This window comes from Vibrio sp. L5-1, assembly GCF_021728315.1.
Lineage (GTDB): Bacteria > Pseudomonadota > Gammaproteobacteria > Enterobacterales > Vibrionaceae > Vibrio > Vibrio splendidus_K.
This window is the reverse complement of sequence record NZ_JAKKCQ010000002.1, coordinates 342,911-400,581: the sequence shown is the minus strand read 5'-3', so window position 1 is coordinate 400,581 and position 57,671 is coordinate 342,911. Positions and strand designations below refer to the sequence as shown.

Below are 57,671 nucleotides of genomic sequence, written 5' to 3'. Positions count from 1 at the left end.
TACGTTGGTCAAGGCGTTGAAGAAGGTAAGAAGAGCCTAGCAATCGCACTTAGCCTACAGTCTGTAGAGCGCACACTTGAAGATGCAGACATCGCTGGTTCAGTAGATGCTATCGTAGCTTCAATCTCAGAGAAATTCGGCGCAGCACTTCGCGACTAATCTCATCTGATAGATAGAAAAACCAAAGGCCTCGCATTGCGAGGCCTTTTTTGTTTGTATCGTAAAGGGGTAGGGCTAGTTGTTAAAATAATATAGATTGTGAACTCAACTGAGAATAGATGACAGTAAATCATGAGTATCTTTGATTATCTAGCTTGTAACATCGTAATAATATTTTATTAACTTTAAACTAATCTCTTTTTTAAGCGGCTTTGCTAAAACTATATTGACTCCATTTATGAGCGTTAAATTGTCCTTTATCTTCATAGAGAAAATTAGGAATTCGAGCAACCGTTGTTTTGAAGCTTTAACTCCGGAGTGCCCAGCTCCTAATAAAGGCAAGTTAATCGGATAAGCGTTTGAGTTTTTTTCTATAAAATCAATGAGTTTTATGACAGTTTCTTGATACTCTAAATTTGTCAGTTGCGCTCTGTTATTTTCATCGAACCTAGTAAAAGCGACAAAGAAAAACACTTGTCCATCTCTTTGGATCTTTATAGTTGTACCTAACGGATATCTTATATCGTTACCAAGTTTTCGGTTGGGAACTGATTGTCCTGTATAGTTAACAAGTTCATTTTTGATTGCGGAATCCAAAAACTCGATGTCACCTGAAAAATAGTTTTCTATAACCTTCCCATGTAAGGTGTTTCTCGAAACTATCTCATCATCAACGATAACATCAAAAAAATCATTTACAGGTATGATAATAATCCCTTTTTGTGAAAATATATCACCATACTTAACTTTTAAATTAGTTCTATCAGATATTCTTATATTTATGCTTTTTCTTTCTCTTATGATAAATAAAGAGACAAGAAAGCAAAAAACAGCGATGGAAATATAGGTTTGAGTAACGTACCCAGAGTAATAACTAGCGAACGAACTATTGACTGAGCTAAGTATTGTTAATAAAGCGCTGACAGCACCAACCACATAAAAAAAAGTTCTAAAAAGCAATGTCATCATCAAAATCCTCGTTTTGTTTTTCTATGCTTTCATTTTTTTTTCTGGTTTTTTTAGCATCCCAGAAATACTAAATGACTCTAGGGAAAGTTTACTGAATACAACATCCCCGTATTTATCCTTAAGGGATAAATAATATTCAAGTTCAATGCTTTTTATATATGACAGTAACCCATTTAGAACAGGAATATCTTTTTTCTCAAGTTTCTCGTTGACATATAAATGAAGCATTGCTCTTACTTTTTTACGCTTGTGACGGCCAACGGACAATTTATTTTCGTGAGTAATAACTACTCCAGTAACTCTTTTTGATTGATTGTTACCGATAAGTACACGTTTTTTGTCGTTCAGAATTAAAAATGGTGTTTGAGTTTCTTCTACCAAAGCATTCAATTCTTCTTCTGCCTTCTCCAAACTTTCCTTTGATTGGGCAGATAAGGTTAGATCATCTGCGTATCGAGTGTAATTGACGTCATGCTTTGAGCAAATATCACTTACAGCATTATCAAACTTTAACATTATTATATTTGAAATGATCGGTGAAGAGGGGGCACCTATACTCAATTTTAGTTTTCTGTCAGTTTTGTCCATCCAGAATAAATAGTGATTTAATATGTCAATCTCAATACTAGATATTTCTTCGTATGCTTCAGTTAAATAAGACTTTAAATGTTCTGGTCTTATAGAGTGGAAGAAGTTTTTAAAGTCTAACTTTAGAATCCATGCTGAATCTTTATGAGGCAAAGCATTATGATAAATCGATTTTTTGTTCCGATAGGCTGTAGCTGCATCGTGAATAGGTAGTTCATTAAGAACTTTGCTTATAATCGCATACTGATAGTTTTTGATCTCTTTTGAAGGCTGTGAAATTTGCCTAAAGCCGCCATTTCTTTTCTTTATTTTAAATTCTTTGTATTTTCTAGGTGCAGTTAGATAATTGGATATTATTTCACCAATGCCTTTCCCTAAACACTCTGATATATCGGATAAAATTTTCATATCAAACTCCAATCCCCATTGCATATAGCCTTTCCCTGTCATTTTCAAGGTACAGAGAAAATAGTTTTGATTTAACTGAACTTACAGATAGTTCCAATTCATTCTTAAATTCTTTTTTGAAGTGATATTTAATGAAACCTTGATTTTTATCAGTGGGTAGAAAGTATTTTGCTCCTGCATTTTTTTCCTTTATTAACCCTAGGTTTTTTAAAGAATATAGATACTCCTTTAGAATCTTTTCTTCTATTTCTATTTTTAAATATTCATTGATGAACTTTTTTATTTCTCTCAATTTTAGTGCGTAGAATAAAAAGATTAAGTCAGCTACCAATAAACACATATCAGAAGGGTTATCTTTAGAAAATGTGGATGTTGGTTTATTTTTTGACTGAATATCAGAAGCCAATTGATAACCGATAAGATCTACAAGACGTTGGAAATCAGAGTTATTGTCAATTGTTTGAGATATCATGTTATTTTCTAGATTATAACTTACTACCCACTCATGCCTTAAAACTGTTTTCTCATTGTTTTCAAGATACTTAATTGGCCCCCATTCGATGAATGTCCTTTGACCATCGCCTACATCGTTCGTGTTGTAAATTGTAATTAATTTGGATGATATTTGGGGCATAACACTAAAGGCCCCGAGCTCAGCATATGCTCCAGGTCCTTCAACAACAAGTACTACGGCTGAAGCAAGGCCTGCCAATAAAACCTCAAAGTCGATAAGATTATTTATGTTAGCGTCTTCTAGCCAATCATGAAATTTTTCAGCAAGAACAATATCTTGGTATAGCTCTTTTTCCTTGCTGCAGAGGTAATGAAGTACGGCACTACGTAATGATTTTATTTGTTGTTCTGGCTCTTTTCCTATTTTAGATAGGTCATCACCATTAAGCCCTCCGCCACAAAAAAAAACGTAGTTTGGGCGGTTTTTTAAGCTGATTCTTTCTATGTCAACATTATCAAGGAATGCAGTGGTAAGCTCTTTTATATCTTCCATAAGACCAACACGAATAAAAACGGCCTCGTATGAGGCCGTTGAAATCTTTACCTAGATGGACACGGTTGCGGCAACAAATCGCGAAGCGATTTTTGACGTGACCGTGGTCAAATTATAAACAATCAATAATTCTAGTGATACACCAGATGAAGTCGTCAACGCTTCTTACGCGTAAAGATTGATTGATATTTTCAAACTAACTAACCGATTTGTCAAGGTTTTTTGGTGAACCTCAGTGTCACGAATATAACGAGCTTTTTATCGCCAAACTTGATTAGTATGATTTTTCAAGCCCTTGATTTAGTCAGTGTCTTAGACTTGTTAGTTCTTGCAATAGCTTATTGCTCGCTAATGACTCTTGACCCGTCTAAAGCTTCACACTTTATAGTGGCTATATTGATTGAGAGGGGGCGCTTTCTGTATTCCCTCCAAAGTAAGTAGAGAGACACTATGAAACGTTTAATTCTAAACATCACACTCTTGGTATTCATGGCGCTTGGTAGCTTTAATGCCATGGCTCATGCTTCAACAGTTAAGTACGCTATCGCGATATCTCACAATGGTGAGCAAATTGCGTATGGCAAAAGTGGGAGCGGGAATACGGCATTGATCTTCATTCACGGTTGGAGCTTAGACAGCAGGTTATGGCAAAACCAAGTGAGTGAGTTTTCAAAGCAGTACCAAGTAATCACCATGGACTTAGCAGGGCATGGTAACTCATCCTTCAATCGCGAAGAGTACACCATGGTTGCATTCGCTGAAGACATCAAAGCAGTCATCGAAAAAGAACAACTCGAATCCGTCATCTTAGTTGGTCATTCCATGGCGGGTGGTGTGATTGCAGAAGCCGCTAAATTGATGCCGAAAAGAGTGAAGGGCATTATTGGTGTCGATACATCGCAAAACGTCGCACTAGCCGTTTCACAAAGTGACCTAGATGTAATGACCAAACCGTTTGAAGCAGACTTCCAAGCGGGCATTACTATGTTCGTGAAGGACTCGCTACCAAAAGACGTAGACACGGATTTACTTTACTGGGTAACGCAAGACATGGCCTCAGCACCGCCAGCTATCGCGATAAACCAGTTCCGTCATTATCTAGGCCAATACGTGACAGGCGAAGCACACCGCGTGTATGAGAACGTGAATGTGCCAGTAATATTGGTCAACGCTCGCCTATGGCCAACGGATTCAGAAGCGAACAAGAAACACATTAAGGATTACAGCATTTACTACATTGAAGACTAAGGTCACTTCCCAATGCTTGAGCAATCAGGCCAGTTCAATACAACGTTGATGAAAGCGGTGGAGTCAGTGAAGTAGTGTGGTTACACGTGAGAATAGGCTGATAATCCCCTCCTAACCTCCCCCTTGGTTTACATCACCAATCTCTTGTTGGTAATGGAAAAGGGGAGGAACTGAATAGCGATCGCTACATGTGCTGCTATATGTTCAGCGACAAAGAATGTTCTCCCCCTCATTCTTATATCTCAAGAGATCGGGTCACTTCATTCGAGGGGGAGTTAGAGGGGGAGGCTTTGGTCTATTAGAACCATTCCATACACGTTGATGAAAGCGGTGAAGTTAGTGAAGTAGGGCGTGTGGTTGTTAAATGATGGCTGTAACTGTTGATATAAAAACCAAGGCCTCGCGTTTGCGAGGCCTTTTTGTTGGTCGGAGGTTTTGCTAGCTACATTCATTCCCAATTTGCGAGTGATGATCGCATCGTTCACTCGTTTATGGTCCTTAAACTTGTGCCTCATAGTTATATAAATGCTCTATCAACCACCTCTAGATACGTCATTAGCGCTGCTGTTCTTAAGGGCTGACCGAATCTAGGGGTGCTTTCTACTGATAATCACTTTAACTATGTGTTTAGGACGTCCTGCTATGGCTAAGAAAATAATATTCATTCATGGTCGCGCTCAAAAGCCCGATAAAGATTCCCTTCAATCACTTTGGTACGAGGCTATAGAACATGGCTTGCAGCGAGATTGTGGAGACTCAAGTTCATTACAAGCTTTTAAAGATGTCGATAAACGGTTTGTCTATTACGGTGAGCTATCGAACACATTGTTAGAGAAGCCAACGGAAGACCCTACAAGTCGACAGCAAGCGTTGTCTGAACTCAAAAAGTACAAGACAAGCCAGTTCAATAAAACAACGTATAACAAGGTATCCAAAATGGGTTTTCTAAAAGAGGCGTTAGCAGATACTTTTTCATCAATATTTGGGCGATTGGGTGCGGCAGAGTCACTCATCACTATGGTAGCACCAGATATGGCGCATTATTGGAATGAAGATACCTATTTTGGTAGCGATGTCAGACATAGGCTAATGGTTGAACTGAAGGAAGCGCTTGATAATCAAGATGATGTGATGATTGTATCGCACAGCCTTGGGTCGATGATCAGTTATGACGTGTTATGGAAATTGTCTCATTACGGAGAGTATAGACACGACTATGGTGCGGATAAGAAGGTCAACTTATTGCTGACGCTCGGGTCACCGTTAGGCGATGAAAACGTAAAAGACAGGCTAAAAGGGAGTCGCTTGAAAGATGAGAAGAAGTACCCTTTAAACATTCAGCAATGGATAAACATATCGGCAGAAGATGATTTTATCTCTCATGACAGCAAAATTAGAAATGACTTTAAGGATATGCTCAAACTGGATCTGATACCCGGTGGAATGAAAGACATCCACCCAGTTTATAACCTCAATATTCGCAACGGAAAAAGCAATCCGCATGCTTCTATCGGTTATCTCATCAATCCTAAATTCATCACAGTATTGGATGAATGGCTCTCGAGTTGATTTGATTTACCATCGCCAATTGCATCGGTGCTCGTTCGTTGAAACTTAGATAAAACAAGGCCTCGCGTGTGCGAGGCCTTTTTTTTGTGCTGACGAGACAGCTAACTTGGACAATATTAACTACTCTGTGTAGATCGCTATTCCATTAACCGTCTGTTCTGAAACAGGGATTAAGTACTGGTAGTCTGTGCCGACACCTCCCAATACTACAGAGTTGTTGCTTCCTGTCGCTTGAAGTAAAACACCATTAGCTCCTAATTTAGCCGCCTGATTTTTTAACTCTTCGATTGCATAGTCGATGGAGCCTTGTTTAGTCACACCTGCATCACTAGATGCATCAACCAAAGCTATTTTTTCATAGGTCTCAGGCGCTTCAAGATAAAGCCTAACCTCTTGAGGTGTAATTGGGTCTCTGGCTTCACCAACTAATATTGCTGAACCAGATGCACAGCCAACTAAAAAGAGCGTGATAGAAAGAGTTAAGGTTTTAAAGATATTCATTGAAATTAGGTCTGTTACTGGAATCAGGAGGCGGATTATAGCGAAATAAGACCATTTGTTATTTATGGGTATTGTAACAAGTTGCGTCATTACTGTTTAATCGACTGTACGTAAGGTTCGACTTGAGCTCCCCTTGATTGACATCTCTAATCTCTTGTTGGTAATGAGAAAGGGGAGGAATTGAACAAAGTGAGTTTGTGAAATTCCTAATTTAGTAAATGACGGATTATCTTTAGTAGGGCAATGTAGTTAGTTAGTTAGTTAGTTAGTTAGTTAGTTAGTTGTCGGTGCGATCCCTCTTGTTTCACCAATTTTCATTGTCCATAGATTTTTGTCAGAAAATCCACTATCTCTTCCCGCCTTCTTAAAGCGTATCGGAGGTTCAAATGTTGGCTCATCCGATAAACCGCTAATGGTTCCCCAGTGAGAAGCAATCAATGTTTTTGCGCGAACATCTATGCCGATAGAGACAGCCTCTTCAGGTGTGGCATGCGACATCCACAATAATTCCCTAGGCTCATATGCTCCAATAGGCAAAATAGCAAAATCAAAGGAGCCATATTTCTCACCGACATTATTGAATAGTGTTTCTGAGTAACCTGTATCGCCAACAAAAAGGAGACGATTTTGTAAACTTTCAATAACCCAAGAGGCCCATAGCGTTTCATTATGATCAGAGGTACTTCTTGCTGAATCATGAACAGAAGGCTCCGCTGTTATCTCTATCCCTGAAACTGACACTGACTTTCCCCAATCTAACTCAGTAACCTTGTTATAACCTCGTTCGGTAAAAAAAGACTTAAGTCCTAAAGGAACAACGACATGAATATTGTTTTTGTTGTCTAACTTCCTAACTGTTTGATCATCCAAGTGGTCATAATGATTATGTGAAACAATCACTATATCAATAGGAGGCAATTTATTTATAGGTATGGGTAAATCAACAAACCTTTTTGGGCCGGCCCATGAGACGGGGCTGGCGAATTTTGACAAAAAAGGGTCAGTCAGGATCGTCACTCCAGAGGTCGTAATCAAAAAACTTGCATGCCCTAACCAAGTAACACTATCGCTTTCAATAGAGTTTAAAAGTTGAAGAGACTCCTTCTCTGTTAGCTGATGTCCATCGGGGATATCAGGGACAAACACCGAGTCCCATGCTCTTTGCATATAAAACAAACCCCCTTTAGGTGCGGCAGTTTCTACAAATGGGTGGTTCTGATAACCGTTGCTTGTATGATGGTTTGGCTCATCCACCAATGAAGGTTTTTGGGAGGATTCAGGCGAGTGTGAAGAACATGCAGATAAAGTAACTAAGACTAAAATGGCACTAATGAATATTTTCGTATCGTTCATCATTGACTCTCTAAAACTCTTTATATGGTGATTCGATAATGTGCCAGTTTAAAATAAACTTAGCTATAACCACACTAAGTTAACCAACTGTTTGTTAACAACGAGCGTATAGCTCAAAACTGATTCTATCAACTTCAAACCCGCAAAAACCAAAAGTGAATGCCTTTATGTAAGGTCTCTACAGCCTTTTATTAAGTATCAATATTTCAATGAATTACCATACCTCGATGGTTTTGCACGTTATCTCATTTGTCATAGCCAAGTTCATAGTGCTCGTGAGTGATCCGCACCAATAGTTTTGGACACTGACTTAACGGAATTGGACTGCCCAGAATCCAGTCTGGCTGGAGAAAATGATATTAGAAAAGATTGGTTAATCTGAGTCGACGTGTTTATTGACAAGGCTAGCAATTAGACTAAGCTTTAATAACTGATGGAACATCGTCAGTGGAAAACGAACAAGTTTCAACGTAAACCGTAACACTGTAAAAGAAAGAAAAGATATGTACATTGTAGAAAAATAGAAAAGCCACTTTTTACATTAAGTGGCTTTTTTTTGTCAAAAAAGATTATCAACGATAGCTTCAATTTTTAGTGCAGATAACGAATCCAGTTTGAAAGTTAACAACAGAAAGAAGCAACCACTCAATCATTTTAATCTAGAGGTTAACGAAAACTTGGGATAATCGCCGGTATGCCCGGTAGAAGACCAACCAACGCCATCACACCACTTAGCACAATGAACATAGTGCCAGGCAACACCCAGCGGCTCATTTTACTCAGTTCACTACTACGTTCTTTACAACCGACTAAGCCTAAGTTATCCAACAGCATGGTGAGAGCCCAGCCAAATGCAGGGTTAACGAGCGCTGAAGAAAATACAACAATCGCTGCCGATTGGGTGGTTTTCCCTTCACGCGTCATTTCCATTCCAGCTTCTAGCAATGGTACAAATACCCCAACAATCAGCGCAACACACAGTACAGGCTGCCATATAGCTAAATCCATCGGGTAGCCCCAAACAGCGGCGATGATACAGAACAGAGCCGTGAGCAATGCACCGGCAGGAATAGGGCGTTTAGCAATCGCCGCCGGTACGATATAAGTACCCCACGAAGACGTAAAGTTAGTGCCACCGAGCAGAGAGCCGAACGTTTGACGAATTGAAGCCGTGGTCATGGTGTCGTCAATGTTCATGTGTACTTTTTCGGTACGCTCTGGATAGCTGATTTTTTGAAATACTTGATGTCCTAAGAAATCTGGCGACCACATCGCTACGGCTAAAATAGCAAACGGCAATACCACCATGAAATGTTCAATGGTAGGTAGGCCTAGCATCCAACCTGTATCTTCTCCCCACCAATACATAGGGTTCATGTTAGGCAAGCCTGGCTCGGTGTGAAAAGCAAATGGGGCACCCATGGCAAATGCAATCGTACCACCCAGTAAGCAACTAAGAGGCACAGCTAACCAACGTTTACGGAAGTGTTCCAATAGTGCGTACAAGATAATGGTGCAAAAGATCACCACAAAAGCGATATGACTCATGCCGATTCCTTCAGCCCAAGCGAACAGCTTTTTCACTTGAGAGGCGGTTCCAACAAAGCCAAGGTAGAGCAATAAGCCGCCACATACGCCTTTACTGGTGAGGTTGGCCAACATGCTGCCCCCTTTACTGATGGCTAAGATGAGGCCAAAAGCGCCAATCAGCAACCCAAACGCCATAGGGTGTCCGCCTGCTGCAACCACAATTGGAATTAAAGGGATAAGTGGGCCATGTGTACCTGCGAGGTTCGCGGTCGGCAATAGGAAGCCAGAGAAAATAATAATGAAAACAGAGGCGATGAGGAGTTCATAACGAACGTTTTCTAGAATGAAGTCTTCATTTAATCCGAGAGCCCCAGCAAAGGTGGCTGCAATAGCGCCCACCATAACCACTTTACCAATGGTCGCCGCCATCGCTGGGATGGTGTCTTCTATCTCAAATCGATAGTCTTTAAACGGCAAATTTGGACGCCAGCGCTTAGGCGACATGATTTGTAATTCATGTTCTAAATACTGTTCTCGGGAATCAAATTCCGATCTTGGTTTATGTTGTTGTTCATAAGTGAGTTCATCCTCATTGGCTTGAGGCTTATCTGCTTGTATATGTACGGACTCTAAAGTACTGCTCATGTTGATTCCTTTCGTTCACACTCTAAGGTGTGTTATTCCAACAAACGTTATTTACTCACGCAAAGGCGTAAACAATGTGTCAACTTATAATTAAAAATTCATTAACATTTAGTTGTTAGTACCTTATACCAAACCAAAAAAAACAAATAGTCTCAGGTAGTTAGACATTAGTCGTAGAGTTGGACGACTAGTATTAGACACTGTAGATAGTATGTGTCTGTTTATTGGTAGGCTCTTAATTTCAGGAATAACAAAGTCACTTTCAACAACAAATGGTTCGCCTCTAAAGACCCAGAAAAAAGTCCAACAACTTACGTTTGGTTGCGTTCTTGGTGTGATTGATGGTGAACATCTTTTCCAGTTTTATGCTGGATATATTGGGTAATAAGCAGGGGTAGGGATTGCCTCTAGTAACTCAATTTCTCCTACGTTTGGCCCCTGATAGTGTTAGAATCTCCGCATCAGAACTATCGAGAAACTAGGTATTTATAAACAATGTTTATCCATCACGTAAACGGCATCGACTGGCTGGTGATTACAGCTTTTGAAGAACTGAAACCGATGTTTATCGAAGATGCTGGTCCAATCCCAGCTTACTTCTCTAGCACCAGTGAATTGAGCCTGATTGATCAAGCCAAGCGCAGCTATGGATTTTTGCCTAAACTCCGCGGTGTGATCACCGATACCGGCACGTATCAAAGTGAAAATCTTGAAGAAGATTTGAACCCACAGCTTGCGTGTATAGTGGAAGGGCGTGGCCGGGTGTTTATCTATCACGGCGACTATGTGGCTTTTGTGGATGACGAGCAAACCTTCATTACCCGAATGAACTGAGAGTGATTCAGTGAGTTGAGATCTACGAATTGGTAAATTGGCGAGTTAGCTCCCCTAGAATTAAAAACTAAAGGATTAATACGATGGCAAAAACGGTCTCATTGGTACTTGGCAGTGGTGGTGCAAGAGGCTTGGTTCACGTTGGAATCATCCGTTGGCTAATTGAGCATGGCTATCAGATAAAATCCATCTCTGGCTGTTCAATTGGTGCACTTATCGGTGGTGTCTATGCGGCGGGCAAGTTGGATGAATTTGAAGAGTGGGTTACCAGTATCGACCAATCGGATATGGCTATGATGTTGGACTTTTCATGGCAATCGAGTGGTATCTTCAAAGGGGACAAGATCATCGACACACTGCGTGGATTGATCGGCGAGATTTCAATTGAAGCTCTGCCTATCCCTTATACCGCAGTTGCTGCCAACGTCGCCGATGAAAAAGAGGTGTGGCTGCAATCAGGTTCTCTGTTTGATGCCATTCGCGCCTCCATCTCTTTGCCACTGTTCTTCACACCCCATGTCATTAATGGCGAAGCGCTGATTGATGGCGGAGTGCTCAATCCCGTACCGATTGCGCCGACCTTTAGTGATAAGACAGACTTTACTCTGGCTGTGAACTTAGGTGGTGAACCTGAGATGCTTCAACAGGAAGTGATACCGGTTTCCCTACCTACAAAAGAGAGCAATCTGCATGAGAAGGTTGTTCACTTTATCGATAATCTAGGTAGCAGTGTAAAAAGTAAAATGAGCTTCAATTTTGCTGCCTACGACATTGCCAACCAAGCGTTTGATGCGATGCAATCGACCATTGCTCGCCAGAAACTGGCCGCTTATCCCGCCGATATTACGCTTGAGATCCCGCGTAATGCTTGTGGCACCTTAGAGTTCGATCGCTCACAAGAGATGATAGACAGAGGCTACCATTTGGCACAGGCTAAACTGGGTAACCGGCTTTAATGTATTTGCTGCTGAATGAGAGTATTTATGGAAACTGAACTAAAAGAGCTTGAACTCCACGAACTTATGGCAACAAAAGATGTCATCGTGCTCACCAGCATAGAAGTGTCAGCTGTATCTTGGCTGATAGATTGCTATCAAGAGAATACTGATATCGACATTATCGAGAACGCACATCAACTCGATACTGAAGCGATTTTGGCGCAATGCCGAAACAGCCTGAGTGAAAGTAAAAAGGTAATACTTACCGCGCAGTTTCGCAGCCAACTGCCTATCATCAATATCGCTTCACTGTGTAATGAGAAGCGTAAATCACTGATCAATATTGAGTTATCGGGCTGGGACGAAGAAAAACGCCTTCCTCACTCTTTTAGCAGTTTCTAGGTCATAGTAGCTTCTGGCTTCTGGCTTCTGGCTTCTAACTTCTAGCGGTTTATTGGTAACAGCAGTCGCTAGTCTTTAGTGTTTCTATGTTGACGTAAGCCCACAAGATATGGACTTCACTTCAAATGCCTGCCGCCATCAAGGTGTAAGGTTCGTCCTGTCATGTAGTGACTGGCCAACACAAACTTGATGCCATCTATTATCTCCTCAAAGCCCGCTTCTGTGGGGATCAGAGCTTTCTGCAGCGCTTTGGTTTTGTATTCGTCATCGTCATGTTCATTGAACTTAATCATGGCTGGAGATAGGGTATTTACTTTGACCTTGGGAGCCAGCATTGCTGAAAATGACAACGTTAGGTTGTTGAGCGCAGCTTTGCTGGCCGCGTAAGCGATGTGCTTTTTACTGCCTTTTTCCGCAACGTAATCACTGATGTGGATGATGTCTGACGTTTTATCGCCAGACATCAGTTGGTCTTTGAGCGTTAAATTGAACAGATAAGGCACCGTAGCGTGAATCGTCATCATCTGGTGCATTATTTGGGATGCATTGTCACTGGGCTTGTTTTTGTTTTCAGGCTTCCAGTCTGAAGCGTTGTGTATGACGGCTCGGAGTGTCTTATATTCTTGACCAACATAATCAAGAAAGCTCTCTAAGCTGCTTTGTTGATAAAAGTCTACCTGCTGCAAGTCGGCTCCACTATCGCGCAAAAGTTGCAATTGAGGATAGTCGCTGCGATATGTGCCAACCACTTTGTATCCATCCGCTAAAAGTTGCTGCGCCAGTGCGAAGCCTAGTCGCTTTCCCACGCCAGTTATTAGTATCGTTTCACTCATCGTAAAAACTCAGCTCTAGTTTGAGGGTTAGTTTTGAAGATACCACCGAGCGCGGTTGTTGAGGTTTCAGAGTTTGCATCCATGACGCCTCTGGATTTAACGCAATAGTGAGTCGCTTTAATCGTCACGGCCACGTTTTCTGTTTCAACGAGAGTCTGTATCGCGACCAAGATTTGCTGAGTAAGGCGTTCCTGTACCTGAGGGCGCTGAGCAAAGAATCGAACAATACGGTTTATTTTAGACAGCCCAAGAATCTTGTTTTCAGGGATGTAGGCCACTTCTGCTAAACCATCAATGGTGATGAAGTGATGTTCGCACGTCGACGTTAAATCTATGTTCGATACTTTAACCATTTCATCAACGGACATTTTATTTTCTATAACACTGATTTTTGGGAAGTTATCGTAATCGAGCCCTGAAAAAATCTCATGGACGTACATTTTCGCAATGCGATGAGGGGTTTCAGCGAGGCTGTCGTCGGTTAAATCCAGTCCAAGCGTACTGACCACTTCCGTTAAAAGCCCTTTGATGCGGTTGTACTTCTGACTAGGGTTCATTTCGCTCGGAGTCATTGGGGTTTCAAGTCCTTTTGCGAGCAAAGCTTCTCTTACTTTTTCGGCTTCTGTATTCAGCATGACTCTCTCCTTATGAATTATTGTCGTTGTCTGCTTCATAACTCAGGGTGAGCGAAACAGAGTCGGCAAAACGTAGCGCATGAGGCTTGTCGATTCTCACTTGAGCGTATTTCACCCATGGATGATCGATACAAATGCCGAGTACGTCGCTGGTCAATTTTTCTAAAAGCAGAAACCTTCCGGATTCGACGTGTTGAATGACCTTCTTGCAGATGTTTTTGTAGTTGAGCGCGTTCTCCACATCATCAGAGAGGCAAAGGTTATTGGCGGGGTAGTGGATTTCTGCATTGATAACGATGTCTTGCTGCTTAGACTTTTCTTCTTCGTTGAAGCCGATGAAGGTTCTTAGTCTCAGGTTTGTAATGGTGATAATGGCGTTGTGATTCATAACAGTGTCCAATCCTTAGAAAGTGAAGTCAGTTACGTGCTTGTTTTAAGAAAAGATCAGTAAAGCTCACGCGATTAAGAATTCAGTTATCCCTTTCGCAATTGTTCCTGTTGCATTCGTTCTTTTTTCAGTCATGCAAACGCTAAGTGAAACCGAGCTCGAAAGGTATGGGTTCGGTTTTCTGACTTAACTGATCGAAGTTTTCCCAGAGCTGCTGATATGAGATGTCTAGAGTGGGGTGACGTTCTTGCGCAGCAATATCGACTAATGGCCTGAGCACAAAAGCGTACTCGGTGATTTCACCTCTAGGCAGCTCTACGCCATCGATAACGCCGACTTGATTACCATAAAGAAGGATGTCGATATCCATCGTCCGTGAAGCATACGCTTTGGTCTGACGCTTGCGATCGTTCTCTGATTCGATTTGATGCAGAATCTTAACCAGTTCTGCGACAGGAAGATCACACTCGAATCCAACGACGAGGTTAAGGAAGTTATCCCCCTCGAAACCGACAGGTTCGCAATCGTAGAAGTTAGAAATGTGCAGCGGTGCAAAGCGGTAATGCAATGCTTTGAGAGATTCTGTGACGTGATGTTCGCGGTTAATGTTGCTTCCGATGCTGACATAGACGGTGGCCATAGTATTCCCTTCCTTTTAATCAGCCTATACGTCCAACTCGCGATGAAGATCAGCAATGCATCCTCTTAAAGGTAGGAAGACAAAAGAAAAATACGGTTCTGTTACAAGTTTTGCCCGTTTTGAGCCCGAAAAAAGGGCACCTGTGAGCTAGAAAGTGCCACGAGTCAAAGCTCGGCCTATGAAGGTATTGGATAACTATTTTGTCAGTGGTTTTGCTAAGTTAATAGAATACGGATTAGTTATAGCATCGAAAACACCGCTTTACTGAAGTTGGCTTGCCTCAAATAGAGGTGTATCTGGCTTTTTATCGTTACCCATGTCAAAGCTCATGACAACAATTCTAATCAGGAGGTTAGATTAATCAGGCCACAACATACAGCCATCAATCGAGCGGGCAAAGCGATGTGTCATTCCAAGGCGCAGAACTAGACCATATTCTATGGTGTCACATATTTTAACTGTATTCAGGCAAAACCCCTCTCTTCCATGCCGCGATAAAATCATCTTCTTTTAAGGGCTTAGATAGTAAGAACCCCTGCACTTCCTGGCATCCTTTGTTTCGAACGTAATCTAATTGACTCACTGTTTCTACGCCTTCGGCAATGATATTGAGATCATAAATTTTGGCCATTTCAATGATCACTTCAATAAGCTGTTTGTCTGTTGATTCAGAGTCAATTGCGTTGACAAACATACGGTCGATCTTAAGCGTATCGATAGGATAATTTATCAGTTGGCTAAAGGCTGTATAGCCGGTACCAAAATCGTCAAGAGAAACCTTCACTCCGAGTTGTTTCAACGCCTTAAGTCTCTCAATATTCTGTTCATCTCCGGGTATAAAGCAGGTTTCAGTGATTTCCATTTCAATCATGTGAGCTGGAATCTCATAGCGCGTCAGTAACCCAGAAAGTACATTGACAAAGTCGGAATTATGGAGCTGCCAAGATGAGAAGTTAATCGCTAATGTACCATCAAAATTCAGCTCTTCTATCCAGACGGACAGCGTTTGCAGAGCATTTTCAAAAACCCAATAATCAATATGTTTAATTAAGCCTGACGATTCTGCTACAGGTATAAAATCCGCTGGCCCGTAGGAAAGAAGAGCCTCGTGGCTTGTACGGATTAGAACTTCTGCACCTTTTATCTTACCTTTTTCGATATCATAAACTGGCATATAGGTTAGATAGAACCCGTTAGATTTAATCGCATCTTTCAAGTCTTCATTAATTTGAGTATGACGCTTTATTTCTCTATCCATCTCTTTTGAGTAGAATTGATAATGGTTTCTTCCCGCGACATTTTTGCAGGCATACATCGCTGAATCAGCATTGTTAACCAGTTCGGTGACAGAGTTAGCATCATCAGGGTAAACGGAAATACCGACACTGACCCCAATATCAAATTGAGTACCATCCACCTCGAAGCCGTCCTCAAAGAGAGAGAGAATTCGATGGGCAAATTCGGTAAGTATATCTAAGTCGTCCAATCCACCAACTATGATGGCAAATTCATCCCCAGATAGCCTGGCGAACTCAAGCTCAGAGATAGTTAGATTTCCCCACTCAAAATCAACAAAGCTGTCGACAAGGCGTTCTGAAAACACTACGAATAAGTGGTCACCAACATGATGTCCGTACTTGTCATTTACGTGTTTAAAGTTATCAATATCAAAGTAGATAACGGCGCACTTTGTATCTGTTTCGGTGCAGTTATTCATTATACGCGTGATATCTAAATTGAATTTTTTCCTATTTGGTAAGCCCGTCAGAGAGTCTCTTTTTGCCAGATCATCGAGATCAGTAATCAAATTAATGTACTTATTGGTGAGGATGGAGACTTCGTCGTTACTTTTGGAACGCTCTATGTAGACTAAGCCATCATGATTTACGGACTCCACTTTCTTAGTCAGTCTCTCCACTGGCTTAATGATTTGTTTTACGATAAGCCACTTTAGTAGTAAGAAAGTGACAGCCGTTACTAACAAAACAATAACAGCGTAAAGAAGTTGAAAGGGTTTATACAACTTATTGAGGTGTATTTGAGATAGGCAAATTTTGATAGACCATAAGTCATGTATTAACTGAAAACCTAATTCATAGTCTGGCAAGGTAATATCTTTTATCTGTTCTTCGTTACCCAGCGAATACGAGGTGGCATTAGGTCTAAGTATCAGTTGAGCGTCAGGACCGAGCCTACTTTTCACAGATACTTGAAATTCATCGTAGTGCCTGATTTTTGAGCGAACCACTGCAGTAAGTAATGTCTGCCCATAAGAAAAGGTTGGGACAGTAAAACTCTGCTCAGGTGTAAATGTTTTTACAACTAAAAATTCAGGGCCTTCAACACCATCGTTCAGTTTGTAGGTAGAAGCGTTAACGTGAGCCACACCTTTCAAATCTAATGCTTGTTGAATCGTAGCAAGGTGATCCGTCACAACCGTATCAGCAGAGTATTTTGCAAATGGATCCGACGTATTAAAGTAGATAAGCTCTTTGCCATTAATATCCACTAGAGCAAAGCTCTCGATCGTACTGTGATTGAGCTTTAATTGATTGATATAAGCCGTTAGCTCTTTCTCCGTGTAATATTGAGCAGTGTCATCATATATTTCAATAAGATACTTTTGAATGTAGTAGTTCTCTAGACTCATTCTAATCGCAGAATCGAGCTCTCTAAGCGCTTCATTAAGCTCATGAGAGATATGAGTAAGTTCACTTTGTAATTGTTCCGATAGCGACGAGTTCAGTTGCATTTTTTGACTGGTATACGAAAACACTCCGGCGATGGAGAAAATTACCACCATAACAGGGAGCAGAATATAATTGATCTTTAGCGACAGTTTCATTTTTTTGTTTTATATCTTTGGTTATGAATAACAAAGAGTATTTGGCTTCTCAGGTCTGAAGCTTCTTTGCTTAGTGTCTTATAGGTAAACGATGAACCGCTGTCTAATCCCGTTGGGAACAACTCTTCATCTAACAGATAATCATCAGATGCTAAGCCCAAAACGTGTCTGTTCGAGCTTGCGAACCACATCTCTTCTGCATTTAATGCCGATCTTTCAGGTGTGTTAATAAAGTTAAGGAACTCTATCGACGCTTTGCTAATAGGCCTGTCTTTATGGACACTAAAGCATTCATGCCACATCAAAGTACCTTCTTGAGGAATGGTATAGATCCAATCATCTTGCTCTGTATACGACGCTATTTGTTCTTTTTCTCCTGAATAGATAACGGCAACTTCCATTTTAGAGCCAGATTTTTTATCTAGAGCGTAGCCAATAGCCGCTCTTATTACTAATAGCTGTTCACGGACCTTCATTAACAGTTTGTACGCTTGTGCCAATTCGACTTCATTTTCGGTCATAGGATCGAACCCTAACGCCAATAATGCGATTGCAATGGTATCTACATCGTCATCAGGAATCACAACAGTTTGAGGGTGCTCTAATGCGTAGTCGAAAACGTCCATCCAAGAGGTTATACCTTCGGTAGCTCTTGAAGACCGAAATGCGACCCCCATGGTACCATTAGCGTACGGAATGCCATGCACCCCGCAAGCTCTGCGAGACACCTCTGTAAAGTTTGAATTACCTTCCTTCAAAGTATTAGACAAATCCCCTAAGGTGCCTGCTTTGCCCAGTTCGCCAATGGTTTGCCCATCAATGATAAACAAATCATAGGCTAGGGCTTTACCTGAATACACCACAGCATCACGCAACATTTCATTTTCAAAATAAACTTGAGAAACAGTATGACCGTACTGTTCTTCAAACTCTTCTATCAGAATGTCAGAGATATAGTCTTCCCAAGTGAAAATTTTTAGCTCTTCGGCAAAACACCTAGCGGATAAAAAAATAGTACACGTTAGAGTAAAACAAGTTAAAAAACGCATCAGATACCTATTACTAATTGTTTTCGATGGTGTTTAACCATGACGTTGGTTTTGGCCTTATTTATCAAACATAGGCGTAATTGTGCCTCATCATTCAATATATTAGTGAGATGTATATTAGATATCGTGCAAATAGTTGATTTGTGGGACTAGAATCGACATAGAGAATTGAAAGTGTAAAACATCGTTAAACGTTATTTTTCATATTGGATCAAATCGGAGCATGTTCTTTACTACAAACTCAAACTCAAACTCAAACTCCAACATCACCAACTTGCAACTCCACGTCGTCAGTTTGCTTTGAGGAAAAGTACTGAAATTCCAGTAGCTCGATCTTCCACGAAGTAATTACGTTAATGCGGAATGGGGCGAAATATTTGTTGGTGCAGTTCAGGAATTTTGAAGAGCAGCCTCTAGCGCCCCATAAACCCCGAGCAAAAGCGAACTTCATCTATCTCACTGGCAATTTGGTCTTTGTTTTTACCTGACCGAAGGCGAATCTGGATTCGATAGAAGCTATATTGGGTAGGCGAGTTAATTGCTCTGTAGATAGAATTAAGGCCTCGCGTGTGCGAAGCCTTTTTGTTTGTATCGAGCGGGAGTAGCAAAAGCCTCTTGAGGTTTTACTTGTCTAAATTGTGCTTAATTATCTGCTCTACCACACCATCCATCGTCTTTGAGCTAATCTCCGGCTTCAAATACAAGGAATGATACTCAACTCCTGTTCGGTCTATATAGGCGGCTTGTAAGCCAGCAGATAACGCACCATGAGTGTCCCAATCGTGAGTAGCGACAAGACGAAGGTTATCGACAGGCTCTTGTAAAGTTTCTGCTGCAAATTTATACACATCTGAACTAGGTTTGAAACTGCCTGTTTCTTCAACGGAAATGACGGTGTCGAAATAATCTTCTAAGCCCGAGTTCTTGATTTGAGAAGTGATAAGGTCGAGGGATGAGTTGGAAAACGCGACTGTTTTAAAACCACTTTTACGCAACTTATGTAAAGACTCTTTGATATTAGTGTGCGGTGGTAGATTGGCAAAGGAAGTTAATAAGGCACCTTTGCTTTCGGTCGTTAAATCACACTTGTACCGCTGTGCAATAGCGTCGAGCGCTGCATTCGCTAATTCAGAAAAAGTAGATTTTACGTTTGTTGCGATGCAAACCGTTGAGGAGTGTAAAAGCTTTGAAAACCAGAGCGATAGTGCATCCTCACTGCCAAACACCGCTTTAAATTTAGGCTGTAATGACCCCAAATTTAAAACCGTTTCGTTTATATCAAACAGTATCACTTCTTTTTTCATGCGAAGAACCCAGAATTAATTGAATTTCATACTTACATAATCTGCTCTCATCACACCGTTTTCAACCTCGATTTAAGTAACTTAAGCTTTGCTTCTAATTTGAAAAGGGGCAGGAATGAGTCAGCGATGAACACGTCAACTCAATCTGGCGTTGCTTAATGAGTAGCAGGCAACGCCAAATCTAAGGTGAACTCTTTTAGCTTAATTTGCGGCTTCTATGGTGCCTTTGAAAGTGCTGTCTAAAAAGTCATTGATCTCTTGAGAGTGGTAAATTGAGATGATCTTTTTATACGTTTCATTATTTTTGTCTTCTTCTCGCGCCGCCACAACCATCACGGCTAAAGGTGCGTCTTTTTTCTCTAAGTAAATGCCTTGTTTCTTAGGGTCCAGTCCAGCAGACATCACATAGTTCATGGTGATTGCAGCTGCATCTACATCGTCAAGAGAGCGGGGTAGTTGAGCGGCATCCACTTCAACAAATCGAATGTTCTTCGGGTTATCAACAATATCGCTTAATGAAGCGTTGAAACCAGCGTTGTCTTTTAAAGAAATCAGCCCAGCATCTTCAAGTAGCAATAGTCCTCGCCCACCATTCGTTGGGTCGTTTGGAATCGCGATTCGTGCGTTATCTGGGATAGAGTCAAGCGAAGTATACTTGTTCGAGTAAACGCCCATACGCATCAAAATTGAACGTCCGATAGAAATTAACTGGCTATCGTGATTGGCATTAAAGTTGTCGAGAAATGGCTGATGTTGGTAACTATTGAGTTGAATACTTCCATCGTCCAATGCTGCGTTAGGGGTGATGTAGTCTGAGAATTCGACGAGTTCAATGTTAATCCCTTGCTTTGCTGCTTCTTTGGCGACTGCCTGTACAACTTGTGCATGTGGGCCAACTGTCGCCCCAATCTTGATGACAGCCTCGTCTTTTTTTTCACATCCTGTTACGCCGAATACGAAAGCTAATGCCAACAGGGATGCTGTGATTTTTTTGTAGCTGTTCATGATAACTCCATTTAATTAACCAAAAGACATGTAGGCGTCTAGATGTCTATATTATCTATTTATGCGATCGGGTCAATAGGTTTGTTAGAAGCAAAGTTAGATTGATATTAATAGGTTAGATTGATATTAAGAGTCAGGTTTAATTCATATCAGAATGTCGACGACCCCAAACCTATCTGTAGGGCAAGCCCATATAGCGTTGAGAAAACAAAGGCCTCGCACGTATGAGGCCTTTTGGGTTTCGTTGAATAAGGTATAGGGCAGTAACTTGGAATTTAAAGAAAACGGGTTAGGTAAAGCTGCCTGTTAAGAAAGCTTTTTATTAAAGAACTCAAGTGTACGTGCCCACGCTAACTCTGCTTCTTCTTCAGCATATCGACCTGTTGAATCGTTATGGAAGCCATGATTCACACCGTCATAGATGTAAGCGGTGTAGTCTGCCTCAATCTCTTTGAGTTCAGCTTCATATTCTGGCCAAGTTGCATTCACACGTTTGTCGATTCCCGCAAATTGGATGAGCAATGGCCCTTTAACATTCTTTCTTAAATCGGGTGCGGCAGGAGTACCATAAAACGGAACGCCCGCATCCAGTTGCTCTGGCATTACCGCCGCCAACATATTTACGATATAACCACCGAAGCAAAATCCGACTGCGCCTAGCTTGCCGTTACTTTTTTCATGAGATTTCAAAAAGTTTGCAGCGGCGATAAAGTCTTCTTCGATTTTATCTCTGGATAATGATTTTTGCATTGCACGACCTTCATCATCATTACCTGGATACCCACCAAGCGAATAGAGTGCATCAGGTGCAAACGCAATAAACCCCGCGGCCGCGAGTCGTCTTGCCACGTCCTTTATATATGGGTTTAAGCCTCTATTTTCATGAACAACTAAGACAACTGGCGCATTATCCGCTAACTCTTTTGGTACCACTAAATAACCACGGCCTTCTCCGTATCCTTTAGGTGAAGGAAATGTCTCGTAGGTTGCTGTGATGGAAGGATCATTGAAAGAGACTTGCTCTGCCTGCGCATAATTAGGGATCAGTGCAGAAGTTAGCGTCGTCATAGTTAAGCCAAGTACAGCTAGCCCGGATAGTCGAGCCATAAACTCTCTGCGATCAATCAGACCGTGCGCATATTCGTCGTACCAATCAAATGCTTCTTGAGGGATAGATCGAGTCGGATCTGATTGAGATTCGGTACTTTGATTCATAACTTTTCCTTGTTGTGAGTTGTTTGACCAATCAACTATAGTGGAAATTTTAATATATTTGAACGATCGCTCAATAACTTTTGAGCTATTTGTTATATCAAAGTACAAAAATTAGATGACAGCCAGATAAACGATCACTTCGAATCGATTCACATATCTTTGGTTTGTTTTACGGAATCAATCAACACAAGGTTAATGTAAGTGATTAAGTCAGTGAAATAGGCTGGTGATTATTATTTGTTTTTGGGGAAGTATTAGCTTTAAATTGGGCAAAGCTTGTTTATTTTTTCTTAATATGAATATTTAACCACCACATTTTGTTAACGCTCAACGATGCAATCGCGCCCTTGGGATTTCGCGTCATAGAGTGCGTTATCCGCTCTTTTAATTAATGAATTCCAGTCATCGTTTATGAGGGCTTGAGTCACTCCAATGCTGACAGTATACCTGCCAGATGAGAGCTCTTGATTGGAGTTGTGTTTTGCGTGGTTTCTTATTCTTTCGGCTATCTGCATTGCTTGAACTTTATTCGCTCTAGGTAACATGACAACAAACTCTTCTCCACCATAGCGAAAGCAGAAATCGCTTGTTCGGCATGTATCTTCAAGAATTTGACCAAAGTGCTTAATCACATCATCTCCCTTGTCATGACCATAGGTATCATTAATTTTTTTGAAATGATCTAGGTCGGCCATCAGTACAGAAATGTCACTCTCTCGGCCTGGTAGAACAAGCTTGGGTATCAGCTCAGCTAGGCCTCTACGGTTATAAAGGCCTGTTTGTTCATCAGTGATCGATGAACGATAGGTTTGCTTCAATAAACGATCAGTTAAGATCCAAAACACTGAAAATGCGAGGCTAATAATTGTGATTGTCATGATAACGAAAGACAATTTATGAATATCTGATATCAGGTAATAGTTCGAGTTCGTTCCTTTGGTATGAGCAAGTACGCCCCTAATTGCCATATAGAGAATGTTGATGAACAGGGTCAGGTTCAACAGGCACTTTGCTTCTCTGTTATCGTGTTTTTCCCCGGAATAGTTTGCACGTAGGGCTAAGATACATATCGTCACAACGAGAATACTTCGAGCTTCGATCCTAGAAGTAACAGAAGGTGCGATTATGGCGCTATAAAGAAAGAAGCTAATGCCAAGGGAGCTAATGATCATTGATATTACGAGAAAAGATCGACTTGCTCCTCGTAACACGGTTATGCCGACGAGTAGTAAACCAAAAGCCGTTGCGTATGCACCATTGGAAAGAAAAACGATGGATTCTGAAGATTGAGTAACGCCGAATGAAAGTGGTGTAACACTGGCTCCTAACAGCAAAGCAGCATAAGCAATATAATTCACCCCTAACGTGGTGCCTGCGAGTATATATTTATGCGTTAACAACATAGCACTCGCAACCGTGGCTGCTAACAAAGAGGTATATATAGCTAAGGTGTGTACATCCATGAAATCACCAACAACGTAAAAATGAACTCTCTCAATTCAGTATTACGCAATTTGTATTATTAATATTTAGTAGTTAATCATTATTAAACCATATGCTGATGCAGATCAATTTATGTTCAGGTGCGCGAGCTAGCACTAGGGCATTTCTGAACTAGAAAGTGTCACGTCAAAATTCAAGCCATCAAGATTCTGGACCCAATAGCGCCCCGCATTTACCTCACTGGCAACTTGGTCTTTGTTTTTACCTGACCGAAGGCGAAGCTGGATTCTATAGACGCAATATTAGGTAGGCGAGTTAATTGCTTACGAATAAACTGCTCGTAGCTTTTGAGTGATTCACTGACGACATGTAATAGGTAGTCGTGATTGCCCGTCATCAGAAAGCACTCTAACACCTCGTCAATCACTTCAATGTGTTGTTCAAAGTCTCGCATATTCTCTTCAGTTGGCTTTTCAAGTTTCACCAACACAAACACATTCACAGGCAAGCCGCATGCTTCTTGGTCGACACTGGCGTGATAGCCGCGAATAATCCCTTGTTTCTCTAGTGCTCGAACTCGGCGTAAGCAAGGAGAGGGCGATAGCGACACGCGATCGGCCAACTCTTGATTGGTGAGCCGAGCGTTGCTTTGCAGTTCAGCCAGTATTTTCTTGTCGATCTCGTCCATTAGCATAATCCATCAATATCGAATTTAGTTTGGCAATATTATTGCTCAAAGTGTATGTCTTACTTCGCAAATAGCAATTTTTAGCATCTGTACAAAACTAAAATTAAAGGAGGAACAACAAGCATGGAATGACTTAGGAATTATGAATACTTCAACTCAACTTAGCCCGCTGCGTAAAACAACCAAACATGAACAAGCAGAAGCCCTTGCGATTGAGCAAGCAAAGCATTTTGGTATCGATCCAAACAGTGATTACGGCGTCACTCTGATTGAACTGGCGACGACACTGTACAAAGCCAATACCAAGACACACGATCTTTGGGCATTGACGGTTGATGGGCTTTCAGACCTCGACAAGAGTGACCGAATCGCTTGGTTTAACGCCAAACGTTTCTTGTCATTCCAGATCGCTAAGATCCTAGACAACCTGCAAAACCCAATGCGTGCTACTTACCAATCTATTGCCACCAATAATGGCAATTTTGCGTCTAAAGGTGCGTATCCTATCTTCGATAATGTTGCCGCTATTTTCTCTGCCAGCCCTGTTATTACGCGCACCGCGACCTATTTGTTTGCGTGTACAGAATGGATTGAAGATGCATTCAACGGTAAAGAGCCGCTGCACGATATTTACTCTCGTCTTCTTAATCCTACATCGATTTCACTGGCTAATCACATGGTTGATATTGAGGCAGGTTCTAGAGCCAACGAGTATCTCGCATGGAACTTTAACTCGGGTATGGCGGCTATTGATGGGTTGTTAAGCCACTTGCTCGGGCATGAAGACATTGTCTTGGCTTCACGCAATATCTATGGAGGTTCTTACCAGCTGTTGGAAGATTGGTTTGGCAAGCCTTCGAACCTGAATGTCGCGGTAGAGTGGGTCGATGGTTACTCTGGTGATGAGTTTGCGGCTCGTCTTGATGAGGTTGCTGATAAATACGCGGATCGCCTCGCTGCGGGTAAGAAGATCTACGTTTACCTAGAGTCACCGTGTAACCCGCATGGATACGTGTTGGATGTTGCTAGTATCAGCAAAGCTGGTCACGTTCGTGGTTGGGACGTGATTGTCGACTCAACAGTAGGCACACCATTGCTTCATCCTGTGCTAAAACGCGATGATGTGATGGAAAGGCCAGATTATGTGATTCACTCCTACACCAAAGAGCTAGCGGGTTCAGGCACCACAACAGCTGGAGTCGTGATTGGCCGTAACGAAACCATGTTTGTTCCAAAAGGGGAGGAGATGACTTTCACCAAACCTAACGGTAATGAGGTCACCATTCCATGGAACGAAACCTTGTTTTGGAATGTGTACTACATTAAGGGCGCGTTCTTAGACGCAGACAAAGCGTTCGAAGTGCTCAATGGTATGAAAACCTATGAGATGCGCGTGGTGCAGAAAACCATTAATACTCTGACTCTCGCGAAGATCTTCGATGCTCACCCAGACATCAACGTGTCGTGTCCAGCTTTGCCAGATAGTGATAACTATGAACACTGCCAGAACAACATGTACTTGGGGTTACCTGCTGCGCTGTTTACTATCGATATGGAAGGCAACGGTGATCGTACGCCAATCAATCGTGATGGGTTTAAACAGTTCTTCGACATGCTTGAGCCCGCAATCGGCATGCAAGTGAGTTTAGGGCAAACCAATACGGTGGCACTGTGCCCGGCACTGACTACGCATTCTGAACTCAGCGACGAGGCGCTCAATGAAGCAGGCATCAAACCGACCACAATGCGTATCTCTATCGGCTTGGAAGATCCTCGAATGTTCATTGCTCATATAGTCGAGGCGGCCAAATTGTCCATTGACCGTAAGCACGCCGACTTCTCATCGAGTTTCCCTAGTGGTAACAGTATCGATGAAATCTATATGCAAACCTATATGGATGTACACCAGAGGTTTGTGAAGAGCTTGCCGAAGTTCAGTCAGCTTACTCAGTAACTTAGGTCTGTAAGGAAAGTTAACAAGAGAAGCCAGTGAAGTAGGGTTGCTGTAAACGTTATAGGACAGTCATAATCGCTAAATAGCAAAACTAGGGCCGCGCGCGTGCGAGGCCTTGGTTTTAGAAAGCTCTCACTACGTAGCTTCATCGAGTGCTATTCAATTGGTGCTTGGAAAGCTACTCTTTTGATGACTTATTACTGGGCTAATACTGAATAACAGAGAGCAAGAGCTCTAGAAAAGGAATGATTTTCGTAAAAAGTAAAATTATTCGATTAAGATAGCATTTAAGATCACCATTAAGATCATATGGTTATGGTTATGGTTTTTTTTGGTATTGTCATTCTACGTATTTTCAACATGAATGAATTATGAACGCTACTTTCATCCGCGATTAATACCACCTCCTGCATAGTACACCCATCAAAACAAACTATGACTCCTTAGAGGTTCTTATGAAAAACGTACTTATTGCTACTACACTGGTTCTGGCTTCAGGCTTTGCAACAGCAAACACTTTACCAGCAACGGGCGGATTTAATGGCCCGACGGCTAGCGCTCCTGTTACGGTTGCTCAAGTCCTAGAAGCAAGAGATGATACCCAAGTTCAGGTGACGGGTAACATTGTGCACTCTTTGGGAGATGACGAGTACAAGTTTACTGATGGCAAAAACACAATTGTGATCGAAGTAGAGGATGAAGCTTGGGCTGGTTTGACTATTGCTCCAAATGACAAGATAACGATTGTTGGCAACGTTGAAAAAGATAGCTGGGAAGAGGCAACAATTGAAGTTGATAGAATTGCGATTGGTAGCTAAATCGAGTGAATGCAGTAGTAACTGAAGCGATAACTTAAACCTCAAAGGAGCTCATTGTGGCTCCTTTAAAGTTTTAGAACTATGACAAATAGAGAGCATGTATTTACTTTGTGCTATTGCTCATAACTCATAGCTAAGTGCCATACCCGTCCAACATTAATTCAGTAAACAGTCTCCGTCTCTAATAAAGCTAGATTCTTAAGTAATAGACTGAATTTCGGCTGTACCAACCCATTTTTGTGTTTGGGACCAAATATAGCGGTGACTCATTTTGGGGAAAACGGTGTAACTCTCTCTGCTCACTCGTTTACTATTTAGGCTGGTGGCCAGTCTTCTTCGCAAGTTCTTGCATAGCCTCGGCAAACGTTGTTGTCCCGCCTTTCGCTTTAACCTGTACCACCTTATACCCCAGATTTTCCAGCGCTTGGCGCTCTGCTAAAACAGCTTTATCATCTGGCTGACTGCCCTGTACTGGCTGATGAATGTAACACCCTTCGAGTTGACCATCTTCGACCAGTTGGTGGTGTTTTAGTGCATTGATATCAAAATTCATAGTAAGTCTTTTCGTTTAGAATGGAGAGTCTCTGTGGCAAAGGCCGCGAGTATTTATAATTTGATTGTTTGTACAATACGGCATTTTAACCATAAGAAGCTAGTGTAAATACAGTAATCCAAAGGAATGTAGCTGGGTACGGTTTACTTCTTCAACCTCTTATTGGTAGTCGGAAAGGAGAGTAACTGAATGCGAACGTTACAAGTGATGCTGTATATTCAGCGATCAAGATGTTCTCCCCCTCGGTCGTTAATCTAAAGAGATCGTTGAACTTCATTTTAGGGGGAAGCTATAGTGCGAGGTGTAGTGGTCTAATGCTCAACTTGAATCTGAGTATTGGTCATCATTGCGATGAGACTTGCAATCCTTTTGCGCATCTCACGTCTATCAATAATCATGTCTAATGCGCCATGCTCTAATAGGAACTCGCTCTGCTGAAAATCTTCAGGTAACTTTTCTCGTACTGTTTGCTCAATTACACGACGTCCGGCAAAACCAATTCTCGCTTTGGGTTCACCGATATTGATATCACCTAACATCGCAATACTTGCCGATACACCGCCAAAAGTTTGATCGGTTAATACGGAGATATAAGGGAGCTTTGCATCTGATAGTCGCATTAAAGCAGCACTTGTTTTTGCCATTTGCATTAAAGCCATGAGTGATTCTTGCATGCGCGCTCCACCACAAGCCGAAAAGCATACTAGTCCACAGTTAGCCTCAATTGCTGCATCAACAGCGTCAACAAAGCGAGCGCCCACAACGGCACCCATTGAGCCTGCCATAAAAGAAAATTCGAAAGCGCACGCTACAACAGGTAATCCTAACAACTCTCCCTGTATCGCGACTATTGCATCTTTCTCACCTGTACTTTTTTGGGCTAGGGCAAGGCGCTCTGTGTAGCGTTTATTGTCTTTGAAACTGAGCAAATCTTGCGGCTCGTGTTGTTTGCCTAACTCAGTTTTCATACCTTTATCTAAAAAACTGTCTAAGCGACAGCGTGCCGACATCCTCATGTGGTGATCGCATTTTGGACATACCTCCAGATTTTCTTTAAGGGCTATGCTGTACAGGATCTGGTCGCAAGAGGGGCATTTTGTCCATATGCCTTCTGGAATATTCGCTTTACGCGTACTGATTATATTTTTCTTATCTAATAGTTTTTCTATCCAACTCATTGGAAACCTTATCCAGTTCACTTTTAATGATGAGTATTGTATAAGCCTGTTTCTGGTAATAAAGTGGCTAATATTGGCTTTATAATCCAACTGGGTGGGATTATTAGAATGGGTGGGATTAATGGGAATGCTTGAGAAGATTGATCAACAATGGCTAAAAAGTTTTCACTGTGTCTATGAGAACAATAGCTTTAAGAGAGCTGCGGAGTTTCTGTGTTTGCCGACATCAAACGTCAGTCGTCATATCGCGTTGCTAGAAGAGCAGCTGGATGCTCGACTTTTTGATAGAACGACTCGCCGAATTTCTTCGACAGAAGCAGGGGACCACCTCTATCTACGAACTCAGCCATTGTTGGATAAACTCAATGATGCTCTTGAGGAGGTGACACAACACTCTCGTGAAGTCATAGGGCAACTCAATGTTTTAATGCCAGACTCACCTGACTTGGCCCAAGCCGTCGTTTCGTTTTGTACTCAATATCCATCTATTTCATTATGTTGTGATACGAGTATCAGCCCTAAAGAGGATCCGCTTGACGGGTTTGACGTTATTTTGAGTTTTCATCGAGGGAAGCTAGAGGATAACAATTGGATAGCGAAAGAGATTAAGCGTTGGACTAGTGTTGTTGTGGCTTCACCCAAACTTCTTCATACATCTTCTAAGCCTTTTAAGATTACGGATTTGAAACATGTACCTTGTATTAACAGTTTTACTGCTTTAAATGGAACACCTTGGATATTCAAAAACGCGACAGGTGAGCTTATAACTCAAAGGGTTCAATCTACGTTTAAGGTCAATAGTGGACAGCTTGCTAAAGCAGGTGCATTGGCTGGTTTGGGGCTTGCGATACTCCCTGCTGAATTCTGTCGTAATGAAATAGATTCGGGTTCTCTAGAAGTTATAGAGCTTGAATACGAACCTGAGGACTTGGTGCTATATGCCTTTTATGCTTCTAGAAAGCACATAGCAAAAAAGGTTCCGATGTTCATTGAGCACTTACTGCATCAAGCAAATCTAGACGGGCAAAAATAACAGAAAATGCGGAGGCTAGGGGCTCTTCCCTAGGTTAGAGATGTACTCACTATTGATGGATAAAACTAAGACCTCGCGTTTGCGAGGATTTTTGTTTTTCGGGTAGTGATAACAAACTTTTTGACATAAATGAGCTACAAATTCCCCTAAGTTAGCAATTCATAGATAACTAAAGGTATGGAAAGTCGCTTAATGTAGCGTCTAGTATTGATGCTGCAGATCACTGACAAGCATACGGACCTTCATGACAATATGCTTTTTCAAATATTTTAAATCATGCTCTCTAATGCCTATCAATAAAAAAGCCCAAACAAAGGATTGGGCTCAATTCAATAATCATTAAACCATTGTCATCGTGATTATATTCCGATTAATTTCCCCAGATTTGGCTTACAAACTCTGGATGGTCAATAAATGGATTACGATTCCCTTGGAAATCATGTACCGCCTTATTTCGGTCGATTTCTTTTTGGCTTACTGGATCTTCAGAATGCCAACGCTTTAGCATAGTAAGTAGCCAAGGTTCAAAAACGGTTGTATTGGTTCCATCCAGAACGGCATCCGAGCTTGTAGAGTTTCCTTCCCAATTAGCGATTTCATTTTCATAGCGTGTTGCCATGTAGAAATATGCTCTTGCGAAATCACCTTTAAACTCATCAATTGGCTCAAACACCGTACCTACATAACCAAGAGAGTTTGCTGCACTGCCTAATTTAGAACCATTGCTTGATGTGTATGTTGCACTACTTACCTCACCAAATGGCCAATTACTACGTTTCGAGTTAACGTAGCCGTCAGTGGCAAATAAATGGTGACCGTCAGAGTTCATTGGCTCGACTTTCCCACCAAACCAGCTTTTCGGGAATGAGTGCTCACGGTTGTAGCAATCACCTTCTTTGCTGTATTGACCACATTGATCGGCCACCTTAGTAAATTGGATTGAATCTGAGCCTGAAGGTTTCTCTGAATACATATCGAGAATCGACCCATCAGTGTCATAGTATGCGTCTAGGTCAGCCTCAGACACTAATGTCCAAATAGCGGTGTAACCCTGACTACTATGATTATCAATAATTTGATATAAGGCCGTTTTTAACGCAAAGCCCACTTTGCCTTCAGCGTCTTTGTAATACTCACCTAACACTGGTGGTTCAGTTGGTGGTGTAGTCGTTGAGCCACCAATCGTAAATTCTGTACTCTGACTTGCTTGGAAATCACCACCAGATGCCACAACGGTTCCGTTTACCGACAAACTGTATGAACCATTCCCCACACTGCAGCACATTCCATCTCCATAAGAGTCTGAGACTTCTAGGGTGTAGCTACCATCCGCTAAACACATTTCCACTTCATTGTTGGTGTTACTTTGATAGTCTGAACCAGAATAAAGAGTTTGAGAAACTGAGTTTTTGAGAGACCAACTGGTTTCAGAACCATAGTTATCCGTCACTAGCGTGAGTGCGGCACTTGTGTCATTGCAGCTTTGTGTTGGTGGAGTCTCCGTAGGCTGAAAGTTATCTAAATACACCACTTCCGAACCATCAAAACCTGCATCATCATAAAATCGTATGCCCACAACGATATCTTTAGTGCTGGTAGCGCTGTACGAGTGAGTTAATGCTTGCCACTGATTCGTTAAACTATTATTCGAGTAGCCTAAATAGCCATCAACAAAAAGGCGAGCTTTCACGTTACCTTCAGTGTGATAAACATCGACAGAGAAATCATAAGTTTTCCCTTGTTCAACACTTATCGTTTGAAGTAAATCGGTATTACTTTGAGTACTTGTATTCACTGTTACTTGTGCAGAGAAACTGCCGTTATTTACAGGGTCGGTAGAGAGGGAAAGTGCAATGCCGGAGTCAATCACACTCCATCCAGATGGTACGTTTCCTTCCCAGTTTTCGAAACTTCCATTTTGCATTTGCGCATACGCACTCGCTGAACAAAGTAATGCAACGCCACTTAGTGTTATTATTCTATTTATCATATAACCTTCTGTTTAATCGGATAAAAACCAACTAAGCTTAGAAAGTAATCAAAAGATGAATGGAGATGCGCATCACATTTATAAATGTAAGCATTGTCACTTTTATTAATATATGTGATGTAAAGCAATGTGGTATCGATCTGTCAAATGCTTTCGCGCGCTAGATTATTGAAAAAGGTTCATCTCGGCTTTCAAGGGAAATCCGCGATGAATCAAAAATAAGCACTTATCCACAAGCCCTGCCTACAGTAAATGTAACCTCTACTAGAGTTCGATCCCGTCCTTGCCTAACCAACTGAAAATTATACATATAATTCAGTTTGGTTCTAATTTCTAGTTGAAAACCGTGCAAGCACATGTTGCTTCCGATTCAAGGCACGTTATCAATCAAAAAATTCCTTTTAGTTTTCTATTATTCAATGGCTTAGAAATAGTTGAACAACATATTCGTGCGTAAGTGTGATTAAAGGTTAGTCTGTTGTGGATTAAAACATTTAGCTACATTGTTGGAACTCTAGACATCAGGAAAAGTAAGGCAAGTTGCAGGGTTTGAAACTGAGTTCAATCCCTCTCAGGCTCACTTTGGGGGCATAAGTGAGCTAGTCAATTATGGAACTTAGTCAATGAAAATTACTTTTTAATATGGATAGACACTTAGATCGTGTATTGATATTGAAGATCAGTTTCATCTGAATCAGATGAAACTGACAGTGCCTTTGAGCGTTTCTACGCAATTGTAGGATTATTGTATCCAGAGCATTAGCCTGTCGCGCATTTCTCAATATTTACGACAGGCCCACTTTACTGCTGTGAATAGTTTATCAATGTCTCTCTGTAGAGTGAGAGTAAAGTATCGCTATCTACTTGAACGCCGACTTGTTGTGCAGGAAATAAACCCCATTCATCATTCATATAGTTACGTTGATCAGCTTTCTGAATGGTCATCCCTTCCGCTGGCCCATCTGTGACAACCCTGACCGGGCCATTACGACTTGTAAAAAGAGACGGTTGGATAACATAAGCAATGGCTGATGGGTCATGAACATGACAACCATTCATTCCTACTTTGTCAGAATAAAACTTTAAGTAGTAACGGCTAATGTCCCAGATGAACTGCCCAACTTCTCCAGCGTCATCTCGCAACTCATCAAGGTATTGACTGGTAAAAAAACTCTCCTCTGTAACATCGAGCCCGATAATGACGACTGGCCATGATGCCGTAAACACCTTATCGGCAGCATGAGGGTCATCATGAATATTCGCTTCGGCAAATGGTGTTACATTTCCTCTGTGGCCGTTTTCACCGAATGCACCACCCATAACGACCACTTCTTTTACCAAGTCGACGATGTCAGGAGCAGCTTCCAGTGCAAGTGCAAGATTAGTCAGAGGACCGACAGCCACAAGAGTGATCTCTTTAGGTTCAGCTCGAACACTGTCGATAATGAACTGATAAGCTGGCTTTTTAATCGCTTCATAATCTAGCGAACTTGGTGCCGTCACATCACCCAACCCCGTTTCACCATGCACAACAACCGTTGCTCCAACCGGATCTCTTAATAAGGGCTTATCCGAACCTTTTGCAACGAGTGCCTTCATACCGAATTTTTGCTTCAGATAGAGAGCATTTTGAGTGCCATTGTCTATCGTCGCATTTCCATAAACGGTCGTGATCCCCATTAGCTCAATATCTGGATGTGCTTCTGCAAATAGGATTGCCATTGCATCATCGATGCCCGGATCTGTATCTAGGATGATTTTCTTTGTCATATCAGCTTCTAATTAAACAGTTGAGAGGAGTAGACGATACCTAGAAAAAACACTGATGAACGTGACTTGAATCTCATGATGAGAGCAATTTAACTTAAACTCTCAAGGTTTGAATTGCTCGTATGAATATTGTACTCCGGTCATTTTGTTTCCGCCTTTTCTAAGGTATTAGTACCTTTAAAATATTGGAAAAATTCACCATGCCACTACAAGTTTTTCGACAGTGATGAACCACCAGTAGAATAGAATGTTCGATACTAAAGAAAGTTATCACGATGTATGCGGTGAGTGTTATAACAGTTTGTAAATCAGTTGTTTATGATGGGGTTGTTCATTTTTAAGATTCCAAGATCAACAGCGAAGTAGGTCTTAATTTGGAATGGATACCATCTACAAATAATGATGTTGTAAACGTTATAAATTCTCTAAATGAATTGGTTTTGCATGGTCACTTAAGGCAATTAGGTCGTTATGACTATATATATTCAATAACTGAAAAAGAACGTAAGTATTGGAATGAGTCAAATAACAAGTTTTAGATACTCTCTTTTTCCTAAAGGTGTGCCAAACGCTTCGCTTTAAAAATACAGATAAAAATCTGAGTGGCTATTGGGGTTTAAGAGCTTTGGTATTTAAGTCCTTTGATAGTTAAGCCCTGATTTAGCCTTCTAGATTACGCCGAACTAAATCGTGCATTTGCTTAATGGTCATCAGTGCTAACCAGATGATTTCTTCTACCGAACGTTGACCCGTTGTGGAAGTTGGGTGTTGGGCTTCAGTTTGATTGGTGATCGCGGGTAGCTCATGGACGCGGTTATCACGAATGGTATTGATCAATGCATCCATCGCATCATGAATCAAGCTTTCGACTTGTTGAGAGCCTTGATATTGCGTGCCTTTTCTGACCAGTGGGATCAGCAAGCAGAGGTAATGGCTTAATAATCGATAGTGACTCAGCATATCTTCATAATAGTGAGGATCGGCTCGAGTATGTTTTGGCTCTTGCTGCATCTCGTTGTAAATCAGCTCAAGGTCGCTTTCGGCGGTTAGCATCGCAGCACGTTGTTTGGTTAAGGCCATGTGGTCACGTTGTTCGGTGTCGACTTGCAATTGTTCATAGCAATACACAAACAAGCTTTTTGAGCTATTCAATGCTGTTAACGCTTGATTGTGGATCTCTTTACCTCGCCATTGCGGCCATAACAAACCATAACCGAGTAGCACAATGGCGCCACCGACGATGTTGTCGATCAAACGTGGTGCTGCGAAATCGAGCCCTTGGTGCGCCATGGTTTGATAAATCAAAATCAGTAGCGCGGTAATACAACCAATGGCTAGCGAGTAATTGCGCATGATATTAAGCATCGCGACGGGCAAGAGGATGACCATTAGCGTATACATCGCGGTCGTTGGTACGCCAATGTGAATTAAAGAGGTCGCGAACAGCACACCAAGCGCTGTACCTAAACAGCGTTGCCACGTTTTACTGCGTGTCGCCAAGAAGCTTGGCTGAATCACCATTAACATCGAAATCAGAACCCAATCAGGGCGAATCAATTCAAAGTATTCCGCAATTCCAGCACCAAGTGCGAACATCAAACCGACACGGGTAACATGACGCCAAATCGGATTGCCTCGGCTTGGTAGGCGAAAAGACAACTCGAACGGCTGCACTTCAAAAGAACGTTCATAAGCGGGTTCATTAAGCTCAATACGACGGGAAATGTGCTTCACTGCGTAGGCCCAATAACGAAAGCGGGGTTGGTCTTCGAGCTTGACCGCTTCAATCAAGTCACTAGCTTCTTGCTCTAATGAGCTTAAGTGCTTCACCTCTTCGTTTGTGTTGTGTAGAAGCTGTTTGGCTTTGTGTCTTAGTCTTTGCTGACAATGTTGGCTCCAAACCAATAGCAAGTCTCGTTTGTGTTTGCTGGACTGAAATTGGTTCAATAGATCGGGATTCGTTGTGTGGCTGCTGAGTATCACTTCAAACGTATCAAGAGCGAGGAACAAGGCTTGTCGAAGCGAGTTAGCATCTTCTTGTTTAGATCGAAAAGATTCAGATTGAAGAGCCTGTTGGAACAATTCGATGAGTTGGTATTTGATGCGTCTTTTCGGTGCTTCATTTTCGCCTCCTAACAAGAAGGCTTGGCGATATTGGATGTAGTCTGCCAACGTTTCGTAAATTGCAGATAAACATACACGCAGCGCATAGTGTTTCCACAGGGCAAACCAAAGCCAACTAAACAGTGCAAAAGTAAGGGGGCCAAGTACCAACATTGGGTACAAACTTAGCGCGGTGTTGGAATTGTGGAGTGAGAGTGTGACGATAGCAATTAGGAGGCAGGACATGCCAAGCCTCGCCCAGAATGGACCATTGACTGCCGCACTGGCAAGCAAAGCACCCATAGCACCATAAGTCACCCATAAAGGCAGTCCGCTTTTCAGCAGAGCGTAACTGACGACTAGAGTCATGCCCCAAGCGGTTGAGGTAATCGCAAAACGTGTCCACCGCCTTGGCCCAGCTGCATCGAGGCCACTAATCAGAGCGGCTGGCATGGTCATCAGCGCGGTCATGGCGATAGTGGTTTGATTCGACAACACCCCTAAACCGAGAAACAGCACAATGGCACTGGTGGCGCGAAGCCCAAGGTTAATAGAAGGGGAGTACCAGACTTTACGCAAAATGGCAGGAGAAAACGTCATAGACCCTCGTTATTTGTTTGATCTTAATGAGTGTAACGCCAAACCTCTTCGCGTGCTGTCTTCAATCACAGATTGATAAATTGAATCGCTGCAAGCCTCTTCTATTGGCATAGAACGCTATATAGCTTGGTTTATTCGAAAGCGAATCCACAAAGTTTAAGACAGCAAGATTCAAGATAGAGGGTTCAAAAATAGACAGCTTGGTAGTCGATGGAATCAGGAGAGAACGAAATTCGACTTAATCCTATCTTCTCGCTGCGATTGTATTCATTGATCGAGTGGTCAAAGCCATAGGCTGTCGAAGGGCCCATATATTGAGTTATGCCTTGTTGTGTCGCCGTTATTCCATCATGGCCATGACCGCAGATCACGTCACGAACGCGATATTTCCGAAGCACGTTCATCACATCAGCATCGTTTTCTAGACGGATGGCTTTCATCCACTCAGCTCCGACTGGAATAACAGGGTGGTGGATTACAACGATTGGGTTATTCGTCTTTCTAAGCTGTTGTTTTAGCCGAGCCATTCCACGGTTATCAATGCGCCCAGAACCGAGTGGATGACGTTTATCCAGCGGCTTGAAGCTGGAGTTCAAAAACACAAATTCTCGTCCACAGCTGGTGGCTTTATCGGTGACGAAAATCGACGATCCTTTTAACTCTGTACGCATTAAGCGAGAGTCATCATGATTGCCCGCAACCGCGTAAATGGATTGGTCGCTAATGTGTTGCCTAATGAACGCCTCTAATCGAATGTAGTCGCCAGACTTTGGATTACAACAAATATCACCAGTCAGAAAAATGGTCTTGCATGCTGTGTCTTTGCTGACGTATTCCAGGGCTCTACGCAGGTTTTCATAGCTGGATTTATCGGAAAGGTGACAATCACTGATTTGGTAAACGGTGTTCATTGTTGTTGTCCGGTTATGCCATACGAATTATTAAAGATGATAAATAAATGCCTGCCAATTTGGCAGGCATTTATTGATGCTAATTTGCTTTGGGTGCTTTGGGTGCTTTGGGTGCTTTGGACGCTTCGTGTTGCTCAACCATGAATGCAATGGCTTCATCGTTTAAACAAGACTTACTGACATATTGGCGCTGTTTTCTAATATGAAGGATAAAACCTAAATCGGTTTGTTGCAGCTGGGAGATGTCAGTCCAAGCGATAGTGTTGGTGTTTTTAGCGTTTTTATAACTCACACCGTTAACGTCACCTTGAAAGATCACTTTGCTGCCAGCACCTGAGCTGATTTTTTGTCGCCATATCCACCAGGTTCTCTTGCAGTAAACGCTGAACGCTTCAATCACACTTAATACAATAAAGAACCAGCCAACGTAACCGTTAGGTAGTAGCTCAAACTCTAATAAAACCACACCAAAAATAAGAAACAGTATTCCTTTTAAATAGGCTTTTGGAAATTGAGTCGGAAGGCTAGTTTGATCATAACACTCTGTGAAAAACGTCTTGTCGAGGATGTATTCTGTGGTGAAACCGGGATCTTTAGACATATCTGGCTACTTTAATGTTTTCTGTGAATGAGCTTTCTATAAAGGGGCTACTACGCTGCAATCTAGTAACTCCGGCATTGTATCGCTTGTCGGCACTTTTCTTTAGCGGTTTTGATGCTCTTTTGTAAATCAATAATACTGATGGGGTTTGCTCTTGGCATAGCTTACTTGTTTACCTGATTTGATATTAAATAATGACTAAAGCTAAGGCCTCGCGTTTGCGAGGCCTTGATATGTGCGGAGCGGGTGGAAAGAACCTCAGATATATGGCTACGTTCTTGCGCTCTACATGGTGAAAACAGGCGACATGCCGCTGTCTTGGCCGTTCATTAACAACAAGCCAATCAACACAAGTAGAATGCCACCGAAAAGCTGAAGATAGTGACCTGCGACTTTCAATGATTCACTACTGTTCTTGTTACCTGCTGCCAAATAGCGCTTCACTAGATGCTTGCCTGTTAGCGTCATTATTGCAATTAATGAGGTTGTTAATGCTGTGCCTACGGCCATTGCAAAGGCACTCAGTACGCCCATCCAATATAGGCCAACCATGTTTGCGAAAAGTAGAACCATGATGGCTCCGGTACATGGCCTGATGCCAATCGTCACGATGATTCCCGCGTACTCTCGAAATGTTGAAGCTTTATTGATGGCTTCTGGATCAGCGACGTGTTGGTGGCCGCATCCACAGTCGGTATGAGAATGATCTGCATGAGTGTGGTCAGCGGCTTGTAATGCATTGGTAGTGCCCATAATCATTGAACCAGATGAACGAAGCGCCATTGGCGCACGAACTGGTACTGACGAACGAACTGACACTGACGAAATTGCGCCTGTTGCTAATGGAGTGATGGCTTTCACTCTCAGAGTTGGTTGCGGTTTACGCATCGTTGAGTAGATGTTTTTCAGAGCTTTCCAGCAAATCAACGTACCTACCACGGCCACTAATGCAAAGCTTAATGAAACAAACATATTCGCTTTGTCATTCACCACTCGCATTGAAGCACTAAAGCCCCATAGCAACACGCTTACTAATAAGACCGCGACCAGTGCTTGTAAAAAAGCGGAGACGACCGTAAGTACTAAACTCGCTTTTGCTTTGGTTGGGTGAGTGGCTAAGTAGGTAGAGACAATAACCTTGCCGTGCCCAGGCCCCAGGGAGTGGAGCATGCCGTAGATAAAGCTGAATCCAATAAGGTAACTGCCTGCGCCCCAAGGATTAGATTTAGCTTCATAAAGTAGGTCTGCAAGCTCTGAATTGACTTCTCTTTGCCATTGGATGCTAGAGATAACTAACGATGGCCACATGGACCACACTTGATATGCCCCGACAGCAACAAGCAATAAAGCTCCGGCGCCAATAAGGTAATAGTTTGTTTTAAGTTGATTTTTCTGCATTTCACAAGAACCTATATCAGATATTTTTCTCTAAATGAATTGAGAAGCTTACGTAATGGCGGTAAAGAGTCACTTTATTAGGATGCAGGAACTGCTGCACAATGAAGCTCAACCGATTGTGTAAACAGTTGGCCTAACGTGTTATCTGGGTCAGCATCGGCTGGTAAAGACATCGCGTAACTCATCTGTTCTGGCGTCGGGTTGGGCTCGATTAATTCCAACTGACATTGTCTCGCTAGTTCAGGTGACAAGGTCACGTCGCTATTCGATAACCACGACATGTCGACGAAGTAGCTAGGGTCAAAAATGAGTACGCGGAGCGAGTCTCGTGTCACAGGTTTAGGCTTAGAAAGTGGTAGGTCAAATGTTAGAACCATTTTGGCTTTGTCACGCTCAAACTTGGCGTGTTCAGCAACCTGATATTTGATGGGCTCTTCACCATCATAAAAGTACGTGAAGTAGTGCTCATACTTCATGTTTTCAATAACAGACGCAGCGAGCTTTTTGAATGTTTCAGCTTCTGTATCGGCAGAGACATTTTCGCCATCCAACATGTACATGGATGTCATTGCATCAAAAGACCACTCCATAGAGAGACCGGTGATCATGCCATTCTCTCCCTCAATATGGGTTTTCATCTCTATCCAAGAGTGAGGGTGGGCATATAGATTTGGCGCAAAACACAGTAATACTAGGCCAAAAGGCAAACCCTTTAGAGAACGACAGCATGTCGAGAAACGGCTTACATAGCGAGAGAAGAAGCGATTGATTACATCGATTAGATTGAATAGCTGTTTCATGAGAACGAATGGTTATTAAGTGTAATGTTATAATATAACAATTGAGTGGGTTGTTCACATCAAATTTGTGTCATGTTTTGCCTGTTTACGTTTCTATTATCGGTTTCAATTCGGAGTTGCTTTTATTCGCAACTGCTTTAATTTGCAGCAATGCCCCGCAAGTGCGAGGCATTTTTTGATTGGGCATGGAGGGTACTAAGCCGCTTTTCTAGATCAGTCAGTGTTTGTTGGTAAACGGACTTTTAGAAGAACTTCTTAATCGCTTTTTCAGCACAAGCGACATCTAAATGGCCACCCGGAGCGCCACCCACACCAATCGCGCCAATCATGGCATTGTTCAGTTGTACCGGAACACCACCCGCTAGGAACAACAAGTTGTCGTCCATATTCTGCAAGGGTTGCATGATAGGTTTGTCGGCGATGAGTTTCATCAGGTTACCTGATGGCTGCTTCATGCTTGCCACTGTGAACGCTTTTTTGCGTGAGCTATCAAGAGTGTGGATGCCAGCGCCATCAGAACGTAGTTGAGCAATCACATTGCCCGACAAGTCGACAACAGTCGCAGAAACCTTGTAGCCATCGGCTTCGCATTGATTAACGGCTTCATGGGCAAGCTTGAAGGCCGCTTCTGATGAGATTTGAGTGAAAGAGACCGTTTGTGTTTCTGCTGCCATTGCATTGTGAGAAAGGCTAAGGAAACCAAGGGTTGCTGCTAGTACTGTTAGTTTTGTCGTTTTCATGTTTACTCCGTTAAAGCATCTGTTTTCAAAAAATATTCGTTTTCAAATTCCGAATTCTATTTTTTGTTTGTTTAGAAAGGGTGTTTTTAATCAACAGGTTCATACTAACGAATGCATGATTACGACTGGCTTTCTTGAACATTACAAAGTTGCAATGTTGGTTATATTCGAGAAAGGATATTGATAGAGTGTATTCAGACCACGGCAAATAAATAAACGGACGTTGATGAAAATACTATTGATTGAAGATGACATTCATATCGCGAGATTTTTGGTGAATGGTTTTCAGCAAGAAGGGATAACGGTGACGCACGCAACAGATGGTGTTGATGGATTACACGAGGCCGTAACCGCAGAGTATGACGTGATCATCCTCGATATCATGTTGCCAAAGAAAGATGGGTTTGAAGTGTTGGCTGAACTCAGAGGGCAAGGCTACGCGACGCCCGTCATCATATTAAGTGCCAAACACTCAGTGGAAGAACGAGTGCAAGGGCTACAGTCAGGTGCTGATGATTATTTGGTAAAACCTTTTGCGTTTCCTGAGTTATTGGCCCGTTGCCAAACCTTGGTGCGTCGAGGCAAGCAACCGACACCTCAGCCATTAGAATTGCATTACGGCCCGCTTAGCCTAGACCTACTTAAACACACTCTACAAAGAGATCAACAAACGATCACCATTAATCAGCGCGAGTTTATGTTGATGAAATTACTGCTCGAAAACCGAGAGGCTGTGATGTCGAAAACCGCGATTCTTGAGCATGTTTGGGGGCATCAGTTTTATCCGCAAACCAACGTGGTCGATGTTTTGGTTTGTAGGCTTCGCAGCAAAGTTGATAAGGGTTTTTCTAAGCCATTAATTCACACACTTCGAGGTGTTGGCTATGTCCTCAAGTCGTAGTATTGAACAGGCGCTCGCTAAAACACAGAGACATTTGTTGGTTCGCTTTATGTCGACCTTACTGCTCTGCTTGCTGCTGGTGGAACTGATTGTTGGGGCTATCTTCTTTTTCGACCTTTACCAAACGGAAAAGAAGATCCTTACGTCTATGTCGACCGAGTATCAGCGTATTTTGACTTACGATTCGAGTGAGCGATTGATTCATGTTTTAGAGGCGAATCCTCACCGGTTACTCGAAAACAACATTGCGGCGTATAAGCTTGAGAAGGGCGCTTCATCTGATGGTGTGTTTATCGCTGGTGTTCAACATTTATCGACAGAACAGTCTTTTTCTAGCTATCAAATTGATGAGAATCGTTCATGGTTAGAGAGCTTCATCTTGAGTCCCTATATGTCGTTGCCTATTGAAGGGGAGCAGTATGATTTCTGGTTGGTTTTGGATAACCGAGCAAGAGACTTTATCGCCTACAATCAATGGCTAATGACCTTATATGCGTTGCTTGCTCTCGTGTCCGTGACCGCAGTATTCACTCGTAACATCATCCAGAGTGCCATGTCTCCGTTAGTGACCTTTGGCGACCTGCTCGATAAGCTGAAAAAAGGGCAGTTAGAATTTCCTAGCACTAAAAATGAAGCCGAACCTGATTTACCGCAAGGGCTCAATGTGATCAGCTCTAGTGTCCATACTGCGGTTGCCAAGTTACAGCACGTGACGACAACCTTGAATACGACCGTCGATGCGATCGCTCATGATATTCGAACTCCTTTGTCGCGTATTACGTTAGCTTCCCAAACGGCATTGCTCAATAACGCCGACCAACAAGCGATGAAAGACGCATTGGCAGATTGTTCTGAACACGCCATGCAGGCAAGCAATATGTTAACCGCCTTGATGAAGTTGAACGACGAGCTGACCGGAAAGCGCATACCACAGAAAGTGCCGACTCAGGTCTCTGATGTGATTGCCAATGTGGTGAGCTGGTATGAAGATGTCGCAGAAGATAAACAAGTTGAGCTTGAGGTTGAGAGCGCTGATGCTCTTGTTATTCAGTCAGATCCTGACAAATTGACTCAGGTGTTGGTTAACCTTGTTGATAACGCGATTAAGTACACCGAGCCCGAAGGAAGAGTGACGGTCAAAGCCGAGCAAAGTTCAGAGGGTAAGATCGCGATAACCATCCAGGACACTGGTGTTGGTATTGAACAGAAATATCAGGATTTGATTTTCGAACGACTTTACCGAGTCGACAGCAGCCGCAGCAATATCGAGGGGTATGGTCTTGGGTTATCTTTAGCGCTTGCCATGGTCGAGAATCTAGAAGGAACGTTAGTCGTTGAATCTGAACTGGGTGTGGGAAGTACTTTTACTCTTTCGTTGTAACAACGATTTATATCGTCACTTCTGTCTTTGAAATTTCAACTTTTACGCACAAAGAATGCCCCGCACTAGTGGGGCATTCTTGTTTTTGGGGAAGGGAGGCTCTTCATGAACAGGTTCGGGAGGTACAGTAACCTGCGCCAACCCTATTGGCTGCTTGTAGCTTGTAGCTTTTGATCTTACCTGTCGATCCAGTAAATCTTATTTTTCACATGATAGTTATTGGCATAAGCCAATAATGGGGCGTATGCTGAACTTCTGATCATCAATAACAGGAAGTTACTATGTTATACGCAGTACCTTGTCGCGACCTTCATGTAGGCAACCATTTTGCTCGTTCCCCACAGATTGCGATTGTCGATGAACAACGACAAATAAAGCAGATTGTTCCTTTGGTTGAGTCCGACACCGCTTGCAATAAAAAGAAGCAATGGATCTCTGTCCTCCGTTCTTACGATGTGAAATCTGTAGTCGTCCGTCACATAGGGAAGAAGATGCTAGCGCACTTGTTCAACCACGACATTAGAGTCTTGGCATCAACAGGTAAGGCAGAAATCGGGACTTTGGATTTCGACAATCTACGGGAAGTGACCGATCTCGATTACGGTCGCGAACCTCGCAACGTTTGTCACAGTAAAAAAGGGCACAGTCAGAGAGAGTGCAGTAATAAAGGGAGTAGTAAGAAAGGCTGCGGTGAGGAAGGGCGCAAGAAAGACTCCGCGATTCTTATGGCACAGCCGAATCACTTAGGGGGTATTCGAGGGTTCCGAAAATGACCTTTATGTTGACGCTATTGGGGTTTGTCGGAATCGTCGCGTTGATGGCGATAGGTGTGATTTTTTCTCGCAAGCCAATCAAAGGCAGCTGTGGAGGGCTTGCGCAGTTAGATATTGAGCGTGAATGCAATTGCAAAGATGTGTGTGAAGGGCAGAGTCGAAAGCTGTATCAGATCTCTGAGCCATCAAGCTAAGTATCGAGAATTCACTGTCGTTGAGCTAACTAACGTTGGGCTAGTTCGCGAGTTAAGCGCTTTGAATCACCAACGCGTGACCGTTGACGATGCACTTGGCGACTTTGGCTCGTGCACGCTTGATGATGTTGCCGAACGTTTGGCGAGACACCTGCATTTGTTCAGCGGCTTCAAGTTGGCTCAATCCTTCTTGATCAGCCAAGCGTAAGGCTTCTAACTCTTCTAATAGCAATTCTTCTTTATGAAGCTCGTCCATAGGAACGCCATTAGGCTTAAAGCAAGAGTAAGCCGCTCGGGTGCATAACTGGCGATGTTTTTTTGGTCGAGCCATATCAATCTCTAGGTATTTAAGGTTAAAAGGTAAGTATGAAGGTTTTCATTCCACACAACCATCGGCGTTGCCAAGTGTGCAGCCAAGGTTTTTTCGCAGACAGCCCCATTTGTTTTGAAGCCGTTGGCGAGCGCGAGACTTTAGTCAATCATAAAGCCTTGGCCAATCATGAAGCTTCAATTAAGAGTGAAGCTTTAGCTAAATATAAAACCAGGGCCAAGATTGTACCAACAGATAAAGCTGAGGGCTACGATGGCATCATGCAGGGTGGCATTGTCACTGCGTTACACGATACCACCATGCTGCATTGCTTGTTCCAAAATAATATCACTGCCATGACGGTTAGCTTAACGTCTCGTTTTCATCATCCAATTTTGATTGGCCAAGAGCTAGAGATCCGCGCTCAATGGGTCAAAAGCAGACGTAACATTTACTTCTTAGAAAGCCAAATAACTCAATGCGGGAAGTTATGTTCATCGGCAAAAAGCCAGTTTATGTCGTCGCTTTAATCAATGAATCTAAGTTCGGTAAGAGTCGCTTTATTGAACCCATTCTTTTGCACAATAAATAGAGGTTTTCTATAGTTAAGTTACTAACGAAAAAACTAGGGCAGTATTGAATTTACTATCAACTTTCTAAGCTCCTGAGCGTGCTTAACTCTGTTTATTAGAACGAGCTCTTCTACTCGATTCAATTCATCGCTGCCTCTTTCTTGAGGGTTTGCCAATGCCAAGTTGTTTCAAATCGGCACTTCAATCTTGTGTAGCTTTAGTCATTTTTCTTTTAACTTTGTTTAGCACTTTTTCGTCGGCTTCTCCGCTTAAAGTCGGTGTTTATCCTTGTCCTCCTTTTGTGATTAGTTCTATGGAAAATGAATGGAACGGTTTAAGCATCGAGCTGTGGGAGCTGATAGCGAAGGAAATGAACGTAGAGTTTACGGTAGAGAATCACCGCTTAGATGATCTACTCAATTCCATTGAAACAGAGCAAATCGACATTGGTGTATCCTGTATTTCAATAACCCCAGAACGCGAGTTGTTCGCTGACTTTTCCCATTCCTTTTACGAAACTCATCTTGCTATTGCAGTGAAAAAGCAAGGTTACCTTCATACCTTACACGCCATTTTCTTAAACCCTGCATTGTGGCTGATCATTGGCGTTATCGTCTTTATCTCTGGTGTGATTGGTGACAGCGGTGAGCGAAACTTAAAACACCATGTATTTTTAACTTAAAACGTTTATTGACCCGAAATTACCCGAAATAAAGCGGGATATAACGAAACGAGAGAGGTGATTTCTGTCATGATTTGATGTTATGCATAAATGCATATCTTGACATATAAAGTTACGTTATCCCTCCTAAACTAGAGAGCATAGGACGACCGCATTCGGGAAAGTCCTCTTGTTGAACATATTCAATGAGTAATTTTCTATCACCGAGCAATTTAAAGTAATCTTCTTCGCTATAAGTTCCAACTCTAAGCTCTGAATACCGTTCATCTATCATCATGTCTGCTTGATACTCGGCAATTGCAGCATTGATGGCGGATAGTTTGTTTTTTTGCCATGACGCCTCTTGATACACGTCAATTTTATCTGATTGAATAAATTTACCGTTAATATAAGAATAAGAACTAATATTCTCCCAAAACTGAAGGGGAAGCTCGTTTGTGTCAATGTCAAACGATTCTATAATTCTTTCGCTAGCCACTTTACCTACAGCAATGACCAAGGAGTTTTTGTCGAGGTGTATTGTGATTTTATCTGTGATTGTATCCATACTTTATTTCCATGCTGATTTAACTGTAATCTCAAAGGTTGGAGCGACTTCCCCAGGTCTGGTCAGGTTTCGCGTCAGGGTGAATTTCATGCCTTTTACTGGTTTTTTATTTTCTGTTACACACGGAATTAAAATAGTTTGTAAGGTACCATGCTCATCACCTGATGCTCCTGCTGTAAAATTAAATTGTTTATGGTGCCCCCCTGATGAGTTTGATGTTGGACTCCAGTTGGATACAGCGCGTAACTTAATATTGCGTTCGTACTGAATTGTTGTTTTTATATCCACTAAAACAAAACTCGATCCGATTACCTCATCAGGAAGTTCCCAGTTTATCTGTTCACCCTCATTTGCCGTAAAAAAAACGTACAGGCTTAATGCCCCAAGCAGTTGTGGATTCTCAGGATTGAACATTGGAGCAAGCCCTTCACTAAGGGCTTTTTCTGTAACAGCTTTCGTTTGACTTGTTCCTTTATAATTATTAGACAGTTGGACCACACCCGCTAGTGAGGTGGTTGCCGCTCTACGTAATAGTTTCTTTATGGTAAGGAATGCAGAATCATCGTTTCCTGCATCAACTTGAGCATCGGTGGCGATACGTGCAATTCCCGATTCTAGCTCCGTAGCATGAGGGATAATTGGCGTTATATTGATGGTCACCGCTGAGGCTTGGTACAAATCCATTGAGCACTCAATTTCGATTTGAACGTATTGATTATCAACAGAAGGAATGAGAGTTGATGGGTATGAGCTATAAACAATAAGATTGCCATCAGAATCATGCAGACCAAACTCATTGATAAAGTGCCCTGAAAAGCGTGACGTGTCGACATAGACAATGGCATTGAACCAGTGCTCTTGTGTGTTGCCCTCATTAATATCTTGTCGACCAAACTCATTCACTAAGCGTGTGACGTCCGGTGTTGGCGTGACACTTGAGCCATTCGCATCGCCTAGAGACATTTGGTCAATTAATAACTTTTGCCCACTTTGGTAGGCCGCTTCCAGCAGCTCTTTACCCTTATCGGTAAGCACCGCCGTGTGCTCTTGTGCAGATCCTAAACTCATATTTCATTACTCTTATTTCGGATAGTCATGCGATGTCGACTCTTTAAGGTGACCGCGGAATATAGTCCGCCAATTAACGTTGGATTGGTTGGGAAGTTTTTAGAGGTAATTCGGTTACGTCCTTTTGAAACTGCAACGCTGAATATTCCTCCTGTCGATGGCTTGTTCTTTATTGTCATTTGCCAATGTTGAGAGCCTTGTTTGTTGCTCTCAACGAGCGTGACGACGTTCTCATAGTCTTTTTGAGTCAATCCACCTTTATCTTGAATAACTTCAACTAAAAAGGTGCCTTTAGCGCCTATTGGATTCATTTGATGCCAAACGGTCAGCGTTGGGTTGAAACCTGTCAGGTCCAACGCTCGCTTTACAGCCCAGACCGTGCCTTTGTAGCGATAAAGCACTAAGCCTTCTTTGACGACTTCACGCTTTCTCGCAACCGTCCAGGAGTCATCCCAGGTATCGACACGAAACCACCAAGAAAGCCAAGGTAAGTAAGACTCGTCGACGTGATCAATATCGAGAACCTGAAGTCCATGAATGGCTAAGCGAAGCTCGTCCATCTCTTGCGTCGTCAAGGCGCTCAGAGCTCGAAGTCGAACATCTTGCTTTAAGATTTTGGGAAGCATCATTTCGTCTCGTTTATCCAGTATTTATAGGATATTCAAACCTGACAACATAATTTCCGTTCGGCAGATGGGCGCTATATATAAAGACACAATACAGGCTCCAAATTACTCACAACGAGACAAGCTATGAGCACTAAAAATCAAACTAAAAACACCGTTGAAACTGAATTAGAACCAGAAGTTCGAACCTTCACTTTGGAAGATATTGCCCGTGCAATGATGGAGTTTGATATCTGCATGTTAAACACTCCGGTTCAATTTGGTGGGATGGAACTCAACTGTGCTAAGCGAGTGCGCAAAGCGCTGGTTAAGGACCGAATTGAAGCGGTGCGTTTCACCAAAGAGCAATACGGTTTTGAATCTAACGATGCCATCACCGCGCATATCGCCTCGAGCATTTTAGTGTTTGGTGAACGCATTGAAGAGAGGCGAGATGAGCATGGCAAGCTCACGAACTTGGGTATGAAAGGCGAAGTGGTCATTCCTGTCGATATGCTGATTAACCTGCCCTATGAAGAGCACATCAACTTGGCTCACCTGATGGGAAAGAGCTAAACCTCGCTCGAATCAAACAGAATATTTTTGATCACTCTTTTCGACTGCTCACCCATAAGAAAATCGGTCTTGTCTCCGTTGGTGAATTACTCAATGCCGACTGGGCACAATATACGTATCTCATAGAGGTCTTTAATCATGACAATAAATAAGGACAGTGGTTACGCGTTAGAGCTCATTGTTGGGGTTAAAGACGCGTTTACTCAGCAGTCGAAAAAGATTGAGAAAGAATCGAATAAGCTGGAGCGAGAGTTTAAGCAGCTGCAAAAAACCACCGCTGATGTTGATGCGTTTAAAAAGGCTGAATCTGCTATTGAACAATTGACCGAAGCCGAAAAACAATACTCGAAAATTCTAGGACAAAAGAAGGATGAACTCCCCAAACTGAAGGCTGAGCTTGCCAAAGTGACACAGCAATCTCGACTCATGGCCAATGAAGAATCCAAACTGCAAGCGACCATCAATAAGCTTCGTACAGATATGGCGGGGTTAAGTGACGCTGGCAGCACCAATACCAAAACTTTTAAGAAAAAAACGGGAGCCGTCGCACAAGCAGAACGCACATTGCAGGCGTATCAATCTAAACTAAAAAGCACGACTCAAGATGAAAACCGCATTCGCACTTCTATCTCTGCGACAGAGCGTGAGCTTGGGGACTTAACGAAGGCTCACCAGAAGAGCACCAATGAGATTAAAGCGCATGAGCGCTTAGTGTCACGCCTAGGTCACTCATTAAAAGAGGCGGGTCTCGATGTTAATGACATCATCCAAGAAGAGAAACGGCTGCAAGGCCAACTCAATCGAACCAATAAAGAGATTTCAGAGCAAGGTCGAGAGCTCGGCAAGTTACAAAACTTTGAAAAGCTGGGGGCGATTGCTGGAGGGGCCATGGCATCAGCAGGCTTCGCCTGGGCGGGGAATGATAAGTCTCGAAATGAACGTCTCCTTGCTGCTCGCAGTAGCTATTCATTAGAAGAGGTGCAATCGACCTCTCAACGACAATTTCGTACCGACTTGATTCGGATGTATGGTGCAGACCAAGAGAGCATTTTCGCTGCTCAAGCCCTCGCTAAACAGCAAAATTTAGGTGACGAAGATACTCAGGCATTAACAAAAGCCACTATCCAGTTACAAAAGATTTTCCCTGACTATTCATCCCCCGAAACCGTTCGCGCCCTTGCTAATATTTCAAAAGGCTTCGGCATCAGCATCGAGGAGGCTGCGAATAAGGTTTACGCCACCAGCTCAATGGTCGGTGATGCTAATGGGGATTTACTCGATACTTTCGCTGAATATTCCCCTCTACTCGGTGACAAGATTTCATTTGACCAATTTGCAGCCTCCATTGTTCGCGCCCGTCAAGCCGGTGTTTGGAATACAGATAAGGTAGGTGATTCATTTAAAGAATCCTTTATGGCTCGTTTTAGTGATAGCGATGAGTTTGCCAAATTGGTAGGGCAAGGCGATAAAGCGGGCACCATTGATGCCATCAGTGATGTCGATTTGCGTAACAGAATCAAAGAAGCCGCTTACCGTGTACGCAGTGACGTTGAAACAGGCAATGCGCCAGGTAACAACTATGCTGCACTATTGGCTCTAGTGAATAGTGCAAACAAAACCGATGCTGCCACCGTCAAACCCATTCTTGAAGCCATAGGTGGCACAATCCTGTCTGAAGATATTGGTACCAAAGGCTTAGACGCCATGCAGCAAGGTCTACAAGAAGGGGGAAAGGTCTTTGACGGTGTTGATTCTCTTGATGATGCCGCTCAAGGAGTCTCAACTTCTATCGACAAAGCCAAGCAATCATTCAATGCGACGACTGACACAGTATCTAACAGTGCGGCTAAGTTAATCGATAAGTTTGATGACTTAGGGACAGCGGTTTCCAATGTGACAGGCTCCGCGACTGGAGCTATGAATGAGAACTCAGGATTGGGTTATGCGGGTCTTGTCGGCGGCATAGGCGCAACAGCTTTCGGGGGAATGATTGCTGCCCGTCTTGGTAAAAAAGCCTTGGGTAAAATTCTTGGCACTGCAATGAGCACTCAAGGTGGCTTCAAGCCTGCGAGCATGTTTAGTGGCTTATTTAGTCAATCTGCTGCTAAGCCGGTAGCGAAGGTCGCTAAAGGGCCGAGCTTTTGGTCGAGTGCGGGGAAAAAGGTAATGGATGGCGGTAAAGGTGTTCTCAAAAAGCTGCCTGTGATGGGTCGAGCTCTAAGTGCGACCTCAACGGGATTATTTACAAAGTCAGCCACGAAACCAGTAGACAAGGTCGCTAAAGGGGCAAGCTCGTGGTCGTCTGCTGGGGAAAAAGTAATAAGTGGAGGTAAAGGCGCTCTCAAGAAGCTCCCCGCCATTGGTACGGCTTTGAATGCGGCCTCTATTGGCATGAGCGCCATTGAGGGAGATACGGAAGGAGTTTGGCGTGGTATTGGAGCCACGGCTGGAACCACACTAGGCGGTCTCGCGGGGAGTTTGTTTGGTGGCTTTGGTGCCGTCCCTGGTGCAATTGCTGGCTCTGTGGCCGGTGATGAGATTGCAGGTTGGTTATACGATGTTTTCAATGGTAAGGATGATCCTGTTAACCAACAGGCTGTCGCCCAAGTAGAGCAAACGGTTCAATCTGCGACAACGCAACCCAGAAACGCCATCAGTCAGCCACCAGCCACAATCGAAGTGAGTTTTGCACCTGTCATTCAACTGGAAGCGGTTAGCTCTGAGGCAGATGTGATGGCACAAACCTTAGTGGCAGCCCTGCGTGATATGACGCCTCAGCTCAAACAGACATTGCATGATGTGATGGATGAACTTTGGAAAGATATGGATCATGTTGACCTCAACTAAAAATAAATATACTGTATTTTTATACAGTATATTTAAAAGAAGAGTTTATTATGCGCGTTGATATGATCGTCAAAGCTTCTGGTTTACCCAAAGGGACATTCTCTTTGATTGAGCCTGAAATTCAAAAGCGTTTGTCGGTACTCGATCCCGATGTTTGTGTCCGTATTCGCAAGGGTGAAAACAATCATCTGGATATCATGGAAAGGGATAAAACCAAAAAAGAGAAAGCCCATGCGCTTTTGGAAGAGATGTTCAATGAAGCGGACGAGTGGCTGTACAACTAAATATGACAAAGGCGCAATTAAGCGCCTTTCTTTTTGTTACGGACTAACTATTAATAGCTTGGAAAGATGCTAGCGTTTTTTCAAAAGTTTCCTCTTCCATTTCAATACCGATAAAACGTCGATTCAAACTCAAACACGCCTTACCTGTAGAGCCACTGCCCATAAACGCATCGAGCACCACATCATGTTCACGACTGCTGGCCATAATGATATGTTGCAGTAAGTCTTGTGGTTTTTCGCAGGGATGCTTACCAGGATAATATTGCACCGGTGCAAACTGCCAGACATCGGTATAAGGCACCTCGCTGGTGACGGAGAACGGTCGACGTAAATGTTCGTATTGCGCTTTTAGATCATCGTATTCCAACACCAAGTTTTGGTAATTATTTTTTAAAACGTCATACTCCTCCACCAGGTCACCATGCGTCTTCGTTAATTCTCCTTTTTTACTTGCGAAAAGCTGTTGAAGCTTTTGGTATTGCGCTTTGTTGGGGAGTTTCCATTGGCTTTCACTAAACCAATGAGAGCACATTTGCGTCCCTGTTGCCGCATTGATTTCTTTTGCCGTGACCCTAAGCTGTTTACGAGCATTGATGAAGTAATCCATCAAAGGTTTGAACACGTGTTTCTTGAGCTCATTGCATTGAGAAGCGTAACCAGAGCAGCCTTTGGCATAGCCTTCAGCGTTATAGTGGCCAGCAAATAAAACACGTTCGGTGGACGGAAAGAACATGCGTAAGTCCGGCTTATGCATTCTTCGCCATGGGCCTGACGGTTTGGCCCAAATGATGTGGTTAAACACTTCAAAGCGGCTTCTGATAAGGATTTCAGTATCACTAGCCAGCTTTGAACCACAGAACAGATAAAGACCTCCTGAGGGTTTGAGGACTCGCCAGAACTCAAGAAGCACTTCATCGAGCCATGCCAGAAATGAAGCGACATCTGGCCACTGATTGTCCCATGCATTACGTTTGACTTGGAAGTATGGTGGGTCGGTTAAAATCAGATCAATGGAGTTATCGTCAAGCGTTTTAAGGTAGGTTAAACAATCAGCATGGATGAGGGTGGCACGGCCATCGTGCAATGTGTGTTGGTGCATTCTTATCTCCTGTTAGCAAGAGCCTTGAACACAAATAGCGATTGAAAGCCGCCAGCAATAAAGAATTAAAGCTGGCGGCGTTTTGCTGCTTCCTCTCCAATTCCTTTATCAAAAAGGTCTTGGGTCTCAGGTACTCAAGGCATCAAAACACCTATCAACCTTATCACGCGAAACTGTGTTTTTATACAGTTAATTATTTCGAATTAATTGCGCTAAATCTGGATAGGGCTGTTGTGAAAGCTGTTCGATAACAAAGGCCACGTGATGGACAGAGTGCTCAGGCAGCATTTGGGATACAGAGATAGGGTCGACATGACCTTGTTTAGACTGTTCAATAATCAAACTGACTAACGGCTTACATTGGGGTTTAATCGTTAACATGCTGAAATTCCATGTAAATTTCACGTGGTTACGACATTAAGATGGTGTGCAGCGAATAGCCAGTGCTTTGTGGTGAAACTTGAGTTAATTAGGACTCCGCAGGATGTAACAGCAGGTGAGCTTGATGCGTTATTGCATTCCATTCTTTCATTTCTGCGATAAACAAACCATGTCGATGAATGCTGTCAATGAGGTCATAAGCTCGCTCATGTTGAATGAACATAGATAGAGGGGTGATCTGTGTCATATTGTCAAAACCATGTTCAATGTGTTCTTCTAACAGATACAAAACATTAGGTTCTGCCTCGGTTCCTTCCTCTAAAAGCCTCGACTCAATACCTTCTTCATCATATAAATACACGAGCAGTGAATACAATTTCTCCGCCCCAGCGATCTTGATCTTTTTAGCTTTTTCATTAAGTTGATAGAGCTTCATTTCAAGATTTCCTCCTTTTGTTCGAGCCGTTTGAACCATTAAGCGAATGTCTTTTTTAATCGCTGCGTAAGCCTTATTCTTCATTTTGGGTTTCAGATATTTCAATAAAATTTCATTACGCTTTGCAATGGGCACGAAACGCGAGCTGGTCGATACTTGGAACAACAAATGAAGCAAAGCATGCGTTATGGTTTGGTGTAGTGTTCGATAGTAATCAAAGTCTTTTGTGATTTTCATAATGATTAAAAGTATTTGACTGATATTATCAATTGTTATGCGGTCGTCCTGTCTTTAAATCAAGCTATTGAAATAATTAAAATGAAAGGTTGTTATCGCACTTCGATAAACATCTGTTTGGAAAGCACTTGCTGAGCGATAGTGCTTACTCGGTAGACCCGTGCATTGCCATACGCACTCGCAAACGCTACGCCTCTGAGTGAATCGTCTAACTCAAGCACAAACTGCACACTAGGTAAAAATTCACCACTTTCCAGCTCATCAAAAGCCAATAACACGTCATCAGGGGCGGCAAGCAATTTGTCTTGTATCATCTCTCGAAACGGCTCTAGCTCTGGCGATTGCTTTATCGCGTTATTGAGTGTGGTCGCAGATAAACCTTGTTTAGCGACAGCTTCTGCTTGCTCTTTCAAGACGCGTTTACTTTGTGCGTGAGAGTAATTGAGAATGCTTTGGGTCAGTCCATATTTTTGCGCCCGCTCCATCATCGATGCTGGCAGCGTTTTCATTGATACTAATGGCGAGCTAGTAAACTGATGCTCTTTGCCAGTCGTCGCATCCTTATCCAAGGCTGTGCCACTGACTTCGGCTGAGGCCTGTCGCATCGATGCTGGTAGTGCTTCATATTGCTTGCGTGACAACACTGACACGGTCGCACGGCACTTATGGTGGTTGGGCGGGTAAAAACTTTCCCAAAATGGATCGTCTTTGGGCTTAATCACGCCATCGAGCTTTCTGCACAGTTCTGTGGTGCCTGAATCGAGCACCGACGAATAAACCAGAAACTCCACCAAGTCGTTATAGGCAATCTGAGTCCAACGGCCTGAGTTATATGCGGTCATCATATTGTTGCGATAATGCAACTCTAACCAATAAGGATTGACCTGAGAGAGTCCTTCTTGCTCAAGAAGTTTACGGATGCTACCTAAGGTTTCAGAGCGTGATGCTCCGCTTTCTAATGCGTCTTCATAACGTTTTTTGACGCGATTGACCGCATCAATACTGGAGACGTTCGCGACCGTAAAGGCGCGCAGCTTCATCGCTGCTTCCATTTGACGATACGCTTTGGTATCGGTCGGTATCATGGCTTTGAGTGAATCAATCGCTTCCTGAAAAGGCACCTCATCCACGGCAAGATAAATCGGCGCGCAAGTGAGTTCGATAGGTTTATCGCTGGCATCATTGATCGCATTATGGATATGCGCTTGGCCCAGCAGCCAGCTCACCATCATCGAAGCGGCATAGATGTTGGTGTATTGCGTTGTCACTTGGGTGATATCGATATCGCCTGGGTTTGAATACACTTTGAACGCGGCTTCCAGTTCGTTTGAAAGGCTTTTGACGGTTAATGAAAGCGCCTCATCTTCGAGGCGCTGTAATTTAGTGAGGTTATCGGTCTCTTTTTTATCAAGACTCTTTAAAGCAGACATAAATGCTTTCCTGGTGCATCTGAAAGATACGTGGATTCACGACGGGAAGAGGGGCTGTCGACAATGTTGTTCACCAACTCTTTATAAGCGTCCTCATCCACTCGAATTTTGAGGCTGCCTTCACGACCATTGGCTAAGAAAATCCATTTAAGCAGCGTATCGTTAAGCGTCTTATGCACCAGGCGAGCATCGCGTTTGGAGACACGCATGCCCGCTCTTTCATGGACTTCACCCAATGACCGAGAGCCGTATTTTTGATTGCCGTTTGTCAAGGTTTGACCGGTGATGCGCTTGGCGATTTTGTTATCAATGTATTCAATGGTTCGAAGCAGTTCATCCACCTTACCGTTGGCATCAAGGGTGACGATTTCTTTTACACCAGAGAGTGCCACCGCATCTCCGTTCATCACAGGGGCTAACGAGTTGGCAATCGCTTGTACGTCATCCCCGCCATTGGCATTTTCAGCCAGAGCAATCGCCGTTGGGATCGCGTACTTCTCACCAAGGCGCTCGATGTTGGCCCAGCTGATCCACTTACTTTGCCAAATAGGCCACACTGACTCTAAGATAGTTTCGCCGTATGGACGCTCAGTGGTCGCATTGCGCAGCACGGGAATGACTTTCCCTGCCACAGGCGTTTTCGCTGTGTAATCCACAGCGCTGTACACTAAGGTACCATCCTTTAATAGGCGGAAGTCTTCAGGGCGTTTGGGCTCTGAGTGGGTGAGGCAAAGCTGTGAGCCGACTTTCTCCCAGATAAGCTCCACTGGCATAAAACCAAATTCCGTCGCGCTTAACATCTGCTCCATCAACATTTCTAAATCAAAGTCTGCCATCACCTCGTTGTAAAACGCGATGTCACTGGCTGAGCCTTCCATCACGTAGGGCACCGTCATGGCCGTGGCATGACGCATTTCAATGCTTGATGCGACCTCTTCATCGAGCAGCATGGCGCGAATGGCCCCAAAATAGTAGTTGCTGCTTTGGTAGCGAGCGTTGCCGAGCTCTGCTGGTAATGGGTAGTGATTAACGATAACGTCGGTGGGAAGCCGAGCGATAAGGGACGATAATGTGAGATTCTTGATCACGGGCAATCGCAGCTCCTGTGTATTGAGCACCGCTTTCAGTGCCATGGTTAAGGCCAAGCAAGGCGTTGATTAATGCGAGCGCTTCGTCTTTGCGATCATCAAAATCAAACTGGCTAATTTCACCTAACTCGTAAATCGCCCTTTGAGTCATGCCTTCAGCCAACACTTCTTTGTCATCCTCGCTATAAAGGCGAGACAAGGCATTCTTTTGACCAAGATAGGCATAGCACCAACGCGCGGCTGATTGACAAGCAGTTTGAGCGTTGTTCTCATCGTTGTAAGTTAAGGAGTGGTAGATTTGCTCATCCAGGGAGCTCGATACTCCCTGGATGGTGACCATCGCTCTTAACTCGGTAAGGGTAATAGCCATTATCACTCCTTACTTCAGTGCGTCATCGGCCCAGCAGATGGCATCCACGACAACCGCAGGCAAAGGCTTTGACATGGTGTACACATCCGCGCCACTTGGATCGTCGACTTTCTTTACTTTCGAGAAGAAAGGTAAGGCCTGAAGGCCTGCGTCCAAATCATCGAGCGCGGCATAGTACGGTGTGTGGCCTGCCTCAAGGTCAATCATCACCATCTTGTCATCATCAACGGTTTTTACGCGGGTTTTCGTACCGCCTACCATGGTTTCGTATGAACCATTTTCAAGATTAATGAGGTAGCCGCCTACATTGACTTGACCCTTGCTGACTTTCACATCGAGCACGTTGGATTTATTTTTCCCTGCTAAGGTGACAATGCGAGCAAACAACGTTTTACCACTCAATACTTCCAAATTTGCACCATAACCTTTCGCTTGAATGGCTTCATCCATCTCTTGCAATGCGGTGTACACTTGTTCGATGGTGGCGTCTGTGGCTTTCAGGGAGCGATTAAAGTTGTAGCGAAGGGTTTCCCCAAAATCCACTTCGAACAATTCCATTGCGCCGTCTGCGGTTTTCATTGGGTAGGCAATCTTACCTGTTAGCGATTGAGCACACAGCGCTTCAGTTGAGACTTCAATCTTGCGCATCACACCAAACTGAAGCATTTCAAAAAACTTTTTAATGTTCTTTAAACCTAATGCCTTAAGGTTGTTTAGCTCCGCCGCTGACACATGCGATACCGTCGAAAAACCCTGTGGCTCGATAGATAGAGTTTCTAAGTCATTGCCACCAAGCTGATACGCTTTCGTGCCACGACGTACCACCGGAATGTTAGACAGGGTCTCTTTGAGCACATTCCAGGGGATGCGCACGCTTGGGTAAAACACCGCCTCCCCAAACACCTTCTTGCGAATACGCATTGGCACTGGCTTGCGCTTTTTGTAGTTGTTTAGCAGCTCTGCCCACTCTTGAGGAGCTAACAGACTGCGTAAAATATCAATAATATCCATGCTTTGTTCTCTTTATAGCCGCTGATTGAACAGCGGCACGCATTAATGGGTGGGGTTATTGGTCTGAGCCTGACTCAGGAACGTTGTTGCCTGATTGCGCTTCACCATCGGGGGATGGCTCTGAGTCTTCTTTTGGCTCATCCGCAATCACTAAGCCAACGCTATCTTCGACGCGTGGGTATTCCCCTTTTTTCGTTAGGGCAACATGAATCGTTACTTCACCATCACTAACAGG

Annotated in this window: 55 protein-coding genes and 3 pseudogenes (2 of these 58 running past the window's edge); 18 read left to right on the top strand and 40 right to left on the bottom strand. The window is 42.9% G+C overall.

Annotated elements, in window-relative coordinates; translation table 11 throughout:
• A protein-coding gene (gene pheT, locus L3V35_RS08655) for a phenylalanine--tRNA ligase subunit beta (protein WP_237299368.1) crosses the window boundary here: on the top strand, window positions 1–159 show its 3' portion. The gene continues 2,247 nt to the left of window position 1, outside the view; only the last 159 of its 2,406 coding nucleotides appear in the window; the start codon falls outside the window, past its left edge; the stop codon is at window positions 157–159.
• 150 nt (window positions 160–309) lie between these two features.
• Here the strand turns inward: pheT and L3V35_RS08650 are convergent, their stop codons facing one another.
• The 3 genes from L3V35_RS08650 to L3V35_RS08640 are packed head-to-tail and all read right to left on the bottom strand — an operon-like array spanning window position 310 to window position 3,130.
• Window positions 310–1,128, bottom strand: a complete 819-nt coding sequence (locus tag L3V35_RS08650; protein ID WP_237299366.1) for a macro domain-containing protein — start codon at window positions 1,126–1,128, stop codon at window positions 310–312.
• 21 nt (window positions 1,129–1,149) lie between these two features.
• Window positions 1,150–2,124, bottom strand: a complete 975-nt coding sequence (locus L3V35_RS08645; RefSeq protein WP_237299364.1) for a retron St85 family RNA-directed DNA polymerase — start codon at window positions 2,122–2,124, stop codon at window positions 1,150–1,152.
• Between the two features lies 1 nt (window position 2,125).
• Window positions 2,126–3,130, bottom strand: coding sequence for a retron St85 family effector protein (locus L3V35_RS08640; RefSeq protein WP_102537044.1), 1,005 nt, complete (start codon window positions 3,128–3,130; stop codon window positions 2,126–2,128).
• A gap of 450 nt (window positions 3,131–3,580) precedes the next feature.
• Here L3V35_RS08640 and L3V35_RS08635 point away from each other — a divergent pair.
• Together L3V35_RS08635 and L3V35_RS08630 are read left to right on the top strand one after the other, a co-directional pair.
• A pseudogene (locus L3V35_RS08635) lies at window positions 3,581–4,453 on the top strand (alpha/beta hydrolase).
• A gap of 567 nt (window positions 4,454–5,020) precedes the next feature.
• Complete coding sequence (locus L3V35_RS08630) at window positions 5,021–5,947, top strand: hypothetical protein (RefSeq protein WP_237299356.1); 927 nt, start codon at window positions 5,021–5,023, stop codon at window positions 5,945–5,947.
• Window positions 5,948–6,067: 120 nt separating this feature from the next.
• Here the strand turns inward: L3V35_RS08630 and L3V35_RS08625 are convergent, their stop codons facing one another.
• The 3 genes from L3V35_RS08625 to L3V35_RS08615 all read right to left on the bottom strand — a co-directional run bounded on the left by L3V35_RS08625 (window position 6,068) and on the right by L3V35_RS08615 (window position 9,976).
• On the bottom strand, window positions 6,068–6,448 hold the full coding sequence (locus tag L3V35_RS08625; protein ID WP_017074554.1) for a hypothetical protein: 381 nt from the start codon (window positions 6,446–6,448) through the stop codon (window positions 6,068–6,070).
• A 273-nt stretch (window positions 6,449–6,721) separates the two neighbouring features.
• Entirely contained in the window at window positions 6,722–7,804 is a 1,083-nt protein-coding gene (locus L3V35_RS08620) for an MBL fold metallo-hydrolase (protein WP_237299354.1), read from the bottom strand.
• A 663-nt stretch (window positions 7,805–8,467) separates the two neighbouring features.
• Window positions 8,468–9,976 carry a DUF3360 domain-containing protein gene (locus tag L3V35_RS08615; protein ID WP_017106188.1) on the bottom strand — a complete coding sequence of 503 codons (1,509 nt, stop codon included), beginning with the start codon at window positions 9,974–9,976 and terminating at the stop codon, window positions 8,468–8,470.
• A 495-nt stretch (window positions 9,977–10,471) separates the two neighbouring features.
• Between L3V35_RS08615 and L3V35_RS08610 the strand changes: the two genes are divergently transcribed.
• The 3 genes from L3V35_RS08610 to L3V35_RS08600 all read left to right on the top strand — a co-directional run bounded on the left by L3V35_RS08610 (window position 10,472) and on the right by L3V35_RS08600 (window position 12,150).
• Window positions 10,472–10,810: a cytosolic protein gene (locus L3V35_RS08610; RefSeq protein WP_065205443.1), complete on the top strand. Its 339-nt coding sequence runs from the start codon at window positions 10,472–10,474 to the stop codon at window positions 10,808–10,810.
• An 83-nt stretch (window positions 10,811–10,893) separates the two neighbouring features.
• Window positions 10,894–11,766: a patatin-like phospholipase family protein gene (locus L3V35_RS08605; RefSeq protein ID WP_237299352.1), complete on the top strand. Its 873-nt coding sequence runs from the start codon at window positions 10,894–10,896 to the stop codon at window positions 11,764–11,766.
• A 15-nt stretch (window positions 11,767–11,781) separates the two neighbouring features.
• Window positions 11,782–12,150, top strand: coding sequence for a hypothetical protein (locus tag L3V35_RS08600; protein ID WP_237299350.1), 369 nt, complete (start codon window positions 11,782–11,784; stop codon window positions 12,148–12,150).
• Window positions 12,151–12,266: 116 nt separating this feature from the next.
• On the opposite strand, the gene folM is transcribed toward L3V35_RS08600, so the two are convergent.
• The 12 genes and pseudogenes from folM to L3V35_RS08540 all read right to left on the bottom strand — a co-directional run bounded on the left by folM (window position 12,267) and on the right by L3V35_RS08540 (window position 24,195).
• Window positions 12,267–12,983, bottom strand: coding sequence for a dihydromonapterin reductase (gene folM / locus L3V35_RS08595; RefSeq protein ID WP_237299349.1), 717 nt, complete (start codon window positions 12,981–12,983; stop codon window positions 12,267–12,269).
• Complete coding sequence (gene folE / locus L3V35_RS08590; protein WP_017080608.1) at window positions 12,980–13,618, bottom strand: GTP cyclohydrolase I FolE; 639 nt, start codon at window positions 13,616–13,618, stop codon at window positions 12,980–12,982. The genes folM and folE overlap by 4 nt, the downstream gene beginning before the upstream one ends.
• 10 nt (window positions 13,619–13,628) lie before the next feature.
• Window positions 13,629–14,006: a dihydroneopterin triphosphate 2'-epimerase gene (folX, locus tag L3V35_RS08585; RefSeq protein ID WP_054546529.1), complete on the bottom strand. Its 378-nt coding sequence runs from the start codon at window positions 14,004–14,006 to the stop codon at window positions 13,629–13,631.
• Between the two features lie 142 nt (window positions 14,007–14,148).
• Complete coding sequence (gene folK / locus L3V35_RS08580) at window positions 14,149–14,646, bottom strand: 2-amino-4-hydroxy-6-hydroxymethyldihydropteridine diphosphokinase (RefSeq protein ID WP_237299347.1); 498 nt, start codon at window positions 14,644–14,646, stop codon at window positions 14,149–14,151.
• A gap of 454 nt (window positions 14,647–15,100) precedes the next feature.
• Entirely contained in the window at window positions 15,101–17,491 is a 2,391-nt protein-coding gene (locus L3V35_RS08575) for a GGDEF domain-containing phosphodiesterase (protein WP_237299345.1), read from the bottom strand.
• Window positions 17,488–18,540: a spermidine/putrescine ABC transporter substrate-binding protein gene (locus L3V35_RS08570; protein ID WP_237290600.1), complete on the bottom strand. Its 1,053-nt coding sequence runs from the start codon at window positions 18,538–18,540 to the stop codon at window positions 17,488–17,490. The genes L3V35_RS08575 and L3V35_RS08570 overlap by 4 nt, the downstream gene beginning before the upstream one ends.
• Window positions 18,541–18,991: 451 nt before the next feature.
• Window positions 18,992–19,132, bottom strand: a pseudogene (locus L3V35_RS08565) (Lrp/AsnC family transcriptional regulator); the annotation flags it as partial.
• A 31-nt stretch (window positions 19,133–19,163) separates the two neighbouring features.
• Window positions 19,164–19,844, bottom strand: coding sequence for a haloacid dehalogenase type II (locus L3V35_RS08560; protein ID WP_237299343.1), 681 nt, complete (start codon window positions 19,842–19,844; stop codon window positions 19,164–19,166).
• 201 nt (window positions 19,845–20,045) lie between these two features.
• Window positions 20,046–20,849: a MetQ/NlpA family ABC transporter substrate-binding protein gene (locus L3V35_RS08555; protein WP_237299341.1), complete on the bottom strand. Its 804-nt coding sequence runs from the start codon at window positions 20,847–20,849 to the stop codon at window positions 20,046–20,048.
• 306 nt (window positions 20,850–21,155) lie between these two features.
• Entirely contained in the window at window positions 21,156–22,064 is a 909-nt protein-coding gene (locus L3V35_RS08550; protein WP_237299339.1) for a dienelactone hydrolase family protein, read from the bottom strand.
• Between the two features lie 320 nt (window positions 22,065–22,384).
• Window positions 22,385–23,527 (bottom strand): GGDEF domain-containing protein, encoded by a 1,143-nt coding sequence (locus tag L3V35_RS08545; protein ID WP_237299338.1) that lies wholly within the window; start codon window positions 23,525–23,527, stop codon window positions 22,385–22,387.
• A 212-nt stretch (window positions 23,528–23,739) separates the two neighbouring features.
• Complete coding sequence (locus L3V35_RS08540; RefSeq protein WP_017057485.1) at window positions 23,740–24,195, bottom strand: Lrp/AsnC family transcriptional regulator; 456 nt, start codon at window positions 24,193–24,195, stop codon at window positions 23,740–23,742.
• A 142-nt stretch (window positions 24,196–24,337) separates the two neighbouring features.
• Between L3V35_RS08540 and L3V35_RS08535 the strand changes: the two genes are divergently transcribed.
• Complete coding sequence (locus L3V35_RS08535) at window positions 24,338–26,149, top strand: PLP-dependent transferase (RefSeq protein ID WP_237299336.1); 1,812 nt, start codon at window positions 24,338–24,340, stop codon at window positions 26,147–26,149.
• Window positions 26,150–26,604: 455 nt separating this feature from the next.
• Window positions 26,605–26,967, top strand: coding sequence for a NirD/YgiW/YdeI family stress tolerance protein (locus tag L3V35_RS08530; RefSeq protein WP_237299335.1), 363 nt, complete (start codon window positions 26,605–26,607; stop codon window positions 26,965–26,967).
• A 310-nt stretch (window positions 26,968–27,277) separates the two neighbouring features.
• Here the strand turns inward: L3V35_RS08530 and L3V35_RS08525 are convergent, their stop codons facing one another.
• On the bottom strand, window positions 27,278–27,520 hold the full coding sequence (locus tag L3V35_RS08525; RefSeq protein ID WP_065205428.1) for a hypothetical protein: 243 nt from the start codon (window positions 27,518–27,520) through the stop codon (window positions 27,278–27,280).
• A 311-nt stretch (window positions 27,521–27,831) separates the two neighbouring features.
• The gene (gene accD / locus L3V35_RS08520) at window positions 27,832–28,698 is read right to left on the bottom strand and encodes an acetyl-CoA carboxylase, carboxyltransferase subunit beta (protein WP_237299333.1); all 867 of its coding nucleotides are present in this window, start codon (window positions 28,696–28,698) and stop codon (window positions 27,832–27,834) included.
• Window positions 28,699–28,819: 121 nt separating this feature from the next.
• On the opposite strand from accD, the gene L3V35_RS08515 reads away from it, so the two are divergent.
• Entirely contained in the window at window positions 28,820–29,731 is a 912-nt protein-coding gene (locus L3V35_RS08515; RefSeq protein WP_237299331.1) for a LysR family transcriptional regulator, read from the top strand.
• A gap of 370 nt (window positions 29,732–30,101) precedes the next feature.
• On the opposite strand, the gene L3V35_RS08510 is transcribed toward L3V35_RS08515, so the two are convergent.
• The 8 genes from L3V35_RS08510 to L3V35_RS08475 form a co-directional block, all read right to left on the bottom strand.
• Window positions 30,102–31,721 (bottom strand): endonuclease, encoded by a 1,620-nt coding sequence (locus L3V35_RS08510; protein ID WP_114633342.1) that lies wholly within the window; start codon window positions 31,719–31,721, stop codon window positions 30,102–30,104.
• A gap of 801 nt (window positions 31,722–32,522) precedes the next feature.
• Window positions 32,523–33,491: a nucleoside hydrolase gene (locus L3V35_RS08505; RefSeq protein WP_237299329.1), complete on the bottom strand. Its 969-nt coding sequence runs from the start codon at window positions 33,489–33,491 to the stop codon at window positions 32,523–32,525.
• Between the two features lie 660 nt (window positions 33,492–34,151).
• Window positions 34,152–36,194 (bottom strand): FUSC family protein, encoded by a 2,043-nt coding sequence (locus tag L3V35_RS08500; protein WP_237299328.1) that lies wholly within the window; start codon window positions 36,192–36,194, stop codon window positions 34,152–34,154.
• Between the two features lie 185 nt (window positions 36,195–36,379).
• On the bottom strand, window positions 36,380–37,105 hold the full coding sequence (locus L3V35_RS08495; protein WP_237299326.1) for a metallophosphoesterase: 726 nt from the start codon (window positions 37,103–37,105) through the stop codon (window positions 36,380–36,382).
• Window positions 37,106–37,184: 79 nt separating this feature from the next.
• Window positions 37,185–37,706: a YcxB family protein gene (locus tag L3V35_RS08490; protein ID WP_237299324.1), complete on the bottom strand. Its 522-nt coding sequence runs from the start codon at window positions 37,704–37,706 to the stop codon at window positions 37,185–37,187.
• A gap of 285 nt (window positions 37,707–37,991) precedes the next feature.
• Window positions 37,992–39,104: a nickel/cobalt transporter gene (locus L3V35_RS08485; RefSeq protein WP_237299322.1), complete on the bottom strand. Its 1,113-nt coding sequence runs from the start codon at window positions 39,102–39,104 to the stop codon at window positions 37,992–37,994.
• 77 nt (window positions 39,105–39,181) lie between these two features.
• Window positions 39,182–39,904: a DUF1007 family protein gene (locus L3V35_RS08480; protein WP_029405013.1), complete on the bottom strand. Its 723-nt coding sequence runs from the start codon at window positions 39,902–39,904 to the stop codon at window positions 39,182–39,184.
• Window positions 39,905–40,146: 242 nt separating this feature from the next.
• Window positions 40,147–40,644 (bottom strand): heme-binding protein, encoded by a 498-nt coding sequence (locus L3V35_RS08475; protein ID WP_009846975.1) that lies wholly within the window; start codon window positions 40,642–40,644, stop codon window positions 40,147–40,149.
• Between the two features lie 226 nt (window positions 40,645–40,870).
• Here L3V35_RS08475 and L3V35_RS08470 point away from each other — a divergent pair, with 226 nt between their 5' ends.
• From L3V35_RS08470 to nqrM, 4 genes are all read left to right on the top strand, one after another.
• Window positions 40,871–41,545: a response regulator transcription factor gene (locus tag L3V35_RS08470; protein WP_237299320.1), complete on the top strand. Its 675-nt coding sequence runs from the start codon at window positions 40,871–40,873 to the stop codon at window positions 41,543–41,545.
• Complete coding sequence (locus L3V35_RS08465; protein WP_237299318.1) at window positions 41,529–42,926, top strand: HAMP domain-containing sensor histidine kinase; 1,398 nt, start codon at window positions 41,529–41,531, stop codon at window positions 42,924–42,926. Before L3V35_RS08470 ends, L3V35_RS08465 begins: the two co-directional genes overlap by 17 nt.
• A 281-nt stretch (window positions 42,927–43,207) precedes the next feature.
• Window positions 43,208–43,699: a NifB/NifX family molybdenum-iron cluster-binding protein gene (locus L3V35_RS08460; RefSeq protein WP_114633349.1), complete on the top strand. Its 492-nt coding sequence runs from the start codon at window positions 43,208–43,210 to the stop codon at window positions 43,697–43,699.
• The gene (gene nqrM, locus L3V35_RS08455; RefSeq protein WP_114633350.1) at window positions 43,696–43,893 is read left to right on the top strand and encodes a (Na+)-NQR maturation NqrM; all 198 of its coding nucleotides are present in this window, start codon (window positions 43,696–43,698) and stop codon (window positions 43,891–43,893) included. Before L3V35_RS08460 ends, nqrM begins: the two co-directional genes overlap by 4 nt.
• Window positions 43,894–43,945: 52 nt before the next feature.
• On the opposite strand, the gene L3V35_RS08450 is transcribed toward nqrM, so the two are convergent.
• Entirely contained in the window at window positions 43,946–44,224 is a 279-nt protein-coding gene (locus L3V35_RS08450; protein ID WP_004734814.1) for a DUF134 domain-containing protein, read from the bottom strand.
• A gap of 35 nt (window positions 44,225–44,259) precedes the next feature.
• On the opposite strand from L3V35_RS08450, the gene L3V35_RS08445 reads away from it, so the two are divergent.
• Window positions 44,260–44,733: a PaaI family thioesterase gene (locus L3V35_RS08445; RefSeq protein ID WP_237299316.1), complete on the top strand. Its 474-nt coding sequence runs from the start codon at window positions 44,260–44,262 to the stop codon at window positions 44,731–44,733.
• Between the two features lie 217 nt (window positions 44,734–44,950).
• Window positions 44,951–45,412: pseudogene (locus L3V35_RS08440) on the top strand (transporter substrate-binding domain-containing protein); the annotation flags it as partial.
• Window positions 45,413–45,569: 157 nt separating this feature from the next.
• Here the strand turns inward: L3V35_RS08440 and L3V35_RS08435 are convergent.
• From L3V35_RS08435 to L3V35_RS08425, 3 genes are read right to left on the bottom strand one after another with little or no spacing between them, the layout of a single operon-like run.
• Window positions 45,570–46,004 (bottom strand): hypothetical protein, encoded by a 435-nt coding sequence (locus L3V35_RS08435; RefSeq protein ID WP_237299315.1) that lies wholly within the window; start codon window positions 46,002–46,004, stop codon window positions 45,570–45,572.
• Between the two features lie 3 nt (window positions 46,005–46,007).
• Window positions 46,008–47,072, bottom strand: coding sequence for a phage tail protein (locus L3V35_RS08430; RefSeq protein WP_237299313.1), 1,065 nt, complete (start codon window positions 47,070–47,072; stop codon window positions 46,008–46,010).
• Window positions 47,069–47,701: a phage tail protein I gene (locus L3V35_RS08425; RefSeq protein ID WP_237299311.1), complete on the bottom strand. Its 633-nt coding sequence runs from the start codon at window positions 47,699–47,701 to the stop codon at window positions 47,069–47,071. The genes L3V35_RS08430 and L3V35_RS08425 overlap by 4 nt, the downstream gene beginning before the upstream one ends.
• A gap of 123 nt (window positions 47,702–47,824) precedes the next feature.
• Between L3V35_RS08425 and L3V35_RS08420 the strand changes: the two genes are divergently transcribed.
• The 3 genes from L3V35_RS08420 (at window position 47,825) to L3V35_RS08410 (ending at window position 51,384) form a co-directional block, all read left to right on the top strand.
• On the top strand, window positions 47,825–48,253 hold the full coding sequence (locus L3V35_RS08420) for a hypothetical protein (RefSeq protein WP_237299309.1): 429 nt from the start codon (window positions 47,825–47,827) through the stop codon (window positions 48,251–48,253).
• A 138-nt stretch (window positions 48,254–48,391) separates the two neighbouring features.
• Window positions 48,392–51,100, top strand: coding sequence for a phage tail tape measure protein (locus L3V35_RS08415; protein ID WP_237299307.1), 2,709 nt, complete (start codon window positions 48,392–48,394; stop codon window positions 51,098–51,100).
• A gap of 50 nt (window positions 51,101–51,150) precedes the next feature.
• A complete protein-coding gene (locus L3V35_RS08410) occupies window positions 51,151–51,384 on the top strand; it encodes a DinI-like family protein (RefSeq protein WP_172379794.1) in 234 nt (77 codons plus the stop codon).
• A gap of 43 nt (window positions 51,385–51,427) precedes the next feature.
• Here the strand turns inward: L3V35_RS08410 and L3V35_RS08405 are convergent, their stop codons facing one another.
• The 8 genes from L3V35_RS08405 to L3V35_RS08370 form a co-directional block, all read right to left on the bottom strand.
• Window positions 51,428–52,483 (bottom strand): site-specific DNA-methyltransferase, encoded by a 1,056-nt coding sequence (locus tag L3V35_RS08405; protein ID WP_132785037.1) that lies wholly within the window; start codon window positions 52,481–52,483, stop codon window positions 51,428–51,430.
• A 189-nt stretch (window positions 52,484–52,672) separates the two neighbouring features.
• On the bottom strand, window positions 52,673–52,864 hold the full coding sequence (locus tag L3V35_RS08400) for a hypothetical protein (protein WP_237299306.1): 192 nt from the start codon (window positions 52,862–52,864) through the stop codon (window positions 52,673–52,675).
• Window positions 52,865–52,952: 88 nt separating this feature from the next.
• Complete coding sequence (locus L3V35_RS08395; protein ID WP_132785033.1) at window positions 52,953–53,537, bottom strand: DUF2913 family protein; 585 nt, start codon at window positions 53,535–53,537, stop codon at window positions 52,953–52,955.
• Window positions 53,538–53,629: 92 nt separating this feature from the next.
• Complete coding sequence (locus tag L3V35_RS08390) at window positions 53,630–54,967, bottom strand: phage minor head protein (RefSeq protein ID WP_237299304.1); 1,338 nt, start codon at window positions 54,965–54,967, stop codon at window positions 53,630–53,632.
• Window positions 54,955–56,055, bottom strand: coding sequence for a DUF935 family protein (locus tag L3V35_RS08385; RefSeq protein WP_237299302.1), 1,101 nt, complete (start codon window positions 56,053–56,055; stop codon window positions 54,955–54,957). The genes L3V35_RS08390 and L3V35_RS08385 overlap by 13 nt, the downstream gene beginning before the upstream one ends.
• Entirely contained in the window at window positions 55,994–56,425 is a 432-nt protein-coding gene (locus L3V35_RS08380) for a hypothetical protein (RefSeq protein WP_237299300.1), read from the bottom strand. Before L3V35_RS08380 ends, L3V35_RS08385 begins: the two co-directional genes overlap by 62 nt.
• A 9-nt stretch (window positions 56,426–56,434) precedes the next feature.
• Entirely contained in the window at window positions 56,435–57,436 is a 1,002-nt protein-coding gene (locus L3V35_RS08375) for a major capsid protein (RefSeq protein WP_057620461.1), read from the bottom strand.
• 55 nt (window positions 57,437–57,491) lie between these two features.
• On the bottom strand, window positions 57,492–57,671 hold the final stretch of the coding sequence (locus L3V35_RS08370) for an Ig-like domain-containing protein (protein WP_237299298.1). It continues 444 nt past the right edge of the window; the window shows 180 of its 624 coding nt (coding positions 445–624); the start codon falls outside the window, past its right edge; it ends in the stop codon at window positions 57,492–57,494.

Coding starts and splice junctions, on each gene's coding strand:
- L3V35_RS08575 (WP_237299345.1), bottom strand. CDS start 17,491: ATGAAACTGTCGCTAAAGATCAATTATATTCTGCTCCCTGTTATGGTG.
- accD (WP_237299333.1), bottom strand. CDS start 28,698: ATGAGTTGGATAGAAAAACTATTAGATAAGAAAAATATAATCAGTACG.
- L3V35_RS08555 (WP_237299341.1), bottom strand. CDS start 20,849: ATGAACAGCTACAAAAAAATCACAGCATCCCTGTTGGCATTAGCTTTC.
- L3V35_RS08395 (WP_132785033.1), bottom strand. CDS start 53,537: ATGAAAATCACAAAAGACTTTGATTACTATCGAACACTACACCAAACC.
- folE (WP_017080608.1), bottom strand. CDS start 13,618: ATGCTGAATACAGAAGCCGAAAAAGTAAGAGAAGCTTTGCTCGCAAAA.
- L3V35_RS08550 (WP_237299339.1), bottom strand. CDS start 22,064: ATGAATCAAAGTACCGAATCTCAATCAGATCCGACTCGATCTATCCCT.
- L3V35_RS08450 (WP_004734814.1), bottom strand. CDS start 44,224: ATGGCTCGACCAAAAAAACATCGCCAGTTATGCACCCGAGCGGCTTAC.
- L3V35_RS08620 (WP_237299354.1), bottom strand. CDS start 7,804: ATGATGAACGATACGAAAATATTCATTAGTGCCATTTTAGTCTTAGTT.
- L3V35_RS08615 (WP_017106188.1), bottom strand. CDS start 9,976: ATGAGCAGTACTTTAGAGTCCGTACATATACAAGCAGATAAGCCTCAA.
- L3V35_RS08400 (WP_237299306.1), bottom strand. CDS start 52,864: ATGTTAACGATTAAACCCCAATGTAAGCCGTTAGTCAGTTTGATTATT.
- folK (WP_237299347.1), bottom strand. CDS start 14,646: ATGGCCACCGTCTATGTCAGCATCGGAAGCAACATTAACCGCGAACAT.
- L3V35_RS08475 (WP_009846975.1), bottom strand. CDS start 40,644: ATGAAAACGACAAAACTAACAGTACTAGCAGCAACCCTTGGTTTCCTT.
- L3V35_RS08545 (WP_237299338.1), bottom strand. CDS start 23,527: ATGGATGTACACACCTTAGCTATATATACCTCTTTGTTAGCAGCCACG.
- L3V35_RS08390 (WP_237299304.1), bottom strand. CDS start 54,967: ATGTCTGCTTTAAAGAGTCTTGATAAAAAAGAGACCGATAACCTCACT.
- folM (WP_237299349.1), bottom strand. CDS start 12,983: ATGAGTGAAACGATACTAATAACTGGCGTGGGAAAGCGACTAGGCTTC.
- L3V35_RS08415 (WP_237299307.1), top strand. CDS start 48,392: ATGACAATAAATAAGGACAGTGGTTACGCGTTAGAGCTCATTGTTGGG.
- L3V35_RS08375 (WP_057620461.1), bottom strand. CDS start 57,436: ATGGATATTATTGATATTTTACGCAGTCTGTTAGCTCCTCAAGAGTGG.
- L3V35_RS08485 (WP_237299322.1), bottom strand. CDS start 39,104: ATGCAGAAAAATCAACTTAAAACAAACTATTACCTTATTGGCGCCGGA.
- L3V35_RS08535 (WP_237299336.1), top strand. CDS start 24,338: ATGAATACTTCAACTCAACTTAGCCCGCTGCGTAAAACAACCAAACAT.
- L3V35_RS08410 (WP_172379794.1), top strand. CDS start 51,151: ATGCGCGTTGATATGATCGTCAAAGCTTCTGGTTTACCCAAAGGGACA.
- L3V35_RS08560 (WP_237299343.1), bottom strand. CDS start 19,844: ATGAAAAAAGAAGTGATACTGTTTGATATAAACGAAACGGTTTTAAAT.
- L3V35_RS08600 (WP_237299350.1), top strand. CDS start 11,782: ATGAGAGTATTTATGGAAACTGAACTAAAAGAGCTTGAACTCCACGAA.
- L3V35_RS08435 (WP_237299315.1), bottom strand. CDS start 46,004: ATGGATACAATCACAGATAAAATCACAATACACCTCGACAAAAACTCC.
- L3V35_RS08650 (WP_237299366.1), bottom strand. CDS start 1,128: ATGATGACATTGCTTTTTAGAACTTTTTTTTATGTGGTTGGTGCTGTC.
- L3V35_RS08530 (WP_237299335.1), top strand. CDS start 26,605: ATGAAAAACGTACTTATTGCTACTACACTGGTTCTGGCTTCAGGCTTT.
- L3V35_RS08460 (WP_114633349.1), top strand. CDS start 43,208: ATGTTATACGCAGTACCTTGTCGCGACCTTCATGTAGGCAACCATTTT.
- L3V35_RS08525 (WP_065205428.1), bottom strand. CDS start 27,520: ATGAATTTTGATATCAATGCACTAAAACACCACCAACTGGTCGAAGAT.
- L3V35_RS08510 (WP_114633342.1), bottom strand. CDS start 31,721: ATGATAAATAGAATAATAACACTAAGTGGCGTTGCATTACTTTGTTCA.
- L3V35_RS08640 (WP_102537044.1), bottom strand. CDS start 3,130: ATGGAAGATATAAAAGAGCTTACCACTGCATTCCTTGATAATGTTGAC.
- L3V35_RS08605 (WP_237299352.1), top strand. CDS start 10,894: ATGGCAAAAACGGTCTCATTGGTACTTGGCAGTGGTGGTGCAAGAGGC.
- L3V35_RS08625 (WP_017074554.1), bottom strand. CDS start 6,448: ATGAATATCTTTAAAACCTTAACTCTTTCTATCACGCTCTTTTTAGTT.
- L3V35_RS08445 (WP_237299316.1), top strand. CDS start 44,260: ATGAAGGTTTTCATTCCACACAACCATCGGCGTTGCCAAGTGTGCAGC.
- L3V35_RS08380 (WP_237299300.1), bottom strand. CDS start 56,425: ATGGCTATTACCCTTACCGAGTTAAGAGCGATGGTCACCATCCAGGGA.
- L3V35_RS08420 (WP_237299309.1), top strand. CDS start 47,825: ATGAGCACTAAAAATCAAACTAAAAACACCGTTGAAACTGAATTAGAA.
- L3V35_RS08405 (WP_132785037.1), bottom strand. CDS start 52,483: ATGCACCAACACACATTGCACGATGGCCGTGCCACCCTCATCCATGCT.
- folX (WP_054546529.1), bottom strand. CDS start 14,006: ATGAATCACAACGCCATTATCACCATTACAAACCTGAGACTAAGAACC.
- L3V35_RS08465 (WP_237299318.1), top strand. CDS start 41,529: ATGTCCTCAAGTCGTAGTATTGAACAGGCGCTCGCTAAAACACAGAGA.
- L3V35_RS08490 (WP_237299324.1), bottom strand. CDS start 37,706: ATGTCTAAAGATCCCGGTTTCACCACAGAATACATCCTCGACAAGACG.
- L3V35_RS08515 (WP_237299331.1), top strand. CDS start 28,820: ATGGGAATGCTTGAGAAGATTGATCAACAATGGCTAAAAAGTTTTCAC.
- L3V35_RS08610 (WP_065205443.1), top strand. CDS start 10,472: ATGTTTATCCATCACGTAAACGGCATCGACTGGCTGGTGATTACAGCT.
- L3V35_RS08645 (WP_237299364.1), bottom strand. CDS start 2,124: ATGAAAATTTTATCCGATATATCAGAGTGTTTAGGGAAAGGCATTGGT.
- L3V35_RS08430 (WP_237299313.1), bottom strand. CDS start 47,072: ATGAGTTTAGGATCTGCACAAGAGCACACGGCGGTGCTTACCGATAAG.
- L3V35_RS08570 (WP_237290600.1), bottom strand. CDS start 18,540: ATGCGTTTTTTAACTTGTTTTACTCTAACGTGTACTATTTTTTTATCC.
- L3V35_RS08480 (WP_029405013.1), bottom strand. CDS start 39,904: ATGAAACAGCTATTCAATCTAATCGATGTAATCAATCGCTTCTTCTCT.
- L3V35_RS08425 (WP_237299311.1), bottom strand. CDS start 47,701: ATGATGCTTCCCAAAATCTTAAAGCAAGATGTTCGACTTCGAGCTCTG.
- nqrM (WP_114633350.1), top strand. CDS start 43,696: ATGACCTTTATGTTGACGCTATTGGGGTTTGTCGGAATCGTCGCGTTG.
- L3V35_RS08495 (WP_237299326.1), bottom strand. CDS start 37,105: ATGAACACCGTTTACCAAATCAGTGATTGTCACCTTTCCGATAAATCC.
- L3V35_RS08540 (WP_017057485.1), bottom strand. CDS start 24,195: ATGGACGAGATCGACAAGAAAATACTGGCTGAACTGCAAAGCAACGCT.
- L3V35_RS08505 (WP_237299329.1), bottom strand. CDS start 33,491: ATGACAAAGAAAATCATCCTAGATACAGATCCGGGCATCGATGATGCA.
- L3V35_RS08630 (WP_237299356.1), top strand. CDS start 5,021: ATGGCTAAGAAAATAATATTCATTCATGGTCGCGCTCAAAAGCCCGAT.
- L3V35_RS08500 (WP_237299328.1), bottom strand. CDS start 36,194: ATGACGTTTTCTCCTGCCATTTTGCGTAAAGTCTGGTACTCCCCTTCT.
- L3V35_RS08470 (WP_237299320.1), top strand. CDS start 40,871: ATGAAAATACTATTGATTGAAGATGACATTCATATCGCGAGATTTTTG.